At 72.1% G+C, this 50,050-nt stretch carries 51 protein-coding genes and 1 pseudogene (1 of these 52 running past the window's edge); 21 read left to right on the top strand and 31 right to left on the bottom strand.

The window, feature by feature from the left end; genetic code table 11:
- Positions 1 to 261: 261 nt before the first annotated feature.
- Entirely contained in the window at positions 262 to 1,137 is an 876-nt protein-coding gene (locus Cph01nite_RS05700) for a hypothetical protein (RefSeq protein WP_203672009.1), read from the top strand.
- A gap of 155 nt (positions 1,138 to 1,292) precedes the next feature.
- Here Cph01nite_RS05700 and Cph01nite_RS05695 read toward each other — a convergent pair whose 3' ends face one another.
- Positions 1,293 to 3,779 carry an AAA family ATPase gene (locus Cph01nite_RS05695; protein WP_203672006.1) on the bottom strand — a complete coding sequence of 829 codons (2,487 nt, stop codon included), beginning with the start codon at positions 3,777 to 3,779 and terminating at the stop codon, positions 1,293 to 1,295.
- 921 nt (positions 3,780 to 4,700) lie between these two features.
- On the opposite strand from Cph01nite_RS05695, the pseudogene Cph01nite_RS05690 reads away from it, so the two are divergent.
- The 4 genes and pseudogenes from Cph01nite_RS05690 to Cph01nite_RS05675 all read left to right on the top strand — a co-directional run.
- Positions 4,701 to 4,838 (top strand): annotated as a pseudogene (locus tag Cph01nite_RS05690) (ISL3 family transposase); the annotation flags it as partial.
- Between the two features lie 387 nt (positions 4,839 to 5,225).
- On the top strand, positions 5,226 to 5,828 hold the full coding sequence (locus Cph01nite_RS05685; protein WP_203672004.1) for a DUF2599 domain-containing protein: 603 nt from the start codon (positions 5,226 to 5,228) through the stop codon (positions 5,826 to 5,828).
- Between the two features lie 11 nt (positions 5,829 to 5,839).
- Complete coding sequence (locus tag Cph01nite_RS05680) at positions 5,840 to 6,061, top strand: hypothetical protein (RefSeq protein ID WP_203672001.1); 222 nt, start codon at positions 5,840 to 5,842, stop codon at positions 6,059 to 6,061.
- A gap of 384 nt (positions 6,062 to 6,445) precedes the next feature.
- Complete coding sequence (locus tag Cph01nite_RS05675; protein WP_239069052.1) at positions 6,446 to 7,183, top strand: GH25 family lysozyme; 738 nt, start codon at positions 6,446 to 6,448, stop codon at positions 7,181 to 7,183.
- Between the two features lie 128 nt (positions 7,184 to 7,311).
- Here the strand turns inward: Cph01nite_RS05675 and Cph01nite_RS05670 are convergent, their stop codons facing one another.
- From Cph01nite_RS05670 to Cph01nite_RS05655, 4 genes are all read right to left on the bottom strand, one after another.
- Positions 7,312 to 7,536 (bottom strand): type II toxin-antitoxin system RelE family toxin, encoded by a 225-nt coding sequence (locus Cph01nite_RS05670; protein ID WP_203671998.1) that lies wholly within the window; start codon positions 7,534 to 7,536, stop codon positions 7,312 to 7,314.
- A 68-nt stretch (positions 7,537 to 7,604) separates the two neighbouring features.
- The gene (locus Cph01nite_RS05665) at positions 7,605 to 9,290 is read right to left on the bottom strand and encodes a cellulose binding domain-containing protein (protein WP_239069051.1); all 1,686 of its coding nucleotides are present in this window, start codon (positions 9,288 to 9,290) and stop codon (positions 7,605 to 7,607) included.
- Between the two features lie 685 nt (positions 9,291 to 9,975).
- A complete protein-coding gene (locus Cph01nite_RS05660) occupies positions 9,976 to 10,242 on the bottom strand; it encodes a ribbon-helix-helix domain-containing protein (protein ID WP_239069050.1) in 267 nt (88 codons plus the stop codon).
- A gap of 138 nt (positions 10,243 to 10,380) precedes the next feature.
- The gene (locus Cph01nite_RS05655) at positions 10,381 to 10,713 is read right to left on the bottom strand and encodes a hypothetical protein (RefSeq protein ID WP_203671991.1); all 333 of its coding nucleotides are present in this window, start codon (positions 10,711 to 10,713) and stop codon (positions 10,381 to 10,383) included.
- 254 nt (positions 10,714 to 10,967) lie between these two features.
- Here Cph01nite_RS05655 and Cph01nite_RS05650 point away from each other — a divergent pair, with 254 nt between their 5' ends.
- Complete coding sequence (locus Cph01nite_RS05650) at positions 10,968 to 11,828, top strand: phosphotransferase enzyme family protein (RefSeq protein WP_203671988.1); 861 nt, start codon at positions 10,968 to 10,970, stop codon at positions 11,826 to 11,828.
- Positions 11,829 to 11,945: 117 nt separating this feature from the next.
- Here the strand turns inward: Cph01nite_RS05650 and Cph01nite_RS05645 are convergent, their stop codons facing one another.
- The gene (locus Cph01nite_RS05645; protein WP_203671985.1) at positions 11,946 to 12,428 is read right to left on the bottom strand and encodes a MarR family winged helix-turn-helix transcriptional regulator; all 483 of its coding nucleotides are present in this window, start codon (positions 12,426 to 12,428) and stop codon (positions 11,946 to 11,948) included.
- Positions 12,429 to 12,516: 88 nt separating this feature from the next.
- Between Cph01nite_RS05645 and Cph01nite_RS05640 the strand changes: the two genes are divergently transcribed.
- The 3 genes from Cph01nite_RS05640 to Cph01nite_RS05630 all read left to right on the top strand — a co-directional run bounded on the left by Cph01nite_RS05640 (position 12,517) and on the right by Cph01nite_RS05630 (position 15,068).
- Complete coding sequence (locus Cph01nite_RS05640) at positions 12,517 to 13,398, top strand: alpha/beta fold hydrolase (protein ID WP_203671983.1); 882 nt, start codon at positions 12,517 to 12,519, stop codon at positions 13,396 to 13,398.
- Between the two features lie 201 nt (positions 13,399 to 13,599).
- Positions 13,600 to 14,058: a MerR family transcriptional regulator gene (locus tag Cph01nite_RS05635; RefSeq protein ID WP_203671981.1), complete on the top strand. Its 459-nt coding sequence runs from the start codon at positions 13,600 to 13,602 to the stop codon at positions 14,056 to 14,058.
- Positions 14,055 to 15,068, top strand: coding sequence for an aldo/keto reductase (locus Cph01nite_RS05630; protein WP_203671979.1), 1,014 nt, complete (start codon positions 14,055 to 14,057; stop codon positions 15,066 to 15,068). The genes Cph01nite_RS05635 and Cph01nite_RS05630 overlap by 4 nt, the downstream gene beginning before the upstream one ends.
- 349 nt (positions 15,069 to 15,417) lie before the next feature.
- On the opposite strand, the gene Cph01nite_RS05625 is transcribed toward Cph01nite_RS05630, so the two are convergent.
- The gene (locus Cph01nite_RS05625; protein WP_203671977.1) at positions 15,418 to 16,287 is read right to left on the bottom strand and encodes a helix-turn-helix transcriptional regulator; all 870 of its coding nucleotides are present in this window, start codon (positions 16,285 to 16,287) and stop codon (positions 15,418 to 15,420) included.
- Positions 16,288 to 16,388: 101 nt separating this feature from the next.
- On the opposite strand from Cph01nite_RS05625, the gene Cph01nite_RS05620 reads away from it, so the two are divergent.
- A complete protein-coding gene (locus Cph01nite_RS05620) occupies positions 16,389 to 17,183 on the top strand; it encodes an SDR family NAD(P)-dependent oxidoreductase (RefSeq protein WP_203671975.1) in 795 nt (264 codons plus the stop codon).
- 68 nt (positions 17,184 to 17,251) lie between these two features.
- On the opposite strand, the gene Cph01nite_RS05615 is transcribed toward Cph01nite_RS05620, so the two are convergent.
- Entirely contained in the window at positions 17,252 to 17,722 is a 471-nt protein-coding gene (locus Cph01nite_RS05615) for an ester cyclase (RefSeq protein ID WP_203671973.1), read from the bottom strand.
- Between the two features lie 118 nt (positions 17,723 to 17,840).
- On the opposite strand from Cph01nite_RS05615, the gene Cph01nite_RS05610 reads away from it, so the two are divergent.
- On the top strand, positions 17,841 to 18,434 hold the full coding sequence (locus Cph01nite_RS05610) for a TetR/AcrR family transcriptional regulator (protein ID WP_203671971.1): 594 nt from the start codon (positions 17,841 to 17,843) through the stop codon (positions 18,432 to 18,434).
- A gap of 58 nt (positions 18,435 to 18,492) precedes the next feature.
- On the opposite strand, the gene Cph01nite_RS05605 is transcribed toward Cph01nite_RS05610, so the two are convergent.
- Together Cph01nite_RS05605 and Cph01nite_RS05600 are read right to left on the bottom strand one after the other, a co-directional pair.
- On the bottom strand, positions 18,493 to 18,969 hold the full coding sequence (locus tag Cph01nite_RS05605) for a nitroreductase/quinone reductase family protein (RefSeq protein ID WP_239069049.1): 477 nt from the start codon (positions 18,967 to 18,969) through the stop codon (positions 18,493 to 18,495).
- Positions 18,966 to 19,745 carry a glucose 1-dehydrogenase gene (locus Cph01nite_RS05600; protein WP_203671968.1) on the bottom strand — a complete coding sequence of 260 codons (780 nt, stop codon included), beginning with the start codon at positions 19,743 to 19,745 and terminating at the stop codon, positions 18,966 to 18,968. The genes Cph01nite_RS05605 and Cph01nite_RS05600 overlap by 4 nt, the downstream gene beginning before the upstream one ends.
- Positions 19,746 to 19,880: 135 nt before the next feature.
- Between Cph01nite_RS05600 and Cph01nite_RS05595 the strand changes: the two genes are divergently transcribed.
- A complete protein-coding gene (locus Cph01nite_RS05595; RefSeq protein WP_203671966.1) occupies positions 19,881 to 20,525 on the top strand; it encodes a TetR/AcrR family transcriptional regulator in 645 nt (214 codons plus the stop codon).
- 190 nt (positions 20,526 to 20,715) lie between these two features.
- Entirely contained in the window at positions 20,716 to 21,750 is a 1,035-nt protein-coding gene (locus tag Cph01nite_RS05590; protein ID WP_203671963.1) for an amidohydrolase family protein, read from the top strand.
- A gap of 16 nt (positions 21,751 to 21,766) precedes the next feature.
- On the opposite strand, the gene Cph01nite_RS05585 is transcribed toward Cph01nite_RS05590, so the two are convergent.
- The 7 genes from Cph01nite_RS05585 to Cph01nite_RS19045 form a co-directional block, all read right to left on the bottom strand.
- Positions 21,767 to 22,474, bottom strand: coding sequence for a response regulator (locus Cph01nite_RS05585; protein ID WP_239069048.1), 708 nt, complete (start codon positions 22,472 to 22,474; stop codon positions 21,767 to 21,769).
- Positions 22,464 to 24,998 carry an FtsX-like permease family protein gene (locus tag Cph01nite_RS05580; protein WP_203671961.1) on the bottom strand — a complete coding sequence of 845 codons (2,535 nt, stop codon included), beginning with the start codon at positions 24,996 to 24,998 and terminating at the stop codon, positions 22,464 to 22,466. The genes Cph01nite_RS05585 and Cph01nite_RS05580 overlap by 11 nt, the downstream gene beginning before the upstream one ends.
- Positions 24,995 to 25,735, bottom strand: a complete 741-nt coding sequence (locus tag Cph01nite_RS05575; RefSeq protein WP_373307542.1) for an ABC transporter ATP-binding protein — start codon at positions 25,733 to 25,735, stop codon at positions 24,995 to 24,997. Before Cph01nite_RS05575 ends, Cph01nite_RS05580 begins: the two co-directional genes overlap by 4 nt.
- Positions 25,736 to 25,920: 185 nt before the next feature.
- Positions 25,921 to 26,622, bottom strand: coding sequence for a response regulator (locus Cph01nite_RS05570; protein WP_203671958.1), 702 nt, complete (start codon positions 26,620 to 26,622; stop codon positions 25,921 to 25,923).
- Positions 26,619 to 27,836 carry a sensor histidine kinase gene (locus Cph01nite_RS05565; protein WP_203671955.1) on the bottom strand — a complete coding sequence of 406 codons (1,218 nt, stop codon included), beginning with the start codon at positions 27,834 to 27,836 and terminating at the stop codon, positions 26,619 to 26,621. Before Cph01nite_RS05565 ends, Cph01nite_RS05570 begins: the two co-directional genes overlap by 4 nt.
- Positions 27,837 to 27,892: 56 nt before the next feature.
- Positions 27,893 to 28,588: a DedA family protein gene (locus tag Cph01nite_RS05560; RefSeq protein ID WP_239069047.1), complete on the bottom strand. Its 696-nt coding sequence runs from the start codon at positions 28,586 to 28,588 to the stop codon at positions 27,893 to 27,895.
- Positions 28,582 to 30,828, bottom strand: a complete 2,247-nt coding sequence (locus tag Cph01nite_RS19045) for a glycosyltransferase (protein WP_239069046.1) — start codon at positions 30,826 to 30,828, stop codon at positions 28,582 to 28,584. The genes Cph01nite_RS05560 and Cph01nite_RS19045 overlap by 7 nt, the downstream gene beginning before the upstream one ends.
- Positions 30,829 to 31,142: 314 nt before the next feature.
- Between Cph01nite_RS19045 and Cph01nite_RS05550 the strand changes: the two genes are divergently transcribed.
- Together Cph01nite_RS05550 and Cph01nite_RS05545 are read left to right on the top strand one after the other, a co-directional pair.
- On the top strand, positions 31,143 to 32,048 hold the full coding sequence (locus tag Cph01nite_RS05550; RefSeq protein ID WP_203671953.1) for an alpha/beta fold hydrolase: 906 nt from the start codon (positions 31,143 to 31,145) through the stop codon (positions 32,046 to 32,048).
- Complete coding sequence (locus Cph01nite_RS05545; RefSeq protein ID WP_203671952.1) at positions 32,045 to 33,121, top strand: glycosyltransferase family 4 protein; 1,077 nt, start codon at positions 32,045 to 32,047, stop codon at positions 33,119 to 33,121. Before Cph01nite_RS05550 ends, Cph01nite_RS05545 begins: the two co-directional genes overlap by 4 nt.
- A gap of 7 nt (positions 33,122 to 33,128) precedes the next feature.
- Here the strand turns inward: Cph01nite_RS05545 and Cph01nite_RS19040 are convergent, their stop codons facing one another.
- On the bottom strand, positions 33,129 to 33,392 hold the full coding sequence (locus tag Cph01nite_RS19040) for a response regulator transcription factor (RefSeq protein ID WP_373307541.1): 264 nt from the start codon (positions 33,390 to 33,392) through the stop codon (positions 33,129 to 33,131).
- A 145-nt stretch (positions 33,393 to 33,537) separates the two neighbouring features.
- Here Cph01nite_RS19040 and Cph01nite_RS05535 point away from each other — a divergent pair, with 145 nt between their 5' ends.
- Positions 33,538 to 34,317 carry a MerR family transcriptional regulator gene (locus tag Cph01nite_RS05535; protein ID WP_203671948.1) on the top strand — a complete coding sequence of 260 codons (780 nt, stop codon included), beginning with the start codon at positions 33,538 to 33,540 and terminating at the stop codon, positions 34,315 to 34,317.
- 8 nt (positions 34,318 to 34,325) lie between these two features.
- On the opposite strand, the gene Cph01nite_RS05530 is transcribed toward Cph01nite_RS05535, so the two are convergent.
- The 6 genes from Cph01nite_RS05530 to Cph01nite_RS05505 are packed head-to-tail and all read right to left on the bottom strand — an operon-like array spanning position 34,326 to position 39,009.
- Entirely contained in the window at positions 34,326 to 35,243 is a 918-nt protein-coding gene (locus Cph01nite_RS05530) for a cation diffusion facilitator family transporter (RefSeq protein ID WP_203671946.1), read from the bottom strand.
- On the bottom strand, positions 35,243 to 35,932 hold the full coding sequence (locus Cph01nite_RS05525) for a cation efflux transmembrane domain-containing protein (RefSeq protein ID WP_203671944.1): 690 nt from the start codon (positions 35,930 to 35,932) through the stop codon (positions 35,243 to 35,245). Before Cph01nite_RS05525 ends, Cph01nite_RS05530 begins: the two co-directional genes overlap by 1 nt.
- Positions 35,929 to 36,315: an ArsR/SmtB family transcription factor gene (locus tag Cph01nite_RS05520; protein ID WP_203671941.1), complete on the bottom strand. Its 387-nt coding sequence runs from the start codon at positions 36,313 to 36,315 to the stop codon at positions 35,929 to 35,931. Before Cph01nite_RS05520 ends, Cph01nite_RS05525 begins: the two co-directional genes overlap by 4 nt.
- A gap of 56 nt (positions 36,316 to 36,371) precedes the next feature.
- Positions 36,372 to 36,986: a TetR/AcrR family transcriptional regulator gene (locus tag Cph01nite_RS05515; protein ID WP_203671938.1), complete on the bottom strand. Its 615-nt coding sequence runs from the start codon at positions 36,984 to 36,986 to the stop codon at positions 36,372 to 36,374.
- A gap of 23 nt (positions 36,987 to 37,009) precedes the next feature.
- The gene (locus Cph01nite_RS05510; RefSeq protein ID WP_203671935.1) at positions 37,010 to 38,293 is read right to left on the bottom strand and encodes an ABC transporter permease; all 1,284 of its coding nucleotides are present in this window, start codon (positions 38,291 to 38,293) and stop codon (positions 37,010 to 37,012) included.
- A complete protein-coding gene (locus Cph01nite_RS05505) occupies positions 38,290 to 39,009 on the bottom strand; it encodes an ABC transporter ATP-binding protein (protein ID WP_203671932.1) in 720 nt (239 codons plus the stop codon). Before Cph01nite_RS05505 ends, Cph01nite_RS05510 begins: the two co-directional genes overlap by 4 nt.
- Before the next feature lie 155 nt (positions 39,010 to 39,164).
- On the opposite strand from Cph01nite_RS05505, the gene Cph01nite_RS05500 reads away from it, so the two are divergent.
- Together Cph01nite_RS05500 and Cph01nite_RS05495 are read left to right on the top strand one after the other, a co-directional pair.
- Positions 39,165 to 39,638 (top strand): Rv1443c family protein, encoded by a 474-nt coding sequence (locus Cph01nite_RS05500; RefSeq protein ID WP_203671929.1) that lies wholly within the window; start codon positions 39,165 to 39,167, stop codon positions 39,636 to 39,638.
- A 127-nt stretch (positions 39,639 to 39,765) separates the two neighbouring features.
- The gene (locus tag Cph01nite_RS05495) at positions 39,766 to 40,347 is read left to right on the top strand and encodes a P-loop nucleotide/nucleoside kinase family protein (RefSeq protein ID WP_203671926.1); all 582 of its coding nucleotides are present in this window, start codon (positions 39,766 to 39,768) and stop codon (positions 40,345 to 40,347) included.
- A gap of 39 nt (positions 40,348 to 40,386) precedes the next feature.
- Here the strand turns inward: Cph01nite_RS05495 and Cph01nite_RS05490 are convergent, their stop codons facing one another.
- The 3 genes from Cph01nite_RS05490 to Cph01nite_RS05480 are packed head-to-tail and all read right to left on the bottom strand — an operon-like array spanning position 40,387 to position 43,071.
- Positions 40,387 to 41,238: a DUF6999 family protein gene (locus tag Cph01nite_RS05490; protein WP_203671924.1), complete on the bottom strand. Its 852-nt coding sequence runs from the start codon at positions 41,236 to 41,238 to the stop codon at positions 40,387 to 40,389.
- Between the two features lies 1 nt (position 41,239).
- Complete coding sequence (locus tag Cph01nite_RS05485; RefSeq protein WP_203671923.1) at positions 41,240 to 41,935, bottom strand: iron-containing redox enzyme family protein; 696 nt, start codon at positions 41,933 to 41,935, stop codon at positions 41,240 to 41,242.
- Complete coding sequence (locus tag Cph01nite_RS05480; RefSeq protein WP_203671916.1) at positions 41,932 to 43,071, bottom strand: 3-oxoacyl-[acyl-carrier-protein] synthase III C-terminal domain-containing protein; 1,140 nt, start codon at positions 43,069 to 43,071, stop codon at positions 41,932 to 41,934. The genes Cph01nite_RS05485 and Cph01nite_RS05480 overlap by 4 nt, the downstream gene beginning before the upstream one ends.
- A 339-nt stretch (positions 43,072 to 43,410) precedes the next feature.
- Between Cph01nite_RS05480 and Cph01nite_RS05475 the strand changes: the two genes are divergently transcribed.
- Positions 43,411 to 44,526, top strand: a complete 1,116-nt coding sequence (locus Cph01nite_RS05475) for a hypothetical protein (protein WP_203671913.1) — start codon at positions 43,411 to 43,413, stop codon at positions 44,524 to 44,526.
- 89 nt (positions 44,527 to 44,615) lie between these two features.
- On the opposite strand, the gene Cph01nite_RS05470 is transcribed toward Cph01nite_RS05475, so the two are convergent.
- Positions 44,616 to 45,077 carry a hypothetical protein gene (locus Cph01nite_RS05470; protein WP_203671911.1) on the bottom strand — a complete coding sequence of 154 codons (462 nt, stop codon included), beginning with the start codon at positions 45,075 to 45,077 and terminating at the stop codon, positions 44,616 to 44,618.
- A 302-nt stretch (positions 45,078 to 45,379) separates the two neighbouring features.
- Between Cph01nite_RS05470 and Cph01nite_RS05465 the strand changes: the two genes are divergently transcribed.
- Positions 45,380 to 46,579: an RICIN domain-containing protein gene (locus Cph01nite_RS05465; RefSeq protein ID WP_203671910.1), complete on the top strand. Its 1,200-nt coding sequence runs from the start codon at positions 45,380 to 45,382 to the stop codon at positions 46,577 to 46,579.
- A 250-nt stretch (positions 46,580 to 46,829) separates the two neighbouring features.
- Here Cph01nite_RS05465 and Cph01nite_RS05460 read toward each other — a convergent pair whose 3' ends face one another.
- Together Cph01nite_RS05460 and Cph01nite_RS05455 are read right to left on the bottom strand one after the other, a co-directional pair.
- Positions 46,830 to 47,390: a DUF4303 domain-containing protein gene (locus tag Cph01nite_RS05460; RefSeq protein WP_203671908.1), complete on the bottom strand. Its 561-nt coding sequence runs from the start codon at positions 47,388 to 47,390 to the stop codon at positions 46,830 to 46,832.
- A gap of 247 nt (positions 47,391 to 47,637) precedes the next feature.
- Positions 47,638 to 48,273, bottom strand: coding sequence for a DUF6959 family protein (locus Cph01nite_RS05455; RefSeq protein ID WP_203671907.1), 636 nt, complete (start codon positions 48,271 to 48,273; stop codon positions 47,638 to 47,640).
- Here Cph01nite_RS05455 and Cph01nite_RS05450 point away from each other — a divergent pair.
- Positions 48,272 to 49,381, top strand: a complete 1,110-nt coding sequence (locus Cph01nite_RS05450) for a saccharopine dehydrogenase family protein (RefSeq protein WP_203671906.1) — start codon at positions 48,272 to 48,274, stop codon at positions 49,379 to 49,381. The genes Cph01nite_RS05455 and Cph01nite_RS05450 overlap by 2 nt on opposite strands.
- On the opposite strand, the gene Cph01nite_RS05445 is transcribed toward Cph01nite_RS05450, so the two are convergent.
- Positions 49,338 to 50,050, bottom strand: partial view of an NAD-dependent epimerase/dehydratase family protein gene (locus tag Cph01nite_RS05445; RefSeq protein ID WP_203671905.1) — the 3' portion only. It continues 286 nt past the right edge of the window; the window shows 713 of its 999 coding nt (coding positions 287-999); its start codon lies off the right edge, out of view; its stop codon occupies positions 49,338 to 49,340. The two genes, Cph01nite_RS05450 and Cph01nite_RS05445, sit on opposite strands and share 44 nt — an antisense overlap.

Here is a 50,050-nt window from a genome sequence, read left to right as displayed (position 1 = left end):
GAAGCTATATGACGAGCATGCCAGCGACTTTGACGGACGCAAGACAGATCCGAAAGACTTTCTGCGGCGTGACGAGCTCATTCTCTTGCTGCTTGACTCTGTTATAGAAACGCAGCGCGGATGAGAGGAATTAGATCTGCAATCGCGTCCGACTGCACGACACTCCGCGAGGACATGCGCCGTCTACAAGACGACATCTCCGGGAAGGGTTCCGATCCATCGGCGCGCAGCCGACTGCGGCGTACTACATACGTTTCCGGCGTGGTCCAGAGTTACGGTCTCCTCGAGCAGTCCGTCGATAGCATTCTCATCAGAACCGCCGAATTGTATGGTGACATTTGCGCGTCATATGACGACCTGCCAACGCGAGTGCGCAATGAGTTCCGGACGCTTGCGCTGCAATCTATACTAGAAGGTGAACGCGCCCGGCTACGGTCACCAATCGATGAATCAGTCGTCCTGCTCTCCCTTGCGCCGTCAACTTCCCCCGAACTACGTCGTTTGGTTGCTCCTGTCTTTACTCGGTCGCAGGCCAACTACCGACACCCGCTTGTTCGGGAGATGTTTCTGCGACTCGACGTCACGGTGAAGGAGCCGGCAAACTCGGGCGTTTCTGATGAGTTGAACCTGCTTGGAAAAGCGTCTATCGCTTCAGTGATTCTCGATCTAGTCGAGCGTCGCAATGAACTGGCTCACGCGTACGCTATACCCGACGACATCCTCTCGTCGGATCAAATAATTGCTGTTGTGAATGTCGTCGAGGCCTACTTGTGCGATGTCGAAGAGGCCTCCAACAGTCGCCTGCTGGCAGAGTCAGAGCGCGTAGACGCTGCGCTAAGGGTGGGCCCGGTAGCCCGCATGTGGTCGCATGCCGTCGGCATAGATGCGTCCGATGGAGTCCTCGCGGTTGGCGACCACCTCCTCTTTCGACGGACGGGTGGCAGTTACCTCACGCGTCAGGTCGCGAGCCTCATGCTCGACCACGCCGCGGTCGAGCACGTCGATGCGACGTCGAGCGTCACGGCGCTAGAGGTTGGAGTTGGCTTCGCAGGGCCCGCGCCGCGGCGGCTTGAGGGCGCTATTGCCTTCTTGCTACCCGAAAAGCTCCACGACCTGCTCCCGATCCTGGAAGCATAGCGATCGTCAACTTCGCCGTCGTGGACCAATCGCTCCGCGCGCCGGACAGGCCAGAAGGCTTCGACACCGATCACGCAGCCTTGCTCGCTCTGCGCCGCATGCATATCTGAGCCGCTTCCGCACTGTGACGTCCGATTGCACCTGGCCGGGCCGCCCTACGGCGCTGCCGAAACCGGGGACGCCTCCCGTCCCGACGGCTGTGGCAGCGCCTCTGGGCGCGTAGCTGGCGAGTGCGCGCTCGGCGCCACCATGTCCGTCGACATGGTCGCGGTGCTTGGCTCGTCCTCGACTGGACGACCCTGGCGCGCGAGTCGCTCCTGCAGACGCAGCGAAGCAAGCTCATCGCGGAAACGTGGGTAGTCGTGAACCTGGGCCAGCGGTTCGCGGTCGAGTTGGTACCGGCGGCGCATGTCAGCGAGTTCGGTACGCCGGGCATCGCCTTCCTCGGTGTCCTCGAGCGCGCGCGCGATCTCTCGGAACAGCAGCTTGGCCCGGTCCTTGGTAACGCCATCGGGATGGTCCTTGAGGAACCCGCGGACGAGTCGTCCGACGCGGTCACGCTGCTGGGCATCGTCTTCGGTGGCGCGAGCATCGCGGAGCAGGTCCGCAAGGTGACCGAGCAGCGCACGGAAGCGGTCACGCGTGACCTCGATCGCCTCGTGCAGTGATCCGACCGGTCCCCCATCGTGTAGGACACCGACGACCTCCCGGGCGAAACCCACCTTCTCAATGTGCTCGCCGGCGTGCACCTCGCCGAACACGGCGACTACCGCCTCCCACATGCTGTGCCGGATCGGGAGCTCGGCCTGGATCACTTCCGGCGTGAGCCGGACGCCGTTGACGGTGTCGATACCGAGCACGACCTTGGCGTACCGGTTCGCCGCCTCGGCCGCGACGGCGGAGGTGATGAGATCCTCGGGCTCCTGAACAGCGATCCCGGACTCTCCTTCGATCCCCGCGGTGACGGCCCACTCGTCCACAACGACGATGAACTCGTCGGCGATGGACCTCCCTCGTCCAACGGGAGCTCGTCGCAACTTTCTGCTCGCCTCATGACCAGAGTCGTCACCGTCCAAGAGCACGACGCACGGGGGCCGCACCTGGTCGCGACCGCGCGCCAAGTACACGAGGTACGGGATCGCACTTGCTGATCCGGCGGGCACGATTGTGACTTCATTCAGGTTCAAGGTCTGGCTGGGCGCAGTGCCGTATAGACCGCGCAGGTGAGATGACACTCCAGCGAGCAGAACCTGGTCCGCCAGCCCCTCGACGAAGAGATTTGCACCCCCAATGAACGCGGTCTCCGCGACGAAGGGTCCAAGTGCAGAGCGCAGTGGCTCGTAGTGGTTGCGGCTGGCGTCAGTGACGACCCGTGTGCCCTCGTCGTCGCTCCCTTTGTCGAGGACGCGAATGCGGTGTGCCGCATTGCGATTGATCAGATATGGCGAGTGCGTCACGTAGAGCACCTGACCGCCCTCGGACCCGTCCTCTGGCATCGCGAACTCCTCAAGAATCCGCAGCAAGTCCTGCTGCCCAACACCCGAGAGGTACGCGTCTGGTTCGTCAAGGAGTAAGAGCTGACGACGACCCTCCGGCGCGCGGTTGGCTCGCAGCTGCACGTAGTACGACAGGAAGTAGCGGAGGCCTCGGCTTCGCTCCGCGAAGGAGTACTCGGAACCGGTTCGGTCACGCACTGTGAATGCGACCTCGTGCTCGCGCGGCGATAGGAGAAGTTGGAAGTCTTGGTCCTGCGCCCACCACTTCGGGAAGTTCAGGTGGCGGGCGATCGCCTCATTCATCCGTTGGATAATCGCGTTGACCTCGCCCTCTCGCTCCGCCTCCAAAGCTGCGTGAAGGTCACCGAACGAACTTGGATCGATCTTCGCTACGTCGACCAGGAGACTACGCCCGAGGTTGAACTCGTTCTCTGCGCGAGCATCGGCGTCGCTCGATGTCGGCACAGGACGGAGGAGGTCGGCGATCGCCACGAGCCAGGCACTGGCCTGCTTCTCCGTCGAGTCGGGTTTCGGCAGTGACTCGAGGATCTGGCGGCGCCTCGCGCGGCGAGGCAGTGCAGCGGACTCGTCGTCCGCGAGTCGGCGAACTGACATGCTCACCGGCAGAGCGATCTCGGTCTCCAGCCGAAACACGACTGGGAAAGAGTCCCTCAGCGACTGCTCCTGTGCAGGGGTGAGCTCTCGTGCCTCCGACTGGCGTTGCGTGAAGACGAACGGAGCGCCGGTTCCGGCACGGACGAAGTACAGGTCGTCGTCCGGGTCGTAGCCGAGGCCTGACATCAACGCCCGGTCCGCCTCGGAGTCCGGCCGGAAGCGCCCTGCGAAGTCGGATACGCGTCTCTCGCCCAGCTCAACCGAGTACAAGTCGGAGTACCGGCAGAAGTCCTGGCGGTCGACGACCTGGTCGGTGAGCAGGCGCTGCACGGCGTCGAGCAGGTGGCTCTTGCCCGACTCGTTGGCGCCAACAACGGCCGTGATCCTTGGGTCGACGTCCATGCGGACGTAGGGGTACCAGCCGAGCTCGGTTCGCTCCCACGGTGCCTCACGGGCCCCACGGTGGGCCTTGCGCTCGTAGTCGAAGTTGAACGAACGAAAGAAGCGGACGTAGATGCGCTCGAACTTCATCTTGTGATCTCCCGACATCAGCAACGCGCTCGTGATGGGAGTGTGGCACGACCCACCGACACGAGCCGGGCGATCCGCGGAAGACTTCTGACCGCACCGAGTACTCGCTCCTAGCGCAGCCGCTCTGCGGCGTATGGCCCTGTTGCCTGCCGACAGCGCGTGACGAGCCCAGTGAGTGCCTACACCACTTGTCCACGCGGGGTGCTCGAGAGCGGTGGAGCCGAGCGCAGCTGGAGCTCCGTACGTGACGGCCGTGAGCGTCGAGCGTGGGGTCGACCTCACGCGAGCGTGACAGCACTGGTCTTCCCGATGTGCCCGGTGCCTGCTCAGCGGGCGAGGCGGCGGACAGGCCGCACGGGCGGGCCGGGTACTCGAGGTGCGTGATGCCGAGCTCGCGTACCAACGGCCCTGTTTGGATGAACGTGGACGGCCTCAAGCAGGCCGTCGTTGGTGACGGAGTCGACGCGGCCGCGCGTGCGGCTCGAGCCGCCCACGTGACAGATACGCGGCTCGTGCGCACAGTGAGAAGATCCCCGCGTGACGACACCTGCACACTGCCTTGAGAGCCAGTCGGGCCCCTCACACCAGCACCGCTGTGGAGTCCGTCCCGGGCACTATGGCGCTCACCGCTGCGGCATTCGTGATTGCGGGCACGGATGGAGCACTTCAGCGCGACCGCGGACCCGTCCGTCCGCTGGCCCTGCGCCGATGCCAGCAAACCAGAGCCCCAGCGCTACGTCGCGGACCCAGGCCGCACCGTCGATGCAGAGATCGCCTGCACCGGACATGGCGGCGCTTATCCGGCTCTTCGCAGATGAGGGTGTAGAGCCGGGTCCGGCTTGAGCGGCGGGTCGCTGCTGGACGACGTCGAGGTCCTCCGATGATGGCGGTTCTGACGCCAGCCACCCGGAAGACCTCGACATGCCTGACGGTACCTTCGCGCGCCCGGACCTGACCACGTTCACACGCCTGGACGAGCATGGCCTGCGGGTCACCGGCCAGCGCCTGGAGCCCGATCGCACGGTGCTGGCCTGCACGATCGCCGCCGAGGATCCGTGGTGGGCTCTGCGATGAGCCGCTTGTCGCTTGCCTTCTTAGTTTCGCGATGCTCGCTGTGATCGCCGCCCCGCCTCCGCCGCGAACGCGGCCACCCCCGACCCCGTCCTCGACATCCTCACCGACGCCCTCGACGTTCCGGCGGTCGAGGCCGCGCTGAGCGGCGTCGCATCGACACGTGCCCGCCCTGGCGTTGCGGCCGCGCACGTGGGCCGGCACGGCAGCGCCTCGGTGCCCCAGGACGCCGCGCGCGACGTCGTGCTCAGCCACGCGTCGGGCCCGACTCTGGCGGTAGGCCTTCCGTCAGGCGAGACCGCCGACGCCGCACAGACGGTCATGGACGGCGTCGTCGCGTTCGACAACAACGACGGTTCTACGACAGTCCCCATCGTGAAGGACGGCGCATCCGTGCAGATCCTGACGATCGTCCACGACGCGACCGCTCCCGAGAGATACAGGTACGAGCTCGACGTTCCGGTCGGGTCGCGACTTCAGCAGGAGGCCAGCGGCGCCATCGTCGTCCTCACAGCGGCCGGCGCGCTCGTCGGCGGTGTGGCACCGCCGTGGGCCTACGACGCGACCGGGGCGCCCGTGCCCACGCGCTTCGAGATCGAAGGGACCTCCTTCACCCAGGTGGTCGAGCACCTCGCTCCGGAGACGACCTATCCTGTCGTCGCTGACCCGTTCCTGGGGGTGGCGATGGTGTCGTCCTACCGCTGGGAGACCAGCACGCGGATCCTCGTGACGCCCACCGCCTGGGCCAGAGCCGTCTACCCGGGCAACGTCGCTGGAGCCCCGATTGCGGGGAACCCCGGCTTCGACGAGCTGCGCGCCAAGCAGACGTCGAGCACGTACCGCAACCGGCTCGGGGCGTCCGCGCGGAACCAGTACATCTGCCACGTCGCGGGGGCCCCGCTCACGTCCACGTGGAACCCGGAGACGAACCGCGCCGACAAGGGCTATCTGGGCTTCATCGCCTCAGGCTGCAACTAGGAGCTGTCGACATGTCCGCACGTCATGTCCCGTTGGCCCTGACTCTCCTCGGAGCCGCCCTGCTACTGACCGCGGGTTCGCTGTTCTACTTCGGTTTCAGCGCGGCGGAAGAGACCCTCGACCTGCCCTACTCGCCCTGCCCTCTCCAGCTCGTCCTTGGCGGCATCGGTGTCGTCTCGATCGTGCTGGGCGGCGTGGCCGCGATCCGTCGTGCCGCTGCGGGCACGGCCTGACCTGATCTCCGTACCCCTGTCGAGCTCGGCACATCCGATCCGCACGTCCGCCACAGGGCCCTCCTTGGAGTCGATGCCCGCGCCCATGGAGTCCGTCTCGTAAGTCACGACGCGGCGCGCGGGTGCCGACAGCGCCCCACGCCCCGCGTCGGCTGACCATCCCCGCCGATCCTGGCCCGACGTGCGGATCCGGACAGCTGGAAAAAGCGTGACCAGCGGACAACTCCGGTGAGTTCTCCGGCTGCCAGTCGCACCTCGGCGGTCGCCGTGGCGAGCTGGCCTGGACCAGGCGCGCTGCGGCGACCTGATCATGGCACGCGGCGTCCGCGGCCGGTCAGGTGGGCGTCGAGGGCGCACGACGCGCGTCCACGCCAGACTGGCGCGGTGCCGAGCCGCCGTCGCGTGCGCGTCCTGCTGATCGCCCTGACGGGGACGGTCGTCGTCCTCGCGCTCGGGGCCGTGCTCGTCGAGCGCGGCCTGGTGTGGCCGAACCGTCTGTTCGCGGCGCGCTACGACGTGCGGGGCGTCGACGTCTCGGCGTGGCAGGGCACCGTCGACTGGCCGACGATCGCCCGGCAGGACGTCGACTTCGCGTACGTGAAGGCCACCGAGGGCTCGTCGTTCGTCGACCGGGAGTTCGAGTCCAACCTGCGCGGGGCGCGTGAGGCCGGGCTGCTGGTCGGTGCGTACCACTTCTTCAGCTTCGAGAGCAGCGGCGCGGCGCAGGCGGAGCACGTGCTCGCGACGGTCCCGGACGACGAGGACCTGCTGCCCGTCGCGATCGACGTCGAGTCCTACGGGACGTTCCACGGCGACCCCCCGGACGCGGCGCAGGTCCGCCCGGAGCTGACCGTGCTCATCGAGACCCTGCGCGACCACGGCATCGAGCCGGTCGTCTACGCGACCTCCAGCGCGTACGACCGCTACGTCGCCAGCCACTTCCCGGGCACGCCCATCTGGATCCGGTCGGTGATCGTGCCGCCCACCCTGTCGGACGACCGGGCGTGGACCTTCTGGCAGTACTCGAACCGGGACCGCCTCGACGGGTACGACGGCGAGGAGGTGTTCATCGACATGAACGTCTTCGACGGCGACCTCGACGACCTGCGCGCCCTGCGGTAGGCCCGGCGGAGGCGACGTCAGAAGGTGGCGTCCGCAGGGAGATGTCCGCCTGCCACAGCTGAACGGTGGCCAGGCCCGGGCTTCGCCGACGAGGGGCACCGACGGCGAGCAGTGACGAACGACTCGGGTCAGTGTGGGCGGTACGCGTCGCGGCGGTGGTCGACTCCCATGATGGTGATCGTGTTCTCGTCGTCGTGGATGACGTACCGCACGCGGTACTCACCGCGCCGAGCGCTGTGCTGGTCGTCCAGCGGCGAACGCAGCCGCGTGCCGACACGTGGTGGGTTGTCTGCCAGCGGCCCGTAGATGAAGGAGTCCACCGCGTCCCTGATCTTCGGCGGCAACCCCCTCATGCCCGACGGCGACGGTGCTCCACGTCGGCTCGACGTGGAGCACCGTCCGTCGGCAGTGCCGGACCGGCTCAGAGGGTGATGACGACCGTGGAGATGCTCCGTGCGGGCACGTCGACCGTCACCTGGCTGCCGTTGACGCTCGTGGTCCGAGGTACCCGGCTGGAGTACTGCGACGTCATCGTGTGGAGTGCGGACCTGACCTGCTGCGGCGCCTGGACGACGGCTCCGTTCACCGCGCTGGTCGAGCGGTTGAGGATGACCAGGGTGATCGTGCCGCCGTCGCCCTGGTAGGCCGTGATGTCCAGCGGTGACGCCTTCGAGCTCTCGGTCACGCCGATGCGCTGGTCGCCCGGACGGACGTACTTGGAGTACTGCGAGAAGGCCCAGCCGCGCTTGAGGACCGCTCCGCCCGTCGTCCCGAACGCGGACTCCCCGTCACCGATGAAGGAGTAGTAGCGCCGTCCGTACCACCAGACGTACGCGCTCCAGTTCGCCTCCATCGTGCGGTTGACCGACGGCATGATGACGTCGAGGGTCTCGTTCCACACGGCGGCGTTCGACGGGTCGCCCCAGATGTTCGACCCGTTGCCGTCGGCCTGGTGGTAGTTCCACTCGGTCATCCACGTGTTCTTGCCGTGCTGGGCGGCGAGCGGGTACCGGGAGAGGTTCGGCCCGTTCTCCTGGCCGTAGATGTGGCCGCCGATGTACCCGATGTTGTTGCGGGCGGTCGCGTCGTTGAGCGTGGGGTCGGTGTAGGCCCGGTTCGTGCCCAGCGACTCGGCGACCATGAGCTTCGTGTCCCTGATCTTCGTGCCGTGGTCGCGCACGAAGTTGCGGAGCGTGTCGCCCGTCCACGCCATCGAGTCGTAGTCGGGGTGCCAGTCGGGCTCGTTCTGGACGGACGTCACGTCGATCGTCACGCCCTGGCCCTTCATGTACTGCACGTAGCTGTTGAGGTGGTTGGCGTAGTCGCCGTAGCGCGAGGTCAGCAGGGTGCCGCCGTTGATCCGGCTGTTGTTCGACTTCCACGAGGCCGGCGCCGTCCACGGCGAGGCGAGGATCTTGACCTCCGAGCCGTACGCCTTCGCCGTCCGCAGCGCGCTGACCTGCGCGTTCCACTCGCTCGACACCGGCGAGATCCCGGTGCGGACGATCGACAGGCCGAGCTGGTTGTCGCCCATCCCGACGAGCGTCTGCGTGTCCGCGGTCGACCACGCACCGCCCCAGATCGACACGGCGGCACCGAAGCCGTCGATCGTCTGGTACTTCGTGCCCGTGTTCACCGTGATGTCCGCGGGTCCGCCCACCGGCGGGGTCGGCGTGGGCGTCGGCGTCCGGGTGGCCGACGGCGTGGGGGTCGGTGCCACCGTCGTCGTGGGCGTCGGCGTGGGGGTGCCGCTGACCGACCCCGTGCACGTGGTGCCGTTGAGCGCGAAGGAGGTGGGCGCCGGGTTGGTGCCGCTGTACGTCCCGTTGAAGCCGATGTCCGCCGACGCCCCGGTACCGAGCGAGCCGTTGTACGACGCGTTCCTCGCGGAGACGGCGGCGCCGCTCTGGGTGACCTCGGCGTTCCAGGCCTGGCTCACGCTCTGACCTGCGGGGAAGGTCCAGGTGAGCAGCCAGCTGCTGACCGCGTCACCGAGGTTGGTGACCTTGATGCCGGCCGTGAACCCGGTGTTCCACTGCGAGGCGACGGTGTAGTCCACCCGGCAGCCGCTCGCGGCGGACGCCACGGGCGCCCCGGCGACCGTCACCCCCGTGAACAGCGTCGCCGCCGCCAGAGTGACCGCCCATGTCCGGCGCGATCGTCGAGCTCTCCGCATGATCTCGTCCCATCGTCGTTGGTCGTCCGGTGTGCGCCCGACCGTCCCGGCTGGCAGTCGGCGGACAGGGACCCGAGTCCGCCTGTCTGCGTATCTGTGGAGGCGGGATCCGCCCCTGTCCGGGGCCAGTTGTGAACGATCACAGTGCAGCACCGCGAACTGTGGCACGGGCCTCATGGGGCTCGCGATCGCCCAAACGATTAGGTGCCGCGGGGCCGCGAAAGGTGTCGCATGGCCGCGAAGACCGCTGCGATGGTGTCCCAGTGGATGAGGACTGGGCGGCGCCGGCCTCGCTGCTGGGGCGTGGCGGGCGGGTCGACGGCTCCTTCAGCGCTTGACCACCGTGACGCGACCGCTGGCGTGAGTTCCTGCAGGTGTGGGAGTCCACGCGGCGCGGGCGGCGGTCACCGCTCCCCCCGCACGGCTAGGGCCCGATCCGGGCGGGCAGCTCCCGTGTCGGGCATCAGGACAGCAGGGAGTAGTACTGCTCGCGCGCCTTCATCGCGTGGATGATCAGTCGAGCGGCTGTCGGTATAGGGGCGCATCAGCAGCGACCTGGAGGTGGTCGTCGGTCAGACGATCCCTGGTGTAGTGCTTGTGCGCTGAGGGGTGATTGTCACGCAACGTGCGCCCAGGCTCGCACCGCTGCCCGGATGGCCTCGGTCCGGTTCGGCAGGCCCTCGGCGTCGGCGCGCTGCATCAAGGCAGCGAGCGTCGGTCCGTCGAGCCGGACCGTCACCACGATGCCAGGGCCCTCGCCGGCAGCGGGGCGTCCACGGCGTCGCAGTGCGACGGGGTCGTACCCGGCCTCGGCCTCGTCGGCCCGGGCCTGGATCCGTGCGTCGTCGACCGGCTTGCCGTGGATGTCGCCGCGAGTAGTCACATCAAAATCGTATACGGAACTGTTCGCGCGCCCAAGACCGCGAGCCACGGCGAGGCGCCTGTTGCGGCTGCTCGCCCCTACCGCGAGACCGGTGGTGACTCCGTCCACGAGACGGACGGCGAGGCCGTCGCCGCGCGCTCAGCCGCCTTCCTCGCTGCGGGCCCACCGCACCAGCGCGACGATCCCCGTGACGAGCAGCAGGGACACGCTGACCCACACGGCAAACATGCCGTTGAGGAAGAGCACGGCAAACCCGCTCGACATCGACGACACGCCACCGCCCTCATCGTCGTTCGGCCACTGCATGGCCGCGACGATCGACACCACACCTGCAGCCAGCCCGACCCCCGCGACGACTCCCGGCCGGAGCCGCGGGCGCCACCACGACGCCACCCACGTCAGGACGATCACCGACGACAACGGCCCGACGATCAGGAAGCCGCTGAGGGCCCCCTGCGCTCCGGCGCTCACAGGTGCCCTGCGCGTCGCGTCGCGTCGCGCTGACTGTCGACGGGCAGGGCCATGCGCGTCACCCTAGGAGGCGGGACGTCAGGCGTGCGCTGGGAAGACGGGGCCGGGTCCCTCGTCGTCTCCTCTGCGACGGACGACGTGCGCCGGGCGTCGTTCGCCATCGTCAGCGAGGTCCACGACCCGACCCGCCCGGGCGCGCAGCACAGCGGCTGAGGACTCGGCCCGTCCGGCGGGCGCAACTAGAGTCCACGCCCATGGGGGCGTTCCCAGGCGTGCGGGCCGAGCAGCAGGCGGTGCTCGAGATGTGGTTCCCGGGCGCGACCCTCGTGGCCGACCACAGCTGGGGCCTGGTGGAGAGGTCGGTGCTGCAGCTGCGCCACGACGGGCGCGACGTCATCGTCAAGGCCGGCGGGCCTGACGACCATCACATGGAACGTGAGATCCGGGCGCACCACGAGTTCGTGGCGCCGTTGGCCGAGCTGGCGCTTGCACCTCACCTGCTGCACGCCCACGCGGACCTGCGGCTCCTGGCAACCACCTTCCTCCCCGGCCGGCTGATCGAGGGGACACCTGCCGAGCACGACCCCGAGACCTACCGTCAGGCCGGCCGCGCCCTGTCGCTGCTCCACCGCCAGAGCAGCCGATCAGGCGAGGACTACGAGGCGCGGGCCGACGCCAGGGCCTCGGCCTGGCTCCGACGGGACCACCGCATCGCCGCCGACGTCGTCGACCGGCTGCGGGCAGAGCTCGCCAGGCCGGCAGCGCCGCGTCCGCTCGTTCCGACGCACGGGGACTGGCAGCCCCGGAACTGGCTCGTGGACGACGGGCGCCTGGCTGTCATCGACTTCGGGCGGGCGGACTGGCGACCGGCCGCGACGGACCTGGGGCGGTTGGCCACCCAGCAGTTCCGAGGGCGACCGGATCTCGAGCGGGCCTTCCTGGACGGGTACGGGACCGACCCTCGCGAGCCCTCGGCCTGGCACCGCGACCGGGTGCGCGAAGCGATCGGAACAGCGGTGTGGGCGCATCTGGTGGGCGACGAGGACTTCGAGCAGCAGGGCCACCGCATGATCGCGGACGTGCTCGGGTCGGCTCGATCTGGGGGTGACTCGTAGGCCGGATGCCGCCGGCGCGAGTGCCTCCACCTGAGATCCGGGCACGACGGTGGGACGACGGCGGCGCCGAGGGTGTCACGCGCACCATCCGGCGCCAGGGGAGAGGCCCGGCGGTCGCTACTTCTCTCCGGCGATCCCGTCCTGGCCGACCCAGCCGGGCGCCTCCGGGTCCACCGTGGCGCGACCGACGAGCTTCACCAGGCTCGCCTCGAGGTGCGCAAGCTCCGCGGCGCCCAGCGTCTCCTCCCACCGGGCGCGCAGGTCCTCGAAGACCGCTTCGCCCTCGCGCAGGACGTCGAGCCCGCGGGCGGTGACCTGGATCCGGTTGCGTCGAGCGTCGGACGGGTCCGGGTCGCTCGACACGTAACCGCGTGCGACGAGGACCGCGATGGTCTTCGCAGCCGCCTGCTTGGAGATGGACAGGCGTCGTCCGACGTCGGACGCGCTGTCGGCGCCGGCGATGATCGCGCGCATCGCGAACTCGTGGGTCGGGCGGAAGTCCTCGTAGCCGCGAGCGGCCAGCTCGACCATCGCGCCGTCCACGAGCGTGCGGAAGCCGCCGAGCAGCAGCAGCGCGAGGTCGGCGCCGGATCGGGACATGACGAGAAGCCTAGGCACCCCGATGGACATCGACAACTGCGTTGTCTATGGTGATGGACAACCTAGTTGTCTATCTGAGGAGTCGACGATGAGCACCACGAGGGCGACCATCCCCACCGCCACCCACCACACCGCACAGATCAACGACGCGCAGATCCACTACGTGACCGCGGGCGCCACCGGGTCGCCCCTCCTGCTCGTGCACGGGTTCCCGGAGACGTGGTGGGCGTTCCACAAGGTCATCCCGCTGCTCGCCCACGCGCACCGGGTCGTCGCCGTGGACCTGCGCGGCTTCGGCGACTCCAGCACCGCCGACGACGACCACGACAGCACCACCGCCGCGGAGGACCTGCACGGGTTGATCGAGCACCTCGGCTGGGGCCCGGTGCACGTGACCGCGCAGGACATCAGCGGGGGCACCGTGTTCCGGCTCGCGGCCACGCACCCGCAGGACGTCCTCAGTCTCACGGCGATCGAGATGGGCCTGGCCGGGTTCGGCCTGGAGGCCCTGGCCGACGTCACGCGCGGCGGCTCCTGGCACATCGGCGCCCTGGCGGCGCCCGGCATCCCGGACCTGCTGTTCGCAGGACGAGAGCACGAGCTGCTCGGCCGGTGGGCCTTCCCGAGCATGACCGCAGTCGCCGGGTCCGTCACCGACGCCGACGTGGCCGAGTTCGCTCGCACCTACGCCCGCCCCCACGGCTGGCGCGGGGCCGTCGGCCTGTACCGCTCGATGCTGAGCGAGGGTGACGACCTGCGGGCCCTGGCGGAGTCGACGCCGCTGACCGTGCCCGCGCTCGCCGTCGGCGCCGGCGGTGGACCGTTCACGTCCGCGACGCTCGGTCATGTCACGGCGGGTGAGGTCACCGCCGTCCAGCTGGAGGGCGTCGGCCACTACGCCGCCCTGGAAGCGCCCGACGCGCTCGCAGCGGCGATTCTCGACTTCACCAGCTCAGTCGACGCAGCGTGACCAATGGGGCGGGGGCGCTGAGCCTCGGCGCCCCCGCGCCGATCCCCTACCGCACCGGAGGGCGACGGCTCGAGCACCGTCATGGACGACCTCGCGCGCCCTGTGCCCTCACTGCGACGGGCGAGCTCCGAGCGGGACCGCACCGGGCGCGGGTGACAAGCCCTTGACTTCGAGCGCGCTCGAATCCCTAGCGTCAGGGGCATGGACGAGGTGACGGTGCTGGACCCGACAGGGCAGGTCCCGACGGGGCTGACGATCGAGGAGGCCTCTTCACGCACGGGCGTCAGCGCGCACACCCTGCGGTACTACGAGCGGATCGGCCTGATGGACCCCGTGCCGCGGGGGCCCGGCGGGCACCGCCGCTACACCGACGACGACCTGGGCCGGGTCGTGTTCCTCACGCTGCTGCGGCAGACGGGGATGTCGATCCGGGACATGCAGCGGTTCGTCGAGCTGACGCGGCAGGGTGACCACACGATCGCCGACCGCGTCGACGTGCTGGTCGACCACCGCGCGCGGCTGCGCGCGCACGTCGAGCTGCTGACCCGTCACCTCGCCGCGCTCGAGACGAAGATCGGCGTCTACCGCACGATCCTCGGCGTCGAGCACCCCACCCCCGACGACGAGCCGGCCCTCGCCGGCGTGAAGGAGCAGCCATGAGGACCGTCGAGCTGGGCACCACGGGCGAGCAGGTCAGCGCGGTCGCGCTCGGCGCGATGCTGCTGGGAACGCGCACGGACGACGCGGGCGGGTTCGCGCTGCTCGACCGGTTCGCCGCCGACGGCGGGACGTTCCTCGACACCGCCGACTGCTACGCGTGGTGGGAGGACCGCGGCAGCACGGGCGGGCAGAGCGAGGAGCTGCTCGGCCGCTGGTTCGCGTCCCGCCCGGGCAGCCGCGACCGCACGTTCCTGTCCACCAAGGGCACGGCGATGATCCGCGACGTGGACGAGGTGTGGCCGGCCGACGGCGGTGCGCCCGACTGGGACGCCGCGCGCGAGCGGTTCGTCGGGGCGTCGGCGCCCGTGCTGCGCCGCTCGCTCGAGGCGTCCCTGCGCCGGCTGGGCACCGACCACGTCGACCTGTACTTCGTGCACGTCGACGACCGGTCCACCCCGCTGGAGGAGACGCTGGCGGAGCTGGCCGCGTTCGTCGCGGAGGGCAAGGTGCGGTACGTCGGCTGGTCGAACGTGCGCGCGTGGCGGCTCGCCGAGATCGCGCAGCTCTGCCGGCAGCACGGGTGGCCGGCGCCCGTCGCGCTGCAGCAGGAGCACTCCTACCTGCAGCGTCGCCCCGGGCTGCGGCAGGGGTCGATCGTCGACGACGAGCAGCTCGACTACCTCGAGACGCACCCGGAGCTCACCCTGGTCGCGTACTCGCCGCTGCTCAAGGGCGCGTACGACCAGACCGCCGAGGAGCGCGCCGGGAACTGGATGCTCGCCAACTACGCCGGCCCGCACACGGACGGCCGGCTCGCGGCGGTCGACGCGATCGCCGCCGAGACCGGCGCGACGGGCAGCCAGGTGGTGCTCGCGTGGTTGCTGGCGCGGACCGAACCGCGGGTGATCCCCCTGGTCGGGACGACGCGCCAGGACCGCTGGGCGCAGGCGGTGGCCGCGCTGGACCTGCGGTTGACGGACGAGCAGCGCACGCGCCTGGACGAGGCCTGACCCGAGGTGCGGTCCTTCCGGGCCGCCGTCGACGGCGGTCGGGGGCGGGCCCTGTGACGAGGCCGCTGCCCGCCCGCCCACCGCGCGCACCGGCCCGTACGGCACTAGCGTCCTGAGGACCGACGACGAAGGAGGAGCCATGGGTCTCGTCTCAGCCCTGTTCAAGGGAGCCCTGCTCAAGCGCGTGTTCGACGCGCTCACCGGCCGCCGTCGCCGCCGGGCCTGACGCCTGCGGAGCACGCCGGCCGGTTCGACGGCGGCGGACGCGCGACCAGGGCCCTGTCACCCGATCCCGGGTGACAGGGCCCTCGCACGTCGTCGGGTAGTCGGTGACCTGTCCGGTCGTGCGTCAGCGCGTCGGAAGACGCGCCGGACGACCGGGTTCCGGCTCCGACGCCCAACTCCCCAGGAGCGGGAGGGCGTGCGCGGTCGGTGAACCCGGCGCGACGGTGTAGACGACGAGGCGCTGCTCGGGGTCGTGGGGCCCGACGACGGACTCGATGCCGAACGTCAGGGGTCCCGCTGCGGGGTGGTCGACGTGCTTGGTCACCGAGGTGCGGAACGTGACCCGCTGGTCGTCCCACCACCCGGCGACGTCCGGGTCGCCTCGTCGCAGCTCGTCGACGAGCTCGACGAGGAGCCGGTCGTCGGGGTGCCGTCCCACCTCGTAGCGCAGCGCCCCGACCGCGGGGCCGGCGAAGTCGGCCCAGTTGGTGAGGCGCACCCGCGCCGCCGGGTCCAGGAACAGCCACCGCGCGAACGAGCTCCCCGGTTCCATGTCCGTGCCCAGCACGGCGGACAGCAGCCTGTTGCGCGCCAGCACCACCGACCGGCGTCCCAGCAGGAGCACCGGCACGTGGTCGAGCACGTCCATCAGGCGCAGCATCCCCGGGTCGGGACGCTGGGCGGCCTCGGCCACCGCCCACCGCCGGCGCGAGGTCGGCGCAGCCAGGTCTCGCAGGTGCGCCTGCTCGACGTCGTCGAGCTGCAGGGCGCGCGACAGGGCCCGCACCACCTCGTCGGTCACGGTCTGCTGCCGCCCCTGCTCCAGCCGGCTGTAGTGGTCCGGGCTGAGCCCGGCGAGCACCGCCAGCTCCTCCTTGCGCAGGCCCGGCACCCGCCGCGGACCGGGGAACGCCGCGATGCCGGCCTGCGCCGGGGTGAGGCGGTCCCGCCGTGAGCGCAGGAACGCCCCGAGGGCGGAACGGTCGGCAGGCACCCCGCCAGCGTACGAGCGGACCGCGACGCGGACCTGGGCACGCCGTGCCCCGGCATCGTGCACCCTGGTGCGTCGCCCCGACGAGCGGTGGGGTGATCACCATGACCACCTCACCGACCCTCTCCCCCACCACAACGGCCGCCGCCGAGCAGTCCCGCACCGTCCTGGTCACCGGCTCCACCAGCGGCATCGGTGCCGCGACCGCCCGCACCCTGGCGGGGCGCGGCTGGCGGGTCGTCGTCACCGGCCGCGACGCCGACCGCGGTGCCGCAGTCGTCGCCAAGATCGAGCAGCTCGGCGGCCGGGCCGTGTTCATGGTCTCCGACCTCGCCGGCCCGCCGGACGCGCTGCGCGCGTTCGCGCACGCCGCGAGCGCGGCCGCCGGCGGCCACCTGGACGCGGTCGTCCACAACGCCGCGCTGTGCCCCGCCGTGGACACCGTCACCCTCACCGACGCCGATCTGGAGGCGACGTTGGCGGTCAACGTGCGTGCGCCGCACGTCCTGACCGCGGCGCTGGCCCCGGCCATGACCGAGCGCGGCCACGGCTCGATCGTCGTCATCGGGTCCTGGATGGCCCACGTGGGGCACCCGTTCGTCGGCCTGTACTCCGCGACCAAGGCCGCGGAGATCCAGCTCGCGCGCAGCTGGGCCGCGGAGTTCGGCCCGCGCGGCGTCCGGGTCAACACCGTCTCCCCCGGCGCCACCCGCACCCCCGTCAACGCCTCCGACGGCGACATCATCACCCGCATGACCTCGGGCACCCCAGCCGGCCGGCCAGGTACCCCCACCGAGATCGCCGGGGCCGTGGCGTGGCTGCTCTCGGATGACGCGCACTACGTCCACGGCGCCGAGATCCCGGTCGACGGTGGCATCACCGCCACGCGCCCCGTCTAGCCTCCCCGGACGTGTGCCTCCGCCGCGCGCAGGGCGCAGGTCCCGTGACGCGGTCCGCGCCTTGTGCCCTACGCCCTGCCGGCGGCGGTCGCGGCCGCCTCGACCGCTGCCGCGAAGTCGGGGGCGGCGCCGAGCTGGGTGAGCCACACGTTGGCCGCGTTGTAGCAGTTGAAGGTCTCGACCCGCCCGTCGCGCAGGTACCAGAGGTCAGCAGCCGGCACGTCGATGCGTCGACCCGTCGGGACGATCTCGCCGGCCGGGGTCGGGAACGGGCCGAGGTGCGTCCCCTGGATGCGCAGCTCGACGGCGACGACGTCTCCGACCGCGTGCACCGCGAGCAGCTCGCGGTGGATGTCCGGGAACGCACTGGCGAGGCCCGCGAGCGCGGCCGGGATCTGGTCCCCGCGGAAGGTCAGCGCGTTCGGCACGTCGTTGAACGTCCCGTCCTCGGTGAACAGGGCGCGGAACCTCTCGCCGTCGAGGGTGTCCCCCTCCGCCAGGCGGTACGCCTCGCGGACCACGTCGGCGTTCGTCGTCATGACTGCTCCTTGGTCGTGCCCGAGCCGGAGGGCGATGCCGCCGGTCGGGTTCTGGACTGATGCGTCCACAAATCTAGGCGTTCTGTACCGACCCGTCAAGAACGGCTAGGATCACGGTGTGGCCAGGCCGAGGGAGTTCGACGAGGACGCGGTGCTCGACGCCGCTCGTGACCAGTTCTGGGCCACGGGGTACGCCGGCACGAGCATGGACGCCGTCGCCGCGGCCACAGGCCTGGGCAAGGGCAGCCTCTACGGCGCCTTCGGCGGCAAGCGGCAGCTGTTCCTGAGGGCCTTCGACACCTACTGCGCCCGCATCGCCGACGAGGTAGCGAGCGACCTGAGCGGACCCGACGACGAGGCCTACGACCGGTTGCGCGCGCACATCCGTGCGGCAGCGGCCGGCATCGCCGCCGACCGGCTCCACCGCGGGTGCCTCCTCGCGAAGGGTGTCGCCGAGCTGTCCGAGCACGAGCCCGACGTCGTCGCGCGGTCCCGCCAGACGCTGGAGCGGATCGCCGCGACCCTTGCCGAGGACATCCGCGCCGCCCAGCGCCACGGCGACCTCGACCCGGCGGCCGATGCCGACCACCTGGCGACCCTCGTCCTGGCCGTTCTGCGGGGCATCGAGGCCCTCGGCAAGGCGGGAGTCGACGCCGACCGACTTGCGGGGGTCGCCGACACCGCGATCGACCTCCTGCCCCGGGCGGAGTGAGGTCGCACGTGCCATCCGCCGCGTCGAGCGCCGGCCACCGGGTGCCCGGTCGCCTGGATCAGGGCTGACGCGGGAAGCTGATCCGCATCAGCCGGCTGTCGGCCCAGTCCTCGAGCCGCGTCGGCCGGATGGTGCCCGGGTCATGGGGCTGGTTGAGGTCCGCGACGATCGCGGCCAGCACGTCCCGGCGCTCGGCCGGGTCGGTGACCGGCGTGGCCCGCGCGGGCAGATCGGCACGGACGCCGTGCTTGAGGTGGAAGGTGAAGGCGGGGTCGGCGAGGAGGTTCGCGTACCAGCCGGTCGCCGCCCCGTGGGCGCCGCTGCACAGGTAGGTCGCGCCCCCAGCGCGGTAGAAGAAGATCTCGATACGGCGAGGCCGGCCGGTGCGGCGCCCCACGGTCGTGATGTCGATGGTCCGTTGGCTGGTGCCCGCGGCCGGGGTGATCTCGATGGCTCGCCGGATGCGATCGGGCAGGTGCGAGACCGAGGTGTCCCGTGCGGGGTCGCCGCGTCCTGGTGCCTCGGGGCCCCTCATGCAGCACTCCGCTGCAAGGCCGGCCCGAGGAGGAGCCCGCCGTCGATCACGTACTCCGACCCCGTGATGAACGACGCCTCGGCCGAGGCGAGGAACAGCAGGAGCCGCGTGACGTCGGTCGGCTCCCCGAGGCGCGGGACGGCGAACGGCTCGGGCGAGTAGACGTCGGCGATCGCCGTGGTCGCCCCGGCTGCCGGTTCGTGGATGAAGGGGGTCGCGATCACGCCGGGGTGGATGGTGTTCACACGGATCCCGTCGCGGCCGAGCTCGAGCGCTGCCGTCTGTGTGAGGCCGCGCACGGCCCACTTGCTGGCGACGTACGGCGCGTAGTGCGCAGTGCCGCCCAGGCCCATGGTCGAGGCGACGTTGACGATGACTCCGCCCGCTGCGCGGCGCAGAGCGGGGGCCGCGGCCCTGATGCCGAGGAAGGTCCCCGTGAGGTTGATGCCCAGGACCCGCGACCACACGGCCGGGTCCGTCGTCTCGATCGGTGCTGGCGGGTTCTGGACGCCCGCGTTGTTGACGAGCACGTCGAGGGTGCCGAACGCGCTCTCGGCGGTGAGCACCGCGGCAGCCCACGAGCCCTCGTCGGTGACGTCGAGGCGGGTGAACACCGCGCGGGCACCGAGCTCGTCGGCGAGAGCGACGCCGCGCGCGGTGTCGATGTCGCCGATCACGACGTTGGCTCCCTCCGCGTGGAAGGCGCGGACGTGGCTCGAGCCCTGGCCGCCGGTTCCTCCGGTCACGAGCACTGTCCGGTCGTCGAAGCGGTGCATGGCTGGTCCTTCCCTGGACGGACGGGTGGCCGGGACCGCTGCTGAGCGGGCCCGGTGGTGAGTCGACCGACTCACCATCGGACGCTAGGTCGTCCGGCATGGTGAGTCAAGCCACTCACCTCATAGAGTTGCGGCATGAGCAGCTCCGCGACGACCTACCACCAGCGCGTCGCCCAGCAGAAGCGGACGGCCATCGTCACCGCCGCGACCGAGCTGTTCCTCGAGCTGGGGTACGACCGGACGTCGCTGGCACGCATCGCCGAACGCTCGGGCGTCTCACGGGCCACCCTGTTCAAGCAGTTCTCGACGAAGGCGGGCCTGTTCGACGCGATCGTGACCGAGGCGTGGTCCGCCACCGACGAGCAGGAGCCCCCACCGGCCGGTGACGTCGCGGACGGGCTCGGCATCCTCGGTCGCCGCTATGCCGAGCTGCTGGGCCGCGGCCAGATGACCGACCTGTTCAGGATCGTCATCGCCGAGATGCCGCGGTTCCCCGAGCTGGCCCGTGCGCAGTTCGCGCAGGGGAAGCTGCCCTACTTCGAGTCGGTGCAGCGGTACCTCTCCGCCTCGCACGAGGCGGGCACGGTGCGCATCGAGGACACCGAGCTCGCCGCCACCCAGTTCCTGGGCATGATCGCCCACTACGTCTTCTGGCCGACCCTCCTGGTGCCGGGCTGGGAGGTGGGCGCGGACCGCGTCGCGCAGGTGGTCGAGGAGGCCGTCCGCACCATCGTCGCCCGGTACGCCGTGCCGGGGTCGGGGACGTCGACCGAACGCTGAGTCGGCACGTACTGCCGTGGCCGTACATGCCACCTCCGGTAGGCGTACGCGGCGACCGGCGCCCGCCGTCACAGTGGTGGGCATGACGCAGATCGAAAAAGGACCAGCAAAGCCGTTGGTAGGACGCCGCAGCTTTGTCGCAGGAGCGTTCGCGCTCGGCGCCGGCGTTGGGTTGTCCGCCACGGGACTCATGTCGCGCTCCGACGAACCGAGGAGCCAGGACATCGCGCTCCGTGACCGGGACCTGAAGTTCATCGGCGTGGAGGAGACCTTCTCGACGCCCGAGCTGCTGACGCTGAACTCCATCAACGAGGACCACATCGCGTTCCTCGAGGAGATCGGTCTCGCGGATCTGGGGCAGCGTCGCATCAGCGACATGGACGAGGGGGGTCTCGACGTCCAGATCCTCTCCGCGCACACGCCGTCCGTGCAGAACGTCCCGGGTCAGGAGGGCATCGACTTCGCCCACCGTCTCAACCGGCAGCTCGTCGACGGGCCCATGGCCAGCCACCCGGGCCGTTTCCAGGCCTTCGCGACCCTGCCCCTGCAGAGCCCGGAGGCGGCGGCGGACGAGCTGGAGCGCTCGGTCCGCGACGACGGGTTCCTGGGCGCCCTGACCAACGGGCACATCGGCAGGAAGTACCTCGACCATCCCGACTTCGAGCCCGTCCTGGCACGTGCCCAGGACCTCGACGTGCCGATCTACCTGCATCCTGGGTATCCCGCGGACGAGGTCTTCGACATCTACTACCGCACGACGCGGACGGAGTACACGCAGGAGTACCAGGACTACATCTTCAGCGGGTCCGGGTACGGCTGGCACCAGGAGGTGCTGACCCAGTGCATCCGCATGATCGCGTACGGGGTGTTCGACAGGTTCCCCCGCCTGAAGATCATCGTCGGCCACATGGGCGAGGGCCTGCCGTTCTACTACGAGCGGATCGCCAACGACATGGGCGAGCCCACCGAGGGCTCCCTCGAGAAGCCCTTCGAGCAGTACTTCCAGGACAACTTCTGGTTCACCACCAGCGCGTTCTTCCAGGACGAGCTGCTCCAGCTCCTGCTCAAGTACATCAGTGTGGATCGCGTGATGTTCGCGACCGACTACCCCTTCGCAGGCATCAAGGAAGGCACCGACTGGTTCCGCGCGGTGGACCTCCCGCGCCAGGACAAGGAGAAGATCGCGTTCCGCAACGCCGAGAAGCTGTTCGGCATCACGGTCTGACGCAGCTCGCGCGTCCTCACCCGCCCGGGCGGACGAGTCCGGTCTCGTACCCGATGACCACGAGCTGGGCGCGGTCCCGCGCGCCCAGCTTGCCGAGGATGCGGCTGACGTGCGTCTTCGCCGTGAGCGGCGACATGTAGAGCGACCGGCCGATCTCGGCGTTGGTCCGGCCACGTGCGACCTCGGCGAGCACCTCGCGCTCCCGCTCGCTCAGGACGTCGAGGGGACCGAGACCTCCCGGGCGGCCGACCGGTCGCCGGACGAGGTCGGCGACCAGCCGCTTGGTCACCGCCGGTGAGATGACGACGTCACCGGCGGCAGCCGCCGCGATCGCCTCGAGCAGCAGTCGGGGCGGGGTGTCCTTGAGCAGGAACCCGGAGGCACCGGCCCGCAGCGCCTCGTGGACGTCCTCGTCGAGCGCGAAGGTGGTGAGCACGAGCACCTTGGTGGCGCTGAGCCGGACGTCGCCGCGGATCGCCCGGGTCGCGTCGAGCCCGTTCACGCGCGGCATCCGGATGTCCATCAGCACGACGTCCGGGCGTCTCCGCCAGGTCTCGGCGACCGCCTGAGCACCGTCGCCGGCCTCACCGACGACCTCGACGCCGGGCTCGTGCGCGAGCAGCGCTGCGAACCCGCGACGCACGAGCACCTGGTCGTCGACGAGCAGCACGCGGATGTCGCGCCCCGCCGCGGCGGGTGTGGACCCGAGCGCGTCAGCGGCCACGGGCCACCAGCTCGAGCACGGGCACCCGGGAGACCCGGAACGCGGGCCACGCTGCAGCGAGGACGCCGGCTGCGACCGCCACGACGAATGTCACGACGAGGCGGGTCCACGGCACGACGACGGAGGGGATCTCCGTGCCTCCGGTGAGGTCGATCAGCGCCCAGCCGAAGCCGACGGCGACGACGATGCCGATCGATGCTGCCACGAGGGAGAGGAGCCCCATCTCGAGCCGCACGATGCCACGCAGCTCCTGGCGGGTCGTGCCGACCGCTCGCAGCAGCCCGATCTCCCCCGAGCGTTCCCTGACGGCGAGGGCCGTGGTGTTGGCGACCCCGAGCAGCGCGATGACGCTCGCGAGGATGAGCATCCCGTCGATGAAGCTGCCGAACGCGGCGATCTCGCTCCCGCTGCCGGCGACGTGTTCGGCACGGGTCTCGAAGAACGCCCCGGGCGCTCCTCGGACCAGCGACCGCACGGCGTCCTCGACGTCCGCGCCTGCCCCGTCGGCGAGGTCGACGAACACCAGCGCGTCGAGCATGCGACCGGCCGAGGCTTCCAGTGTCGCGTCGTCGACGAAGTACAAGGGGGCTTCGAAACCACCGGTGCTCCTGGCGACCACGGCGACGATCGGCGCGTCGATGGTCGAGCGTCCGAACTCGATCTGCAGGGTTCCGCCGAGCAGCGTCGGGTCGTCGCCCACCACGGCCACGCCTCCCGAGCGCAGGTCGGTGAGGTCGCCGGCGACGAGGTCGAGGTCGAACACGGCGGCCAGGGTCGTCGGGTCGATGCCGCCGATCGACTCGGCCGCCCCCGCCACGATCCCTTCGGCCTTCGCCAACGTGGCGACCGCGTCGACGCCGGGCAGCGCTGCGACGCGGCCGGCCAGGGTGGGATCGATCGTCGAGACGTCAGGGGTCGCCGAGGTGACCACCAGGTCCGCCTGCAGACCTTCACGGACGTCCGTCCCGACCCCGCTGGTCAGAGAGCTCGCGAAGACCGCGAACAGCGTGACCATCGCGGTCCCGAGGATGAGCGCGAGGGCCGTCGACGCCGATCGGCGGGGGCTCGCGGCCAGGTTGCCGGCGGCGATCGCGCCACGCACACCGGCGACGCGGCGGGCCACCGGGGCGCTCAGGTGCGCTGACGCCGTCACGATCGCGGGGCCGCACAGCACGAGCGCCGGGACGACGGCGGCGACGAGCCCGAGCCACGCCGGGTTCGAGCCCACCACAGCCACAGCTCCTCCCACCGCCGCGACCGCGGCGAGCACGAGCCCGCTCGCCGTGCGCACCGGGCTCACACGGCGGGGTTCCGCCGCGCTCTCGCGCAGCGCCTCGATCGGCGGTGTCGCCGCTGCGCGGCGAGCCGGGATCCATGCCGAGAGGATCGTCGTGCCGATGCCCACGGTCGCGGCGATCGCGATCGAGGTCGCGCTCACGATCGACGGCCCGGTGAGCAACGTGACCCCGGTGAGTCCGACGACCCAGCGCAGTGCGCCCACTCCCGCGACCCCGAGGGCGAGGCCGACCAGCGTGGCGACCGTCCCGACGAGCGCCGCCTCGATGACCACCCCGCCGAGGACCTGGCGTCGTTCCGCGCCGATCGCACGCAGCAGCCCCGACTCCCGCCGGCGGCGGGCGACGACGAGCGCGAACGTGTTGAAGATGATCGTCACGCCGATCAGCACCGCGACCACGGCGAAGGCCAGGAGGAACACGTTGAGGAACTCCAGCGGTGACGTCGCGGCGACCTGCATCGTGCGGATGTGGTCGGGTCCGTCGACGACCTGGCCGTCGGACAGCGCCGACAGTCGTCCGAGCACCTCGGCGCGATCAGCGTCCTGCGCGAGCTCGACGAGCACCTGGGTCGGTGCCGCCGGGTCCAGCCAGGCCGGCACGGCCCCGTCGGGGAACAGGACCGTCCGCTGCAGCGGTGCCGCGTCCGCCGACGCGAACGTCGCGACACCGGTGATGGTCGCGTCGTGCATCCCCGTCGCGGTCAGGACCTGGACGGTGTCACCCGGAGCCAGGTCCGCGTCACGGGCGAGCGATCGATCGATCGCGATCTGGCCGACCTCGGTCGGCGCCTGCCCGCTCGCGAGCCGGAACGGGTTGAGCGCCGGGTCGGCGACCCAGTTGCGACCGACGTCGCTCGCCGTGCCGGCTCCGACCGACGACCCGTCGACCACCAGCTTCGCGAAGCCGACCCACTGCGAGGCGGCCGCGTCGACACCGTCGACCGCCACCACGCGCTCGGTGATGTCGGGATCCAGTGACCGCTGGACCGACCTGGCCGGGTCTCCCGGGCCTCCGCCGGGCTCGCCGACCTCGACGCCCTGCACCACGGCGTCCGTCCCGGCCAGCGCCTCGGCGATGTCACTCGCCGCTCGGCCGCGCATCGAGTCGGACAGCACGAGCGTCGCGGCGAGGAACGCCACCGACAGGGCGATCGCCGTGCCCGTGAGCAGGAACCCACCCCTGCTCGCGAGCGCGCTCCGGGCCGCGCTCCGCACCATCTCGCTCATCGACCCAGGTCCTTCATCACGTCGAGCACCGAGCTCGCCGACGGGCCGTCCATCACGTCGTGCACCCGGCCGTCGACGACGAAGACGACCTGGTCCGCCCAGGCGGCGGCGTGGGGATCGTGCGTGACCATCACGATCGACTGCTGGTGCTGATCGACCGCCGACCGCAGGAACCCGAGGATCTCCTGCCCGGACCGGGTGTCGAGGTTGCCGGTGGGCTCGTCGGCGAACACCGCCTGCGGCCGGGCGACGAGCGCCCGGGCGACGGCGACGCGCTGCTGCTGACCGCCCGAGAGCTCCAAGGGCCGGTGGTGCAGGCGATCACCCAGGCTCAGCATCGACACGACCTGGTCGAGCACCTCACCGCTCGGCCGCCGGCCCGACAACGTCAGCGGCAGGCAGATGTTCTCCTCGGCCGTGAGAGTCGGCACGAGGTTGAACGTCTGGAACACGAACCCGATCCGTTCCCGCCGCAGCAGGGTCAGCTCGCGGTCGTCGAGGGTCGACAGGTCGGTGCTGCCGACGAAGGCGCGGCCCGACGTCAGCCGGTCCAGCCCGGCGGCGCAGTGCATCATGCTCGACTTCCCCGAACCCGACGGGCCCATCACCGCGGTGAACTTCCCTGCCGGGAAGGCGAGGGTGACGTCGTCCAGAGCGACGACGGCCGACCGGCCGGAGCCGTACCGCTTGACCGCGCCGACGAGCATGGCCGCAGCGTCGTCAGCGGGCGACGACACCGCGCCTCCGGACTGCGTCTCGACGACCGTGGAATCCGGATGTGGGGACACGAGACCTCCGATGGGTGGTGGATCGTCACCACGTGGCTGGTGGCCACCGGCAGCACTCGTGCCCGGCGGCGCAGTGTGTCGAGCCTGCCCAGCGGGTGGGGTCCGGCGCGTCGTCCTGGTGCGGGCCGTTGCGGCTACGTCGCCGGTGGTACGGCGCCCGGAGGCTGCGGACCGACCTGGACCAGCCCAGACTGGTAGGCGGCGACGACGAGCTGGGCCCTGTCGCGGAGGTCGAGCTTGGTCATGGACCGGTTGACGTGGGTCTTGACGGTCATCGGTGAGATGACGAGCCGCTCGGCGATCTCGTCGTTGGTCAGGCCGCCCGCGACGAGGGCGACGATCTCGCGTTCGCGGTCGGTGAGCTGCTGGAGCGCGGGGGGTGAGCCGGCTGCCGCGACCCGGTTCGGCTGCGCGAGGAACGTCATGATCAGCGAGCGCGTCGCGGCCGGGGAGAGCAGTGCCTCCCCCGCGGCGACGAGTCGGATGGCGCCGAGGAGGTCGTCGGGGTCCACGCTCTTGCCGAGGAACCCGCTCGCACCGGCGCGCAGGGCGAGGTACACGTACTCGTCGAGCTCGAAGGTCGTCAGGACGAGCACCTTGACCCCGGCGAGGTCCTCGTCGGCGCTGATCCGCCGGGTGGCCTCGAGCCCGTCGAGCCCGGGCATCCGGATGTCCATGAGCACGACGTCGGCCCGCTCGGTGCGGGCGAGCGCGACGGCCTGCTCGCCGTCGGACGCCTCGGCGACGACCTCCAGGTCGTCGGCCCCGTCGATGAGGACGCGGAAGCCCGCACGGATGAGCGCCTGGTCGTCGGCGATCAGGACACGGATGGTCATGGGTCCTCCTGGGTCAGCGGCAGTCGGGCGGTGACGTCGAAGCCGCCGTCAGGGGTGGGCCCGGTCTCGAGCCGGCCCCCCGCCGCCATGACCCGTTCGCGCATGCCGATCAGGCCGAGGCCGGAGCCTGCGCCAGGATCCGCGACGTCCCACCCGCCCGGCTCTCGGGTGGGCGGACGGCTGTTGGTGACGGCGACGACGATCGAGTCGCCGTCCACCTCGACGCGCACGGTCGTCGGGGCCCTGGCTGCGTGCTTCTGGACGTTGGTGAGGGCTTCCTGCACGAGCCGGAACGCGGCGACGTCGGCCGCCGGGGGCAGCACGGGCAGGAGGTCGGGGATCCTCGTCTCGAGCGGGGTGCCCGTCGCCCGGAACGAGTCGATGAGACCCTCGAGCCCCGAGAGGCCCGGGGCTGGGGCGGTGGGTACCGCCGCCTCGTCCTGCCGCAGGACACCGAGCACGGACTGGAGCTCGCTCAGCACCGCGCGGGCCGCGCCCCGGACGTGGCCGAGCGCCGCGCGGGCCGCGACGGGGTCCCGCTCCAGGAGGTGCTCGGCAACGCCCGACTGGACGCTCATGACCGCCACGTGGTGGGCGATCACGTCGTGCAGCTCGCGCGCGATCGTGACCCGCTCCTCGGCGACGCGGCGCCGCGCGGTCGCCTCGCGCGACTCCTCCGCGCGGCGGGCGCGGTCCTCGAGCGCCGCGATCGTGGCCCGGCGGGCCTGGACGGCGAGAGCGATCGCCGTGGAGGTCCAGACCAGCAGGACGATCGTGTCCAGCCGTTCCCAGTCGTCGCGCAGCACACCGGCGACGACGCCACCGATCCCGACCGTGATCGAGGCGACGCCCGCCGCGGCGAGGGCGCGAGTGCGCGGGCTGCGCACCGTGAACCCGTACATCACCAGCACGAGGGCGAGCGGAGCGAGGTGAGCCTGCCATCCGCCGGCCATCGACGCAGCCGTCGCCGTCGTGACCACGACGAGGGCCGCGGCGGGACGACGACGCCGCTGCGTCAGCGCGACCGCGGCCAGGACGGTGAGGGCGATGCCCGGCGCGGTGAGCGTCAGATCGACCGGCGTTCCGTCGCTCAGCCAGTCCGGTGCTGCCACCGGTCCGGCCACGAAGGCCAGTCCGAGCCCGGCGCCGAGGAGGAGGTCGGCGACCGCGGGACGGCGGCGGATCCACCCCACGACGCCGCGCACCTCGTCCATGGTCCTCACCCTACGGACCGGTCCGGCACGCTCGACCGGCGACCCTCGACGGGACATCAGTGCGCCCGGTGGGCGCCGGCGACGAGGCCTGCGGCGTCGTCGTCCGCAGCGCCCGGCTCGAGGTAGGGGCGTTCGTTCCGCACCAGGAGGGTCTTGACGCCCAGCCCGGCCAGGGCCACGAGTGCCACGAGGCCGGCGAGGAGGAGCCCGGCGCCCTTCAGCCCGGACGCCAGGTCGCGGAACACCGTCGCGGCGAACGACCCGGCCGTGACGTACGCGGCCGACCAGAGCAGGCACGCCGGTGCCGTCCACGCCAGGAACGCGCGGTACCCGAACCCGCTCGTCCCGGCGATCATCGGGACGGTGGAGTGCAGCACCGGGATGAACCGCGACAGGAAGACCGCCGGCCCGCCGCGCCGCTGCACGTAGCGTCGGGCCCGCTCCCAGTGCTCGTCCCCCAGCAGCCGTCCCAGCCGCGACGTCTGCAGCGCCGGCCCGAACCTGCGACCCAGGCCGAAGCCGATGCTCTCACCGACCAGGGCTCCGGTGAGCACCGCCGCCGTGAGCAGCGCCGCGCTCCCCACGGAGGTGGCGCCGGTCGCAGCGGCGAGGACGACGACGTCGCCAGGGACGACGAGGCCGATGAGCGCGCTCGTCTCCAGCGCCATGACCAGCCCTGCGACGACCGTGCGCAGAGCGGGGTCGATCGCCTGGATCGCGTCGAGCACCCAGCCCAGCAGGTCGGTCAGCACGTCGGCTCCGGCTCCAGGTCGTCCCACCTCACCGGACGTCGGCGCTGCTGAGGCAGCCGACTCGCGACCGGCGACGCCGCTGGTGGGAGGCCCGGGAACGCGGACCTGTCCGCGGTGACGGGCTCGCGGTCCAGCGCCCTGGCGTACACGGCCTCGTACGCGCCGAGCGTCGCGTCGACGGTGTGCTCGGCGACGATCCCGCGGCTCGCGCGCCCGTGCCGGTGGCGCAGCCCGGGGTCGGCGAGCAGGTCGGCCAGGTGACCCGAGAGCTCGGTGACGTCCCCCGGCCGGTAGAGCCGCCCGTTGACCCCGGGCCGGACGAGGTGGGGCAGGGCCATCGCGTCGGCCGCGACGACGGGCAGCCCCGCCGCCATCGCCTCGAGCGTCACGAGGCTCTGCAGCTCGGCCACCCCGGGCATGCAGAACAGGTCGGCGCGCGCGTAGCACTCCAGCAGCTCGTCGTCGGTGACCAGGCCCCGGAAGCGCACCCGGTCGGCGATGCCGAGGTCGGCCGCGAGAGCGGCCCACGCGGTGCGCCGGGGTCCCTCCCCGACGACCTCGACGCGGCAGCGGACGGTGCTCGGCAGCGCCGCGACGGCGCGCAGGAGCTCGTCGACGCGCTTCTCCGGATCGAGGCGACCCACGAACAGGATCGTGGGCTCGAGGGCGAGCCCGTGCGGCCGGGGCCGGAACCGGTCGGTGTCGATGCCGTTCGACACCGCGACGGCCGCCGCGATCCCGGCCCGCTCGGTGAGCAGCTCGACGGCACGCGGCGTGGGAGCGGTGACGACCTGGGCGTGGCCGTAGACGCGGCCCAGGTCGCGCCACATCCACCTCCCGACCGCGTCCCGGACCACGGCCGGGAGCGGCAGGTAGCCGACGACGTTCTCGGGCATCAGGTGGTTCGTCGCCACGATCCGGCGGCCGGAGCGTCGCGCGGCGTGCACGACGCCGCGTCCGACGGCGAGGTGGCCCTGGGTGTGCACCACGTCGGGGTCGATCTCCCGCACGATCCGCGCCGTCTCCCGTGCGGCATCCCACGGCGTGCAGACCCGCATCGCCTCGAGGGGCCCGTACCGCGTGGAGCTGACGCGGTGGACGGTCACGCCGTCCACCTCGACCACACCCGGCGGGCCGGTCGGGGACGGCGCGACGACGTGGACCTCGTGCCCCCGGGCCGCGAGCCCGGTGGCCAGGCGCCCGGCGAAGCGCGCGGCGCCGTTCACGTCCGGCGGGTAGGTCTCGGCGCCGATGAGCAGGCGAAGTGCGGTCACAGTGAGCTCCCGAGGTCGGGGGTGGGCGAGGGCGGGCTCGCGCGTCAGGGCACGGGCACGGACGGCGTCGGGGTGGTGGTGGGCGAGGGTGAGGACCCCCGCCGTGGCCGCTGCCGCCGCCGCGGCGAGGAGCGTCCAGGTCGCCGCGGGCGTGGCCGCGCCCTCGCCGAGCAGGAGGGCGCCGACCAGCACCGCCACGATCGGGTCGACGACGGTGAGGCAGGCGATCACGACCTCGGGCGACCCCGCGTGGTACGCCTGCTGGACGAGCCAGCCCCCGACAGCCAGCGCGGCCACCAGCCCGCCGACGGTGCCGAGCACGCGGTGGTCGCCCCACGCCAGCCCGTCGGTCGCGACCAGCTGCGACAGGACGCGCACGAGGGCCGAGACGAGTCCGAACGCCGACGCGCCCGCCGTGGCCAGCGCGACGCACCGCACCGTGCCGGACCGGGTCAGCCCGGCCGCGGCGAGGAGCACGACGACCCCGAGGACGCCCAGGACGACGACCAGGGTGGCGCCGCGTGCGGGTGTGCGGCTCGCCGCAGAGCCTGCGGACGTCGCGACGAAGACGACGACGCCGACGATGCTCGTCGTCGTCCCCACGACCACACCCGCTGCCGGGCGTCGGCGGGTGCGGGCCGCCGCGATCAGCACCGCCAGCGGGACCGCGAGGACCCCGACCGGCTGCACCACGCGCAGGGGGGCCAGGAGCAGGGCGACGGCGTGGACCACCGCGCCGAGGCCCGCGATCCCCAGCCCCGCGAGCCACCGCGGGCGCTGCATGATCCCCAGGAGGTGGCGCGCCGGCAGCAGGCGCTGCGCGAGCCCGGCGTCGGCATCCCGGCCACGGTCGGGGTGCTCGACCGGGTGGCCCGCGCGCACCTCGTGGTGCTGGAGGACGGAGGCCACCGCGAAGCAGGCGGCACCCAGCAGCGCGAGCAGGACGGCGGCGCCGTGGTCGCCCACTCAACCCTCCCGACGAGCGGCGGCGGGGAGCCCGGGAGCAGTGCGGGTGCCGAGCTCCTCGCGGCAGGGTGCGGCCGCCCTGCGGGCTGTCGTGGTGGTCATCTGCTCAGCATCCTGAGCAGCCGCCGTCGCCGGCATCGCCCTGACGCTGCGACCGCGGGCTACCACGACGGCGGTAGGGGTGCGGACCGAGGGGGCCGACGCGCGCCGTCCGGACGACGGGACGGGGGCTGTCCCCCCAGTCCGGGGCCGGATGGTGCGAGGAGCCGTGAACGGCCCTCGTCGGGGCGTCGTCGGTGCCTACGCTCCGGGTGATGCCCCGCCGATCCCCGTCCCCGTTCGCGTCCCTCGTCGCCGGCCTCCAGGTCCGGCAGGACGAGGTGGTGCTCCGTGGCGCGCGCACCCGCCTGCGGGTGTACGGCCACGCGGACGCACCGTGCGTCGTGCTCCTGCACGGCTACCGCGGGGACCACCACGGTCTCGAGCCGATCGTCGCGCACCTCACGGGCCTGCGGGTCGTCGTCCCCGACCTCCCCGGCTTCGGTGGCTCCGGGCCCTTCGCCACCGGTGCGCACGACGTCGCGGCGTACGCGGCCTGGGCGCGGGACCTGCTCACCGCGGTCGCGCCCGAAGGCCGTGCGGTGCTCGCCGGCCACTCGTTCGGGTCGATCGTGGCCGCAGCCGCACTGTCCGGCCACGGCCGGCCCGCCGCGCGCGGCCTGGTCCTGGTGAACCCCGTCGCGAGGTCCGCCCTGGCGGGACGCGACCGGGTGGCGGTGCGCGGGACGGTCCTGCTGCACCACGCCGCCGGCCGGCTGCCGGAGCGCGCGGGCACCTGGCTGCTGCGCCACCCGGCCCTGACCCGTGCGACGAGCGCCCTCATGGTCACCACCTCGGACCGCGCGCTGCGTCGGTGGATCCACGACGAGCACGACCGCCACTTCTCCACCTTCGCCGACCGTCGCACGCTCCTGGGTGCGTTCGACGCGTCGGTGACCGGCGGCGTCGCCGCGTTCGCGTCCCGGGTGACGGCGCCGACCCTGCTCGTCGCGGGCGACCGTGACCGCCTGGCGCCCCCGGCGGACCAGCGGGCCCTGGTGCGCCTGTTCCCCGACGCCCGACTCGTCGTGCTGCCCGGCGTCGGTCACCTGACCCACTACGAGGCACCCGACGCGGTGGCGCGCGCGCTCGCCTCCTTCGTCGCGGGGGTGCAGCCGTGAGGGTGATCGTGGACTGCCGCTACGTGCGGGTGGGACGGCACGACGGCATCAGCCGCTACACCGTCGGACTCGTCACCGGTCTCGCACGGCTGCTGCCCGTGGAGCTGCTCGTCAGCGACGAGCGTCAGGTCGCCCACCTGCCCGACCTGCCGTGGCACCTCGTCAGCGCCCCGACCAGCTGGCGCGAGCCCTTCGTGGCGCGGCAGGTGCGTCGCCTGCGGCCCGACGTCGTGTTCAGCCCGATGCAGACGATGGGGACCTGGGGCCGGGACTACGGCCTCGTGCTGACGCTGCACGACCTCATCTACTACCGGCACCGGACCCCGCCCCGGGACCTCCCCGTCACCATCAGGGCGCTGTGGCGGGTCTTCCACCTCGCGTGGTGGCCCCAGCGGGTCCTGCTGGACCGCGCGGACCACGTCGTCACCGTCTCGCGCACGACGCAGGCGCTCATGGCGCGGCACCGGCTCACCCGACGCCCGGTGACCGTCGTGCCGAACGCTGCCGACCCGGTCCCACCCACGGCGGCGTCGTCACCCCGCGAGCGCAGGCCCGGCGTCCTCGTCTACATGGGGTCGTTCATGCCGTACAAGGACGTGGAGACCCTGGCGCGGGCGGTGGCGCTGCTGCCCGGCCACGTGCTCCACCTCATGAGCCGGATCCCGCCGGCGGACCGCGAGCGCCTCACGGCCCTGGCCGGAGCCGAGCGGCTCGTCGTCCACGACGGTGCGACGGACGAGGAGTACCGGCGGGTCCTGCGGGAGGCCACGGCCCTGGTCTCCGCGTCGCGCGACGAGGGCTTCGGCATCCCGCTCCTCGAGGCGATGGCCCTCGGCACGCCCGTCGTGGTCAGCGACATCCCCGTGTTCCGGGAGGTCGGTGGCGATGCCGGGGTGTACGTGGCGGCGGGTGATGCCGAGGGCTTCGCCGCGGCGCTGCGCGGCCTGGCGGACGACGCGCCGTGGCAGCGGCGCTCGACGGCGGCACGCGCGCAGGCCGACCGCTACGGCTGGGACGCGTCCGCCGAGGTCCTGGCCGGCGTGCTGCGACGGGTGGCGGACGCCCGCCGCTGAGCACGTCTCACGCCTCGGCGCCGCGCCCCAGGTAGCGCACGACGGCCAGCACGCGCCGGTGGTCCGACGCGTCGGGGGCCAGCCCCAGCTTCGCGAAGATCGAGGCGACGTTCTTCTCCACGGCGCCGTACGACAGGTGGACCAGGCGTGCGATGGCGCCGTTGGACCGCCCCGCCGCCATGAGTGCGAGCACCTCGCGCTCGCGCTCGGTGAGACGGTGGAGCCCGTCGTCGGGGCGCTGCGTGCGGGGAACGGACAGCTGCACGGTCATGGACCGATCCTCGTGGAGGGTCTCGGCCGTCCACATCGCCTCCCCGCGGCACCTGCGCGGTACCGCGCCGGTCGTAGGTGGACGACGTGGGCAGCGCACGGGCCGTGTTGACGTTGACACCGTGTGAGGGGGTCGGATGGACGACATGGTGAGCATCGGAGAGCTCGCGCACAGCACGGGCGTGTCCCGTCGGATGCTGCGGCACTGGGAGCAGGTCGGGCTCCTCGAGCCCGCGGCCGTCGACGCCGCCACCGGGTACCGGCGCTACGCGGACAGCCAGGTCGGGCGGGTGAGGACGGTGGCGTCGTTGCGGGCGCTCGGCTTCGGGCTCGAGAAGATCGCCGACCTGCTCGAGCCCGGGCTCACCGAGTCACGCCTGAGGACGCTGCTGCGGGAACGGGAGCAGGAGCTCGCCCGGGCGATCGCGCAGGACTCGGCACGTCTGACCGAGGTGCGGACGCGCCTCGCAGCCCTCGAGCGAGGAAGTGGCACGATCATGAACGGTCTGATGCTCGTCCCCCTCCCCGCGCTGCGGCTGCGGGCCCTCCAGGCCCACGTGCGCGACGAGACCGAGATCCCCCGGGCCGCGAGCCGGCTCCTGACCGCGCTGCGGGCCGGCTGGGGCCCGCAGGACGCGGACGCCGACGTCGTCCTCCTCTACGACGGCACCTCCGACGAGTCCATCGTCGTCACGGCCGGGACCACGGCGGCGACCCCTGCACGCGGGCTGGAGGTCGTCGAGGTCCCGCCGGTCCCGGAGGGCGTGTCCGTGGCGTTCGAGGAGCGTCCCGCGGACGTGGGCGACGCCTGGGTCGCGCTCGACGCGGCGCTGCACGACCGGGGGCTGCGGACGACGGGTGTCTACCGGCAGGTCACCGCACGGGGTGCCGTGACGCTGCAGGCGGGCGTCCGTCCGCTGCACTGACCGGGCCGTCAGTCGTGGCCGGCGCGCTCGTGCGCGCGGTGACCGACCGGCTCGAGCTGGAACGTGCAGTGCTCCGTCGCGAAGTGCTCCCCGAGGCACTCGCCGAGCGCGTCCAGCACCACGCCGGGGCGCCCGCTCTCGATGCAGTCGTCGTCGACGACGACGTGCGCGGACAGCGCGGTCACGCCGCTGGTGATGGTCCACGCGTGCAGGTCGTGGACGTCGACGACGCCGGGGACCTCGCGCACGTGACCGCGCACCTGCTCGAGGTCCAGGCCCTCCGGTGTGGCCTCGAGCAGGACGTCGACGACGTCACGCAGGAGGGACCAGGCCCGCGGGAGGATGAACACCCCGATCGCGAGGGACGCGATGACGTCGGCGCGCACGTACCCGGTGGTGGCGATGACGACGCCGGCGACGATCACGGCGAGGGACCCGACCAGGTCGCCGAGGACCTCGAGGTAGGCGCCGCGCACGTTGAGGCTCTCGCGCCGCGCACCACGCAGGATCAGCAGGCTCGCCAGGTTGGCGAGTGCCCCGACGACCGCGACGGTCAGCATGAGGCCCGTCGCGACCTCCGGCGGGTCGTCCCAGCGCCGCACCGCCTCGACGACGACCCAGATCGCGAGCCCCCCGAGGAGCAGCGCGTTGGCGAGCGCGGCCAGGATCTCGGCGCGCTGCAGCCCGTAGGTGCGGGCGCTCGTCGCCGGACGTGCGGCCAGGGTGCTGGCGACGAGGGCGATCGCCACTCCCGTCGCGTCGGTGAGCATGTGCCCGGCGTCGGCCAGCAGGGCCAGGGAGCCGGAGGCCAGGCCGCCGGCGACCTGGGCACCGACGACGCCGAGGGTGATGACCAGCACCAGCACCAGGCGCTTGCGGTGGCGACCGGTCGACGTGCCGTGCGCGTGGGTGTGCCCGGCGCCCATCACGCCCCCTCTCGCCGGCCGTGCCGGTCGTCGTCGTCCTCGTCGTGGTCGTCGTCGTTCTCGACGAGCTCGCCCTCCCAGGCCTCCCTGCCCTCGTGCACCGCGAACGCCGCGATGACGAACGCCGCGACCGGGTCCAGCCACGCGGCGCCGGTCAGTGCGTGGAGGACGACGCCGGCCAGGGTCGAGATGCTCAGCAGCACGCAGATCCGCGTCTCGGCGGCCTCGGCGAGGATGAGGTTGTCCTGCAGCCGCAGGCCGACGTTCCGCTTCATGACCGCCAGGACGGGCATGACGACGATCGAGGCGGTCAGCAGCCCGATCGCCAGGGGTGAGCTGTCCGGGGACTCACCGCGGACCAGGCTGCGGGTCCCCTCGACCGTCACGTAGGCAGCGAGGACGAAGAACGTGACCGCGACCGCCTTGAGCACCAGGCGCTCCTTGCGCTCGTCCGCCTCGCCGCGGCGCAGCCGTGCCGAGAGGCGCAGCGCGACCAGGACGCCGGCGATCGACTCGATCCCGGAGTCGACCCCGAAGCCGACCACCGAGACCAGACCTGCCAGCAGTCCGGCGGTGATGGCGACGGCGCCCTCGACGACGTTGTACGCGACGGTGAGCTGCGCCAGCCGCAGCCCTCGGCGGGTCAGACGGACGACCTCGACCTCGTCGAGCGCGTCGGTCGCGCTCATGCGGACGCCTGACCGCTGCCGGCCGCGGCGGTGCCGAAGGTCGGGCACAGCGTGACCGCGTCGCCCGTCAGGGCGAGGAGCCGCTCGGCGGCGGCGAGCAGGTCCGTCAGCGCCTCCGGGTGGTTCAGGCTGAACACCGACGCACGTCCCTGCGCGCGCGAGCTCACCAGGCCGCAGTCGCGCAGGCACGCCAGGTGCTTCGACACCGTCGACTGCGCGAGTCCCAGGTGCTCCGTGAGGTCGACCACGCGGTGCTCACCGAGGGCCAGGTGCCGCAGGATCGTCAGCCGCGAGGGGTCGCTGAATCCGTGGAACAGGCACGCGGCGGCCTCGAGCGCGTGCGACTCGTCGATCGTCCGTACATCGTCGTTGCTCTCTGTCATCGCCACACGGCGATGCTAGGCCACGACGGCAGCGCTGACCAGCACCGTCGTGGGCCCTAGAGGAGATGCCCCCACACCGGGCGGACCAGGTCCAGCGTCCGCTCCAGGTCGAACGGTGGAGCGTCGTCCGCGGCGCCGGCCAGAGCGGCAGCCGCCGTGTGGTTCACCAGTGCGGCGCCGACGGCCGTCACGGCGGCGGCCTGCAGGGCGACACGCGCAGGGTCCTCGTCGGGCGCAGCCGATCGCAGGCGGAGTGCGACGAGCTCGTTGATCTCGGCCATGAGCGGCGCGAACCGCTGCCCCTGCCGGGCCTGCAGGGCGGGGGACGACGCGAGCAGGCGCAGCTGCTGGGCGAGCAGGTCGGGGGTGTCCAGGTGCGCGGGGGGCAGCTCGATGAGGCGCAGGGCACCCGCGAGCACCGGGACCGTGGTGTCGGTGAGGTACTCGCGGGCGCGCTGCTGGTCGATCCGCGGCAGCTCCAGGCCGAGGAGGGCGTCCTCCTTGGTGGGGAAGTGGTGGAAGAAGGTCCGCTGGCTGACGCCGACCTCGAGGCAGATGTCGTCGACGGTCAGGCCGTCGAGCCCGCGTTCGGTGGCGAGCCGGACGGCGGCCTGCTCGATACGCAGGGCCGTCGCCCGGCCGCGGGCGTTGCGGGTCACGGGCTGCGACACCAGGTGCCCTCCTTCGCCGGACGTCACTCGTAGCGCAGCGCGGAGATCGGCGTCTGCCGTGCGGCACGTCGGGCTGGCAGGGTACCGGCCAGGAGCGCGACGCCCATGATGAGGACGACGATCGCCACCGCGGTGCCGGGCCGGAAGAGCAGGACGTCCAGGCCGCCCAGGTCGGCGAGCGGCCCCGCGCTCAGCGCGGCGCTCAGCGCGGTCCCGACGGCGACTGCGGCCAGGACCCCGACGACGCCGCCGAGCAGGCCGATGAACCCGGCCTCGAGGCTGAACAGGCCGAAGACGCGCCCGTTGCTCATCCCCAGGGCCTTCATCAGCCCGATCTCCCGGGTGCGCTCCTGCACGCTCATGAGCAGCGTGTTGACGATGCCGAACGCCGCGGCGACCAGCGCGACGACCGCGAAGGCACTGAGGACGCCGGTGATCCCGCTGATCACGGTCGTCAGCAGGCCGAGCTGGTCCTCGACCGTCTGGGCGGTCATCCCGAGGCCGGCCACCTCCTCCTTGACGGCGGCCAGCGCACCCGCGTCGTCGGGGTCGAAGCGGGCGGTGGCCGCCGCGTAGCGGGCGGGGGCGTCGACACCCGCGGCCTGGACCGTGGCGAGCTCGTCGGCCAGGGCGGCGTTCGCGCCCGCTCCCCCACCGAGGAGGCTGGGGTTGGTGAGGCCGACCAGCCTCGCCCGCACCTCGCGGGGCTGCCCGAGGACGTCGGTGAGTCCGAGGTCGACGACGGTGCCCACCGCGGCTGCGGGGTCACCGAGCCCGAGCGCCTGGACGTAGCCGACGGGCAGGACGAGCTGCAGCTCGGCGGCGTCCCGCTCCAGCTGGGCGCCGGCGAGCAGGTCGGCTCGGCCGATCGACGAGGTCGGGTCGATCGAGACGAGGTAGCGGGCCGCGCCGACACCGACGTAGTCGAGCGCGGCGGTCGTGACCGGCTCGACGACGGCGAGGCCGTCGATGCCCTCGAGCTGCTCCAGCCGCGCGTCGGTCAGCGCCGCGGATCCGCCGCCGAGCGGGTTCGCGGACGCCGCCGCGGGGGTCGAGGTCTCGGGGTCGTAGGCCACGGGGTCGCCACCGGCGGCGGCGGTCGGCGGCGCAGCCGTGATGACCAGCACGTCCTGCGCACCCAGGGAGTCGACCTGGCGGGTGACGTAGTCGGTGACCCCGGCGCCCAGCGCCGTCGTCAGGGTGAGCGTGAACGCGCCGACGACCAGCGCGAGGGCGGTCAGGGTGGTGCGCAGCTTGCTGCGGACGGTGTTCGCTGCGGCGGCGCGCAGCAGGTCGGAGGTCCTCACGCTGCGTCCCCCAGCCGGTCGGAGACGATGCGGCCGTCGTGGACGTGGACCTGCCGGCGGCAGCGGGCGGCGAGATCCTCGTCGTGGGTGACCACGACCAGGGTGATCCCGCGCTCACGGTGGAGGGCGAACAGCTCGTCCTCCACCACGGTGCCGGTGGCGCTGTCCAGGTTGCCGGTGGGCTCGTCGGCGAAGATCAGGTCGGGCTCGCCGACCAGTGCGCGCGCGATGACCACCCGCTGCTTCTGCCCTCCGGACAGCGCGGTCGCGCGGTTGCGGGCCTTGTCGGCCATGCCCAGCTGCTCGAGGACCGCCATGCCCCGGCGGTGACGCTCGGGGCGCGCGACTCCGGCGATGGTCAGCGGCAGGACCACGTTCTCGAGCACCGACTGGGCCGGGTTGAGGAAGAACTGCTGGAAGACGAAGCCGAAGCGCTGGTTGCGGGCGGCGTCGAGGCGCCGCCGGTCCAGCGTCGCGACGTCGGCGCCCTCGAGGAGCAGGCTGCCCTGGTCCGGGGCGTCCAGCAGGGCGAGCAGGTGCATGAGCGTGGACTTCCCCGAGCCGCTCTTGCCGACGACGGCGACCGACTCACCGCGGTGGATGTCCAGGGAGACGTCCGTCAGCGCGTGGAAGCGGTCGGCACCGGAGCCGTACCAGCGGGACAGGGAGCGGGCGCGCAGGAGTGGCGGACCCTGCGCGGCGGGAGAGGTTTTCATGCACACACTGTAAATACTCTTGGCAGTCACCGCAATATCGTTCGCCTACCGCCGCGAGGGTCGGCGGCTCGGCCGCACGCCCGCGACAGTCCGGTAGACATGGAGGCCTGGGCTCGCACCGGCAGAGGGCGAGCGGTCGTGGGGGGATCGGGACCGTGGGCAGGCGCAGGGTCGTCCAGCACGACGTCGAAGTCGCCGCGCCCGCACCGGACGTCTGGGACCGGGTCACGGACCCGGCCGGCATCAACCACGAGATGCGACCGTGGCTGACGATGACGATGCCCCGCGCGCTCAGGGGCACGACGCTGCGGGACGTCGAGCTGGGCCGCCCGCTCGGCCGGGCGTGGCTCCGCCTGTTCGGCCTCGTCCCGTTCGACGCCGACCACCTGACCGTCGTCGAGCTGGACCCGGGACGACGGTTCCTCGAGCGGTCGACGATGCTGAGCATGCGACTGTGGGAGCACGAGCGGACGCTCACACCGACCACGCGCGGTACGCAGGTGCGCGACCGGGTGACCCTCGAGCCGCGGCTCCCGGTCCCGGGCTCGGCCGCGCTGATGGCGCGGGTCGTGGACGCGTTCTTCGCGCACCGGCAGCGGCGGCTGCGCACCTACTTCGCCCGACGCTGAGCACGCTCGCCGCCACGCGCGCCTGTCCACGGGACACTGCTGCCGTGCGATCGTTCGAGCAGCCGGCCGCCTCGGTTGCGGCCGACGTGGCCGGCGCCGACGACGAGACCGCCTGGCTGGAGGACCGATGACGACCCGCCCCACCCTGTTCCTCATGGTCGGCCTGCCCGGTACCGGGAAGACCACCGAGGCGCGGCGCATCGAGACCGAGCACGGCGCGCTGCGCCTGTCGAAGGACGAGTGGATCAAGGCGCTCTACGGTCCGGCGAATCCTCCGGCGGCGACCGACGTGGTCGAGGGGCGGTTGATCGGGATCGCGCTGCGCGCCCTGGAGCTCGGTGTCTGCGTGGTGCTCGACTTCGGCCTGTGGAGCCGCGACGAGCGCACGTGCCTGCGGCACGCTGCTCTCGAGCGGGGCGCCGACGTGGCGATCCGTCACCTCGCGCTCGACCTGGCCGAGCAACGACGCCGGATCGATCTGCGCCAGGCGTCCGACCCGCACACGACCTGGCCGATCTCGGACGACGACCTGGCGGCGTGGGCCGCGGCGTTCCAGGCTCCCGTCCCTGGCGAGGTCGATGGCACCGAGGCGCTCGACGACCCGCCCGCGGGGTTCGTGACGTGGGAGACGTGGCGCACCCACCGCTGGCCGCCGTCGCTCGACGCGGGCGCGGACGCGGGCGCGCCGTCGACGGCGCGCGGGCCCTGAGCCCGCCACCACTGCGGCGAGCGGGGAGGATCGCCCCGGTCAGTCGAACGCCACCGCCGTGTCCCGCGGGTACTGGCCGCCGGCGAGCTTCACGAGCTGCGCGTGCGCGTACTCGCAGACGAGCGCGTGGCGGTAGACCATGCGTGGCACGTCGACGTTGGAGTCCATCCACAGGCTCATGCCGGCGAGCTTCCAGTGCCGGAAGTGGTCGTCACCGGTGATGACGGCGAGGATCTCGAGGAACGAGTCGTCGAACCGCATGGAGTGGACCGCGCGGCGGTACTCCTCCGAGCTGAGCGCCAGCGAGAACGGGATGTTCATGAAGCACAGCGCCGTCTGGATGTCGAGGCGGAACAGGCGCCGACGGTGCCGCTCGGCGTCGAGCCGCGGCACGTCCAGCTGACGGAAGTCGAGCGGGTCGCGGGCGACGAGCGGCACGTCGTCGAGCGCGATGAGCACGTCGTACACGTTGACGTCGTGCTCGACGACCGCCTGGTCACCCAGCTCGGACAGCGACTCGGGACGCAGCCGGACGGGCTCCATGTCCACCGGCGTGTTGCGGATGATGAAGTTCACCAGGTTCGTCTCGATGACGAAGTGGCGCAGCAGCAGGTCCACGGCGTCGGGTGACACGCACCGCCGCAGGAACCACACGCACAGGAAGTCCATCGTCCCCAGCGGCATCCACCGGAAGGGGAGCACACGCTTCAGGACGCGGATGAGGGTGACGAGCACCCGCGAGAGCACCATCGCGAACGGGTAGAGCCAACGCCGCGACGGGCGTCGCTGGTCGTCGATGATCTGGCGCACCACCGACCGGTCGAGCGGCACCGAGGGGTCGGCGAAGACCGCCTCCCACATGCTCGGGTCGGAGCGGACGAACTCCGCCACGTCAGCGGTCCAGCTCTTCCAGCTGCAGCGCGTAGAGCCGGGCGACGACCTGCGCGCAGCGCACGATCTCGTCGGCGGTCGCGTCGTCGATCAGGCCGGACGTGAGGATCGCCTCCATGTCGCCGGTGTGCGCGCCGTCGGCCTCCTGGTGGTAGGTCATGAAGTGGACCTGGTTGTCGGCGAGCCCGAGCACCTCCTGGAACCGGGCCGCCCACTGCGCCGCACGACGGGCGCCCAGGCCCTCGATGATGAACATCGCCCCGATCAGACCGGCCGGGTTCGGCCGGCTCGCGTAGGTGAAGAGGTAGCCCGAGAGCGCCTCGGAGCCGACGTTCTTGCGACCGGCCCGCAGCTCCGCCCGCGACCCGCCGAGCGCGACGTAGTCGGCCTCGAGCAGGAAGTGGTCGCGGTGCTCCTCCTCAGCGTGCTTGATCGCCGCGGCGCGCAGCTCGAAGTGGTCGATGTCGAAGTTGGAGGCCGCACGCGCGATCCACAGCGACCCGTCGATCACCTGCTGGCGCAGGTTGAACAGCAGCCGCAGGTAGTCCTCGACCGTGACGGTGCCGTCGTCCAGGCGCTGCAGGACGGGCACCTTGGCGAGGTGGTCCTCGAGCTCGAGCCAGACGTCGCCGAGGCGCTCGAGGAGCGAGGCGCCGGCGGCGGCCGTCGACGGGTCGGTCGAGGTGGCACTGGTCATGACGATGCTCCTTGCGGACGGGACGGGGCGACGACGGTGAGCTGGGCGAACGCGAACGAGAAGCGGCCGGACTCCGGCACGGCGAGCAGCACGGTCTCCCCCGGCTGGAACCGGCCGGTGCGCCACGCCTCCTCGAGGGCGATGAAGATGCTGGCCGAGCCGGTGTTGCCGCGGGTCTCGAGGTTGGAGAACCACCGGTCGGTGTCGAGGGAGGGGATGCGACGGCGCAGCGCGTCGAACGCGACGTCCCGGAAGACGTTGGTGCTGTAGTGGCAGATGACGTGGTCGAGGTGGCGGACGTCGACGAGCCCGATGTCGACCAGCTCCTCGAACTGCGCGATCCCCGCCTGCGCGAGGTCGTCGAGCATGCCGACGTCCTGCCGCAGCACGAACATGCCCGCGGCCTGCGCGTCCGCGAGCGCGACGTCCTGCCACGTGCCGCCGACGTGGGTCGCGTCGCCGCTCATGCCCGCCCGCATGCACACGGCGTGGTCGTGGGCGAGCGACACCTGCCGGATCCAGTCGACGCGCAGCGAGAGCCGCGTCGGGTGCGGCTGGAACTCGACGACCACGGCCCCCGCCCCGTCGGACAGCATCCACCGCAGGAAGTGCGCGTCCATGCCGGCGCGGAACCCGTCGTACCGGCGCTGCCGCAGGCTGCGGCTCGGCAGCTCGGACGCCACGACCGCCCCGCGCGGGTGGTCGCCGAGCCGGACCTTGCTGACCACGGCGTCCAGCGCCGCCATGCTCGAGGCGCAGACCCCCGACGCGGACAGCAGCTGCATCGGGCCGCCGCCGAGACGGCCGTGCACCATGTTGGCGAAGCCGGGCACGAGCACGTCACCGAGGGTCGTCGCGGTCGCCAGCATCCTCAGGTCCGACGGGCGGATGCCCCGGTCGTCGAGCGCCGCGTGGAGCGCCTTGACGGCGAGCTCCTCGTTGAGCTCCGTGGGCTCGCCCTGCTCGTCGAGCGCGTAGTGCCGCTGCCGGATCCCGTTGGACGCCAGGATGCTGCCGCGGATGCGCGCGGTGACGGCGTCGTCCCCGCCGAGCCGCGCCGCGATGCCCTCGTTGTCCACCGCGGGGCCCGGCAGGTAGCGACCGAAGCCCGTGAGGTACGCGCGCGCAGTCGTCATGGGGGGAGCCTAGGTCCGGCACGCCGCCCCGACGGTCAGCCGCAGAGGTGAGAAGTCTGGGCGTCAGCCGGGCGCAGGCGCCGCGCCCAGCTTGCGCGGCATCGCGACCGGAACCACCCGCCCTCGTCGTCGAGCGGGCCGAACAGGGCTGGTCCGGGGAGCGTGCGGAGCCGTAGGGTCGTGCCCTCTGCTTCGCTCCTGGGACCCGGCACCACACGCCGCGACGATGAGACCTCTGCCCGACGTCCACCCGTCCGCCCTGCGTCTCGTCACGGTGGTCGACCGTGACGGCTGCACCTCTCTCCGGTCGCTGGTCGACGCGCGACAGGTGCGGGACCGGTGAGCGCCCGGACCGTGACCCGACCGCCCGGCTCCCCGATCAGCCTGTACGAGCACGCGCTCCGGCTGCACGCGCAGGACCCCGACCGCCCGCTGCCACGTGGTGGCCGACCGTTGCCGGACGGCGAGCGCCACGGCCCGAGGCTGCGGACGTCCGCGGACCCTCGCACCCGCGGTGTCCACGTCGCCGCCGTCCTCGACGCGCACTTCGGACGACCCCGCGCACACGCGAGCGAGCTCGTCGACGCGTTCCACGGCCTCGACGTGCCCCTCCACCCCGACCACCACGTCACAGCGGCGGCGTTGCGGGCCGACCGGGCGCGCGTGCGGCAGACCGGCCGGTGGCTGGTGCGGAACAGCACCAACCGCGACGCCGCCGCGGTCGGCCTCGCCCTCCTGGAGCCGGACGGTCACGAGGAGGACGTCCCGCTGATCCGGACGATCGGGCTGCTGTCGGACCACTTCGGTCCGTTGGCCGCGCACGCGCTCCGCCGCCGCCCTGGTGGCGGTGAGGCGCTGCTGTGGTTGGCGCAGCGGGTCGCCGGCTGGGGCCGGGTCCACGTCGTCGAGGCGCTGTGCGAGCACGGCCCTTCCCCCACCGCCCGGGCGTGGCTGCTGCGCCACGGATGCGACGGCGACGTGCTCAACGGCTACTTCGCCGGTCGCCTCGCCACGACCGCGCACCTGCACGAGGCGATCACCCGCCCGGACGTCGACGACGCGCTCATCGACCACACCGGACGACTCCTGCGCATCATGGCGGGCTGCGCGGGGATGGGCATGACCCTGGAGAGCTACCCACCGGCCCCCGTCGTCCTCGCCGCGCACGTCGCGCACCTGTCGCGGCAGGCTCCGTCCGCGGGCAGGTACGTCGACGCCGCCGTGATCGCCGACCACCTGGCAGGCGAACGGCCGACCAGGGGCGGCGACTGCGCCCCTGACGAACGGCGAGCAGCGCTCGTCAGGGACTACCTCGCCGTGCTCGCACGCCCCGAGTGGCGAGCCGCCGTGCGAGCCGGCCTCGACCCCGACGTGCTCGCCTGGTTCGTCGAGGGTGTCGCAACGCGGAGGGGTCTCGACGTGCTCGGCGACGTCGAGCGGCACGGCGAGGGCTGAGCCGGGCCTTCGTCGTCCGCCTGCTGCTCATCCCGGCCGCCATGGGGTCGAGGCGGCGCTGAACAGCTGTCGCGTGCTCGCCACGCGGGTCAGCTCCTGTCGGCCGGAGGGAGGAAGCGCTCGGCCAGCTGGGCGACGAAGCGGTTGGCGTCGAGGTCGTAGCGGTGGTCCCCTGGCAGGGCGGTGAAGTGCTGCCCGTCGATCCACCGACGGATCGCGTCCTCCAGGGAGTCCTCGCCCAGCGAGCGGACCCGCATGACGACGGTGATGGGCGCTGAGGGCATCGCAGCGGCGGTCTCCAGGGCGTCGATGGTCATGGCCGCGTCGGCGCGGTCCTGGTCGGTGAACGTGGACGCGCTCATCGGCTTGTCCAGCGTCGCGTCGGGGTCGATCGTCAGCAGCACCTGGGCGCGTGCGACCGCGCGTGACAGCACCTCGATCTGCTCGTGCAGCGTGGACAGCGGGGCGCCGTCCGGCGCCAGCGCGGCGGCGTAGTTCAGGAGTGCTGCACTGTGGGCGACGGCGTCCAGCAGGTCGCGGGCGTTCTTCACGGGCGAGGCCTCCTCAGGCGTTGGCGCTCCCAGCCGACGGCCGGGGCGGTATATGCGGGTGCGGGACGCGCGGTGCGTCGTCCCTTACCCGTGCCACGACACGGCGAATGTGTGACGCGTCGCCCTCCGCGCAGGTCAGGAGCCACCTGGACTGTGCCTCTCGGACGGGTCACACGCTGCGCCTAATCGTTTGTGCCGATCGCACGTCCCGCGGCCCTCGTGCCACAGTGACCGGATCCACGCGTGAACGTTCACATCACCGGACGACCGCGCCGCCCGGTCAGCCCCAGGAGGCAGACGACATGCTCCGAACCGCCCGACGGCTGCTGGTCGCCGTCACGCTCAGCGTCGCACTGGCCGCCGGTGTCGCGGCGCAGGCCGCGCCCGCCTCCGCCGAGAGCAACGGGGGCACCCGCGTGATGCCCCTGGGCGACTCGATCACGGACGGCGTCGGCATGGGCGGCGGCGGCTACCGCGTCGGGCTGTGGCAGCGCCTGGCGCAGGGCGGCTACACCACGGACTTCGTCGGGTCGGGCTTCAACGGGCCGGCGAGCCTGTGGGACCACGACCACGAGGGGCACTCGGGCTGGCGGATCGACCAGATCGACGCGAACATCGTCGGCTGGCTGCGCACCTACCAGCCGCGCACCGTGCTGCTGCACATCGGCACCAACGACATCAGCCAGAACCGCGACCTGAACAACGCCCCGAACCGTCTCGCGTCGCTCATCGACAAGATCACCAGCACGTCGCCGCAGACCGACGTGTTCGTCGCCACCCTGATCCCGGTGTCGTACGCGAACTCGCAGGTGCAGGCCTACAACTCCCGCATCCCCGGGATCGTGTCCAGCAGGGCCAACGCCGGTAAGAAGGTCCACCTCGTCAACATGAACGGGGCCGTCCCCCTCTCCGACATGCCCGACGGCGTGCACCCCAACGCGGCGGGCTACGACAAGATGGCGGCCGTCTGGTACGCCGCGCTGCGCAGCGTGCCGGGCAGCATCGGCACCCCGGCGGGCGGCGGCACCACCCCCACCCCGACCCCGACGAACCCCGGCACCTCCGGCCCCGTCGACACGTCGGCCTGGTACACGCTCGTCAACCGCAACAGCGGCAAGGCGATCGACGTGTACAACCTGTCCACCGCCGACGGCGCGCGCATCACCCAGTGGTCCCGCAACAACGGCAACCAGCAGCAGTGGCAGTTCGTCAGCACCGGCAACGGCTACTACCAGCTGAAGTCACGGCTGTCGGGCAAGGTCCTCGACGTCAGCGGGAACTCCACCGCCGACGGCGCGGCGATCCAGCAGTACAGCGCCCACGGCGGGAACAACCAGCAGTTCAGCCTCCAGACGATCGACGGGTACGTCCAGCTGATCAACCGCAACAGCGGCAAGGCCGTCGAGGTGCAGGGTGCCTCCACCGCCGACGGCGGGAACATCGTCCAGTACACCGACTGGAACGGCACCAACCAGCAGTGGCAGCTCGTCAAGGTCGGCTGAGCGGGACGCGTCACCGATGGGGCCCTCCGCACCGCGCCTCACTACGAAGCGCAGGTGCGACGGCCCCGACGTCTGCCCGGGGCGGCCGACCTCGCTGCCCTACGCTCACGCGACGGACGACCTCGGCGCCACGAAGGTTGTGCCGTTCTACCTCCGGATGATGGCGCTCAACGCAACGACTGCGGATCCGGCGCTGCTGACCGCCGTCAGGGCATCGGCGTCCGGCGTGACCCTGGAGCAGGTCACACGGTCACCTACCTCCCCGTGGGTCGCCGTACCCCTCGGACGCCTCCTCGAGCCACGCCGTGAGCAGCGGGCCCGGCGGGTTGAGCCGGCATGCGAAGCCGGCGTCGGACTCGTCCGGTGGCATCGTCGCGACCAGCAGCAGCACCTGCTCGCGGGCGGGCCCGACCCCGAACAGCCCTTCGCCGTCGAGCAGGCGCAACGCGGCCTCCATCGACGCGAGCCGGACACCGTACTCGCGCTCGGCGTCCGGTGACGGCAGGGCGTGCACGTCGCCGCGCGCGGCGTAGAGCGGCTCGAGCGCGGCGAAGTGCTCGTCGCCCACGATCGCGAGCGGGCTGTCGGCCAGGTCCCAGCGGCCGTCCCCGTCCAGCGTCACGCTCAGGTACGGGCGCAGCGCCTCCCCGGTGGTGACCAGCGCGACCACGCAGAACGGGCCCGGGTGCGCCGCGCGCAGACCGTCGACGGCCGCCCGGGTCGCGGCAGCGATCGCGCCGGTCAGCGCTGCGTCGCCGTCGACGGGTGCGGACGCGCGCGGCACGGTGAACGGGCGGGACGGGTCGGTCACCGGACGATGCTAGGCGTCACGGGGGTTCGTCCCGTGGCGTCGCCGGGTCAGCGGGCGTCGACGGGTCGTCGGGGTCCAGTGCCGAGGGGTCGCGGATCTCCAGGCGCGTGACCCCGAGCTCGCGGACGGAATGCCTCCACGGCGTCGACGTAGGCGGCCTCCAGCGGACCCTCGTCGCTCACCGCCTCGCCGTCACCGACGTCAGCTACGGGGACTGCCACCCCCGCCGCCACCGTGGGCGGTCCTCTCAGCGGCGGCCCTCGTCGGGCATGTACGGCAGGTTCTCCCACCCGGCTGCTTCCATCATCTGCTCGTACCAGCGGAGCATCTGAGCGGAGCGCTGCCCGTCGACGCTGGTGGCGAGCGTGTCACCCTGCACGAACAGGCCGGGGAACCGGCGGCCCGGCTGGTGCGCCAGCTGCACGTTGCCGCCCCAGACCACCCGCTCGAGAGGTTCGAGCGGCTCGGTGAGCGACTCCGCCCCGCCCACCCACCAGTCGGTCGACACGTTCGCGGCCTCCAGGCGGTCCATCCGGGCCAGCGCGTACAGCTCGATGGCACGAGGGAGCCGCACACCGTGGTCCTCGAGGTAGTGCGTCAGGCCCTCCGGCCAGGCCAGGACCCCGTCGGTGAGCTCACCCGAGCCGTTGTGCCTGCCGCAGAACCGGCACGGGGACAGGCCCGTGAAACCGCGCAGGTAGGTGCCCTGGCTGAAGTACAGGCCCACCAGGCGACGGTCGTCGTCGTCCCAGTCCTCGTCGACCAGGCGACGTGCTCGCGACGCCCGAGCGCCTCGCGGCGGCACCGCCCCGCCCTGAGCGACCAGTGACCGCGACCCGCGACGCTTGCCCCCTGGTCCGGCGGCGCCGAGGATCGTGGGCATGACACCTCCCGAGCGCGTCCTCGTGTACGGCGCCGCAGGTCACACTGGGCGTTTCGTCGTGGACGAGCTCGTGCGACGCCGGCTCACCCCCGTGCTCGCCGGCCGCAGCGCCGACCGCCTCGCCGCGATGCCGCGCCGGCACGCCGGGCTCGAGCGCCGGGTGGCGAGCGTCGACGACGCCGACGGGCTGCTGCGCACCGTCGCCGGCTGCGCGGTGGTGATCAACTGCGCCGGACCGTTCCTGGACACCGCCCTGCCGCTGGCCCGTGCGGCGGTCGGGGCAGGCGCCCACTACCTCGACGTGACGGCCGAGCAGCCCGCGGTGCAGGCGCTCTACGACGCGCTCGACACCCCGGCGCGCGCGGCGGGCCTCACGGTCGTGCCGGCCATGGCGTTCTACGGCGGTCTCGCCGACCTCCTGGTCACCGCCGCGCTCGACGGCGCGCCGTCCGCGGACGAGGTGACGGTGGCCATCGGTCTGGACCGCTGGTGGCCGACCGCCGGCACCCGGCGGACCGGCGAGCGCAACACCGCGACCCGCCTGGTCGTCCGCGACGGGGTGCTGACTGCGCTGACGGCACCTGCACCGACGCGCGAGTGGACGTACCCGGCGCCCCTCGGCACCCGCTCGGTGGTCGAGCTCCCGTTGTCCGAGGTGCTCACCATCGACCGGCACGTGCAGGTCGGCGACCTGCGCTCGTACCTCAACACCGACCCGCTCGACGACCTGCACGACGACACCACTCCCCCGCCGTCCGCCACGGACGAGCGCGGCCGCTCCGCGCAGCGGTTCGTCGTCGACGTCGTCGTCCGCCGCGGCTCGGACACCCGCAGGGCCACGGCCGCCGGCCGCGACATCTACGCGATCACCGCACCGATCGTCGTCGAGGGGGCGGTCCGCCTCCTCGACGGACGTCACCACGGTGCGGGTGCGCTGGCGCCGGGCGCGGCGTTCGACGCCGCCGACGTGCTCGACGCGTTGGCGGCGGGCGAGGACGGGATCGAGGTCAGCGGGACCCCTACCTCTCGACGGCTCCCCGGAGATCAGACGGGCGGCCGGACGGTCACACGGGCCGCGGCCGGTACGCCTCCAGCAGACGCTCCGTGAGCGCCTCGAACTGCGGGTCGACCACCCGGCGCGCAGGGTCCGCGTCGTGCCAGGCGACGATGTCGCGAGCCCCCTGCGCGAAGGGGATGCGGGGCCAGAACTGCGGGACTAGCCGCCGGATCTTCGCGTTGTCGAAGATCATGGTGTGCGCCTTGTCACCGAGGATCCCGGCGCCCAGGTCCGGGTCGGCGGCGGCGATCGCCTCGGACGCGACGTGCACGAGGCGCGGCTCGTCGACACCGGCCGCGCGGGCCATCGCACGGTAGATCTGGTCCCACGTCGGCGCCTCGTCGCCGGTGATGTGGAACGCCTCGCCGATCGCCTCCTCACGCCCCAGCAGCCCGACCAGCCCGACGGCGACGTCGGCGCTGTGCGTGAGGGTCCACCGGGACGTCCCGTCCCCGGGGACGACGACCTCCAGGCCGCGGCGCATCCGGTCGACGACCGTCCAGCCGCCGTCCATCGGGACGAGCGTCGCGTCGTAGGTGTGCGACGGGCGCACGATCGTCATCGGCAGGCCGGTCTCGCGGTACGCGGCGACGAGGAGGTCCTCGCACGCGATCTTGTTCCGGGAGTACTCCCAGAAGGGGTTGCGCAGCGGCGTCGACTCGACGACGGGCAGGTGGGTGGGTGGCGTCTGGTACGCCGACGCGGAGCTGATGAACACGT

This window comes from Cellulomonas phragmiteti (assembly GCF_016862775.1).
GTDB lineage: Bacteria > Actinomycetota > Actinomycetes > Actinomycetales > Cellulomonadaceae > Cellulomonas > Cellulomonas phragmiteti.
The sequence above is the reverse complement of the archived record's forward strand: the minus strand, read 5'-3'. Positions and strand labels throughout refer to the sequence as shown.

What these genes read in the sequence shown, in the direction of transcription:
- Cph01nite_RS05695 (WP_203672006.1), bottom strand. Translation starts at nt 3,779, where the DNA reads ATGAAGTTCGAGCGCATCTACGTCCGCTTCTTTCGTTCGTTCAACTTC.
- Cph01nite_RS05680 (WP_203672001.1), top strand. Translation starts at nt 5,840, where the DNA reads ATGTCCGCACGTCATGTCCCGTTGGCCCTGACTCTCCTCGGAGCCGCC.
- Cph01nite_RS05670 (WP_203671998.1), bottom strand. Translation starts at nt 7,536, where the DNA reads ATGAGGGGGTTGCCGCCGAAGATCAGGGACGCGGTGGACTCCTTCATC.
- Cph01nite_RS05650 (WP_203671988.1), top strand. Translation starts at nt 10,968, where the DNA reads ATGGGGGCGTTCCCAGGCGTGCGGGCCGAGCAGCAGGCGGTGCTCGAG.
- Cph01nite_RS05645 (WP_203671985.1), bottom strand. Translation starts at nt 12,428, where the DNA reads ATGTCCCGATCCGGCGCCGACCTCGCGCTGCTGCTGCTCGGCGGCTTC.
- Cph01nite_RS05640 (WP_203671983.1), top strand. Translation starts at nt 12,517, where the DNA reads ATGAGCACCACGAGGGCGACCATCCCCACCGCCACCCACCACACCGCA.
- Cph01nite_RS05635 (WP_203671981.1), top strand. Translation starts at nt 13,600, where the DNA reads ATGGACGAGGTGACGGTGCTGGACCCGACAGGGCAGGTCCCGACGGGG.
- Cph01nite_RS05630 (WP_203671979.1), top strand. Translation starts at nt 14,055, where the DNA reads ATGAGGACCGTCGAGCTGGGCACCACGGGCGAGCAGGTCAGCGCGGTC.
- Cph01nite_RS05620 (WP_203671975.1), top strand. Translation starts at nt 16,389, where the DNA reads ATGACCACCTCACCGACCCTCTCCCCCACCACAACGGCCGCCGCCGAG.
- Cph01nite_RS05615 (WP_203671973.1), bottom strand. Translation starts at nt 17,722, where the DNA reads ATGACGACGAACGCCGACGTGGTCCGCGAGGCGTACCGCCTGGCGGAG.
- Cph01nite_RS05605 (WP_239069049.1), bottom strand. Translation starts at nt 18,969, where the DNA reads ATGAGGGGCCCCGAGGCACCAGGACGCGGCGACCCCGCACGGGACACC.
- Cph01nite_RS05600 (WP_203671968.1), bottom strand. Translation starts at nt 19,745, where the DNA reads ATGCACCGCTTCGACGACCGGACAGTGCTCGTGACCGGAGGAACCGGC.
- Cph01nite_RS05595 (WP_203671966.1), top strand. Translation starts at nt 19,881, where the DNA reads ATGAGCAGCTCCGCGACGACCTACCACCAGCGCGTCGCCCAGCAGAAG.
- Cph01nite_RS05590 (WP_203671963.1), top strand. Translation starts at nt 20,716, where the DNA reads ATGTCGCGCTCCGACGAACCGAGGAGCCAGGACATCGCGCTCCGTGAC.
- Cph01nite_RS05580 (WP_203671961.1), bottom strand. Translation starts at nt 24,998, where the DNA reads ATGAGCGAGATGGTGCGGAGCGCGGCCCGGAGCGCGCTCGCGAGCAGG.
- Cph01nite_RS05570 (WP_203671958.1), bottom strand. Translation starts at nt 26,622, where the DNA reads ATGACCATCCGTGTCCTGATCGCCGACGACCAGGCGCTCATCCGTGCG.
- Cph01nite_RS05565 (WP_203671955.1), bottom strand. Translation starts at nt 27,836, where the DNA reads ATGGACGAGGTGCGCGGCGTCGTGGGGTGGATCCGCCGCCGTCCCGCG.
- Cph01nite_RS05550 (WP_203671953.1), top strand. Translation starts at nt 31,143, where the DNA reads ATGCCCCGCCGATCCCCGTCCCCGTTCGCGTCCCTCGTCGCCGGCCTC.
- Cph01nite_RS19040 (WP_373307541.1), bottom strand. Translation starts at nt 33,392, where the DNA reads ATGACCGTGCAGCTGTCCGTTCCCCGCACGCAGCGCCCCGACGACGGG.
- Cph01nite_RS05535 (WP_203671948.1), top strand. Translation starts at nt 33,538, where the DNA reads ATGGTGAGCATCGGAGAGCTCGCGCACAGCACGGGCGTGTCCCGTCGG.
- Cph01nite_RS05530 (WP_203671946.1), bottom strand. Translation starts at nt 35,243, where the DNA reads ATGGGCGCCGGGCACACCCACGCGCACGGCACGTCGACCGGTCGCCAC.
- Cph01nite_RS05525 (WP_203671944.1), bottom strand. Translation starts at nt 35,932, where the DNA reads ATGAGCGCGACCGACGCGCTCGACGAGGTCGAGGTCGTCCGTCTGACC.
- Cph01nite_RS05520 (WP_203671941.1), bottom strand. Translation starts at nt 36,315, where the DNA reads ATGACAGAGAGCAACGACGATGTACGGACGATCGACGAGTCGCACGCG.
- Cph01nite_RS05505 (WP_203671932.1), bottom strand. Translation starts at nt 39,009, where the DNA reads ATGAAAACCTCTCCCGCCGCGCAGGGTCCGCCACTCCTGCGCGCCCGC.
- Cph01nite_RS05495 (WP_203671926.1), top strand. Translation starts at nt 39,766, where the DNA reads ATGACGACCCGCCCCACCCTGTTCCTCATGGTCGGCCTGCCCGGTACC.
- Cph01nite_RS05485 (WP_203671923.1), bottom strand. Translation starts at nt 41,935, where the DNA reads ATGACCAGTGCCACCTCGACCGACCCGTCGACGGCCGCCGCCGGCGCC.
- Cph01nite_RS05480 (WP_203671916.1), bottom strand. Translation starts at nt 43,071, where the DNA reads ATGACGACTGCGCGCGCGTACCTCACGGGCTTCGGTCGCTACCTGCCG.
- Cph01nite_RS05465 (WP_203671910.1), top strand. Translation starts at nt 45,380, where the DNA reads ATGCTCCGAACCGCCCGACGGCTGCTGGTCGCCGTCACGCTCAGCGTC.
- Cph01nite_RS05450 (WP_203671906.1), top strand. Translation starts at nt 48,272, where the DNA reads ATGACACCTCCCGAGCGCGTCCTCGTGTACGGCGCCGCAGGTCACACT.
- Cph01nite_RS05455 (WP_203671907.1), bottom strand. Translation starts at nt 48,273, where the DNA reads ATGCCCACGATCCTCGGCGCCGCCGGACCAGGGGGCAAGCGTCGCGGG.